This is a genomic window from Pseudoalteromonas sp. S3431 (genome assembly GCF_000690035.1).
Lineage (GTDB): Bacteria > Pseudomonadota > Gammaproteobacteria > Enterobacterales > Alteromonadaceae > Pseudoalteromonas > Pseudoalteromonas fuliginea.
In genome coordinates this window covers 1-57,671 of record NZ_JJNY01000040.1, presented here as the reverse complement: position 1 = coordinate 57,671, position 57,671 = coordinate 1, and the positions used below count along the sequence as shown (strand labels likewise).

At 38.2% G+C, this 57,671-nt stretch carries 44 protein-coding genes, 1 tRNA gene and 1 pseudogene; 35 read left to right on the top strand and 11 right to left on the bottom strand.

The features are described 5' to 3' along the window. Nucleotides 1-198 precede the first annotated feature (198 nt). Nucleotides 199-1,548, top strand: a complete 1,350-nt coding sequence (hflX, locus tag DO88_RS09870; RefSeq protein ID WP_002960718.1) for a GTPase HflX — start codon at nucleotides 199-201, stop codon at nucleotides 1,546-1,548. Nucleotides 1,549-1,700: 152 nt separating this feature from the next. Here hflX and DO88_RS09875 read toward each other — a convergent pair whose 3' ends face one another. Then, the gene (locus tag DO88_RS09875; RefSeq protein ID WP_033039272.1) at nucleotides 1,701-3,434 is read right to left on the bottom strand and encodes an AMP-binding protein; all 1,734 of its coding nucleotides are present in this window, start codon (nucleotides 3,432-3,434) and stop codon (nucleotides 1,701-1,703) included. Nucleotides 3,435-3,618: 184 nt separating this feature from the next. Further along, nucleotides 3,619-4,065 carry a DUF3010 family protein gene (locus DO88_RS09880; RefSeq protein ID WP_033039270.1) on the bottom strand — a complete coding sequence of 149 codons (447 nt, stop codon included), beginning with the start codon at nucleotides 4,063-4,065 and terminating at the stop codon, nucleotides 3,619-3,621. A gap of 359 nt (nucleotides 4,066-4,424) precedes the next feature. Here DO88_RS09880 and thrS point away from each other — a divergent pair, with 359 nt between their 5' ends. The 9 genes from thrS to DO88_RS09925 all read left to right on the top strand — a co-directional run bounded on the left by thrS (nucleotide 4,425) and on the right by DO88_RS09925 (nucleotide 14,649). Continuing rightward, the gene (thrS, locus tag DO88_RS09885) at nucleotides 4,425-6,335 is read left to right on the top strand and encodes a threonine--tRNA ligase (protein ID WP_033039267.1); all 1,911 of its coding nucleotides are present in this window, start codon (nucleotides 4,425-4,427) and stop codon (nucleotides 6,333-6,335) included. A 59-nt stretch (nucleotides 6,336-6,394) separates the two neighbouring features. Beyond that, nucleotides 6,395-6,955: a translation initiation factor IF-3 gene (gene infC, locus DO88_RS09890; RefSeq protein ID WP_007375325.1), complete on the top strand. Its 561-nt coding sequence runs from the start codon at nucleotides 6,395-6,397 to the stop codon at nucleotides 6,953-6,955. Nucleotides 6,956-7,166: 211 nt separating this feature from the next. Beyond that, entirely contained in the window at nucleotides 7,167-7,367 is a 201-nt protein-coding gene (rpmI, locus tag DO88_RS09895) for a 50S ribosomal protein L35 (RefSeq protein WP_002960713.1), read from the top strand. Nucleotides 7,368-7,382: 15 nt separating this feature from the next. Continuing rightward, nucleotides 7,383-7,742 carry a 50S ribosomal protein L20 gene (gene rplT / locus DO88_RS09900; RefSeq protein ID WP_002960711.1) on the top strand — a complete coding sequence of 120 codons (360 nt, stop codon included), beginning with the start codon at nucleotides 7,383-7,385 and terminating at the stop codon, nucleotides 7,740-7,742. Nucleotides 7,743-8,310: 568 nt separating this feature from the next. Further along, complete coding sequence (locus tag DO88_RS09905) at nucleotides 8,311-10,131, top strand: M14 family metallopeptidase (RefSeq protein ID WP_033039265.1); 1,821 nt, start codon at nucleotides 8,311-8,313, stop codon at nucleotides 10,129-10,131. Between the two features lie 207 nt (nucleotides 10,132-10,338). Beyond that, nucleotides 10,339-10,797, top strand: coding sequence for an Lrp/AsnC family transcriptional regulator (locus tag DO88_RS09910; RefSeq protein ID WP_007375323.1), 459 nt, complete (start codon nucleotides 10,339-10,341; stop codon nucleotides 10,795-10,797). A gap of 128 nt (nucleotides 10,798-10,925) precedes the next feature. Further along, a complete protein-coding gene (locus DO88_RS09915) occupies nucleotides 10,926-12,482 on the top strand; it encodes a SulP family inorganic anion transporter (protein WP_008133998.1) in 1,557 nt (518 codons plus the stop codon). A gap of 272 nt (nucleotides 12,483-12,754) precedes the next feature. Beyond that, nucleotides 12,755-13,828, top strand: coding sequence for a sensor histidine kinase (locus tag DO88_RS09920; protein ID WP_033039263.1), 1,074 nt, complete (start codon nucleotides 12,755-12,757; stop codon nucleotides 13,826-13,828). Next, nucleotides 13,825-14,649 carry a LytR/AlgR family response regulator transcription factor gene (locus tag DO88_RS09925; protein ID WP_007379105.1) on the top strand — a complete coding sequence of 275 codons (825 nt, stop codon included), beginning with the start codon at nucleotides 13,825-13,827 and terminating at the stop codon, nucleotides 14,647-14,649. Before DO88_RS09920 ends, DO88_RS09925 begins: the two co-directional genes overlap by 4 nt. Before the next feature lie 64 nt (nucleotides 14,650-14,713). Here DO88_RS09925 and pyk read toward each other — a convergent pair whose 3' ends face one another. Then, complete coding sequence (gene pyk, locus DO88_RS09930) at nucleotides 14,714-16,150, bottom strand: pyruvate kinase (RefSeq protein ID WP_007378051.1); 1,437 nt, start codon at nucleotides 16,148-16,150, stop codon at nucleotides 14,714-14,716. 373 nt (nucleotides 16,151-16,523) lie between these two features. Between pyk and gndA the strand changes: the two genes are divergently transcribed. After that, nucleotides 16,524-17,897, top strand: a complete 1,374-nt coding sequence (gndA, locus tag DO88_RS09935; protein WP_007378052.1) for an NADP-dependent phosphogluconate dehydrogenase — start codon at nucleotides 16,524-16,526, stop codon at nucleotides 17,895-17,897. Nucleotides 17,898-17,964: 67 nt separating this feature from the next. Here the strand turns inward: gndA and ansA are convergent, their stop codons facing one another. Together ansA and sppA are read right to left on the bottom strand one after the other, a co-directional pair. Further along, entirely contained in the window at nucleotides 17,965-18,975 is a 1,011-nt protein-coding gene (gene ansA, locus DO88_RS09940; protein ID WP_007378053.1) for an asparaginase, read from the bottom strand. Between the two features lie 82 nt (nucleotides 18,976-19,057). Then, nucleotides 19,058-20,923, bottom strand: coding sequence for a signal peptide peptidase SppA (gene sppA / locus DO88_RS09945; RefSeq protein WP_033039260.1), 1,866 nt, complete (start codon nucleotides 20,921-20,923; stop codon nucleotides 19,058-19,060). A 290-nt stretch (nucleotides 20,924-21,213) separates the two neighbouring features. On the opposite strand from sppA, the gene DO88_RS09950 reads away from it, so the two are divergent. From DO88_RS09950 to DO88_RS09980, 7 genes are all read left to right on the top strand, one after another. Next, complete coding sequence (locus DO88_RS09950; RefSeq protein WP_033039371.1) at nucleotides 21,214-23,175, top strand: oxidoreductase; 1,962 nt, start codon at nucleotides 21,214-21,216, stop codon at nucleotides 23,173-23,175. Nucleotides 23,176-23,278: 103 nt separating this feature from the next. Beyond that, the gene (locus DO88_RS09955; protein WP_033029392.1) at nucleotides 23,279-23,965 is read left to right on the top strand and encodes an HvfX family Cu-binding RiPP maturation protein; all 687 of its coding nucleotides are present in this window, start codon (nucleotides 23,279-23,281) and stop codon (nucleotides 23,963-23,965) included. Nucleotides 23,966-24,096: 131 nt separating this feature from the next. Further along, nucleotides 24,097-24,645: an NAD(P)H nitroreductase gene (locus DO88_RS09960; RefSeq protein WP_007378057.1), complete on the top strand. Its 549-nt coding sequence runs from the start codon at nucleotides 24,097-24,099 to the stop codon at nucleotides 24,643-24,645. A 203-nt stretch (nucleotides 24,646-24,848) separates the two neighbouring features. Further along, entirely contained in the window at nucleotides 24,849-25,226 is a 378-nt protein-coding gene (locus DO88_RS09965; protein ID WP_007378058.1) for a hypothetical protein, read from the top strand. A 96-nt stretch (nucleotides 25,227-25,322) separates the two neighbouring features. Then, nucleotides 25,323-25,413, top strand: a tRNA-Ser gene (locus DO88_RS09970). A gap of 50 nt (nucleotides 25,414-25,463) precedes the next feature. Continuing rightward, entirely contained in the window at nucleotides 25,464-25,847 is a 384-nt protein-coding gene (locus DO88_RS09975; RefSeq protein ID WP_033039257.1) for a hypothetical protein, read from the top strand. A 69-nt stretch (nucleotides 25,848-25,916) separates the two neighbouring features. Then, nucleotides 25,917-26,537, top strand: coding sequence for an FKBP-type peptidyl-prolyl cis-trans isomerase (locus DO88_RS09980; protein WP_033039254.1), 621 nt, complete (start codon nucleotides 25,917-25,919; stop codon nucleotides 26,535-26,537). 361 nt (nucleotides 26,538-26,898) lie between these two features. Here the strand turns inward: DO88_RS09980 and DO88_RS09985 are convergent, their stop codons facing one another. After that, complete coding sequence (locus DO88_RS09985; RefSeq protein WP_033039251.1) at nucleotides 26,899-29,280, bottom strand: TonB-dependent receptor; 2,382 nt, start codon at nucleotides 29,278-29,280, stop codon at nucleotides 26,899-26,901. Nucleotides 29,281-29,749: 469 nt separating this feature from the next. On the opposite strand from DO88_RS09985, the gene DO88_RS09990 reads away from it, so the two are divergent. The 6 genes from DO88_RS09990 (at nucleotide 29,750) to DO88_RS10010 (ending at nucleotide 37,790) form a co-directional block, all read left to right on the top strand. Continuing rightward, nucleotides 29,750-32,041 (top strand): beta-galactosidase, encoded by a 2,292-nt coding sequence (locus DO88_RS09990; RefSeq protein WP_033039368.1) that lies wholly within the window; start codon nucleotides 29,750-29,752, stop codon nucleotides 32,039-32,041. Beyond that, entirely contained in the window at nucleotides 32,028-33,026 is a 999-nt protein-coding gene (locus tag DO88_RS09995) for an SMP-30/gluconolactonase/LRE family protein (RefSeq protein WP_007378063.1), read from the top strand. Before DO88_RS09990 ends, DO88_RS09995 begins: the two co-directional genes overlap by 14 nt. 290 nt (nucleotides 33,027-33,316) lie before the next feature. Further along, nucleotides 33,317-34,426: a mandelate racemase/muconate lactonizing enzyme family protein gene (locus DO88_RS10000; RefSeq protein WP_007378064.1), complete on the top strand. Its 1,110-nt coding sequence runs from the start codon at nucleotides 33,317-33,319 to the stop codon at nucleotides 34,424-34,426. Nucleotides 34,427-34,954: 528 nt separating this feature from the next. Next, nucleotides 34,955-36,127, top strand: a complete 1,173-nt coding sequence (locus DO88_RS10005) for a cytochrome P450 (protein ID WP_033039248.1) — start codon at nucleotides 34,955-34,957, stop codon at nucleotides 36,125-36,127. Between the two features lie 60 nt (nucleotides 36,128-36,187). After that, complete coding sequence (locus DO88_RS0118310) at nucleotides 36,188-36,496, top strand: 2Fe-2S iron-sulfur cluster-binding protein (protein ID WP_033039245.1); 309 nt, start codon at nucleotides 36,188-36,190, stop codon at nucleotides 36,494-36,496. A gap of 16 nt (nucleotides 36,497-36,512) precedes the next feature. Next, nucleotides 36,513-37,790 carry an NAD(P)/FAD-dependent oxidoreductase gene (locus DO88_RS10010; protein ID WP_033039242.1) on the top strand — a complete coding sequence of 426 codons (1,278 nt, stop codon included), beginning with the start codon at nucleotides 36,513-36,515 and terminating at the stop codon, nucleotides 37,788-37,790. On the opposite strand, the gene DO88_RS10015 is transcribed toward DO88_RS10010, so the two are convergent. Then, entirely contained in the window at nucleotides 37,776-38,525 is a 750-nt protein-coding gene (locus DO88_RS10015; protein ID WP_007378069.1) for a helix-turn-helix domain-containing protein, read from the bottom strand. The genes DO88_RS10010 and DO88_RS10015 overlap by 15 nt on opposite strands. Nucleotides 38,526-38,666: 141 nt before the next feature. On the opposite strand from DO88_RS10015, the gene DO88_RS10020 reads away from it, so the two are divergent. From DO88_RS10020 to DO88_RS10030, 3 genes are read left to right on the top strand one after another with little or no spacing between them, the layout of a single operon-like run. Beyond that, the gene (locus DO88_RS10020) at nucleotides 38,667-39,776 is read left to right on the top strand and encodes a Zn-dependent alcohol dehydrogenase (RefSeq protein WP_033039237.1); all 1,110 of its coding nucleotides are present in this window, start codon (nucleotides 38,667-38,669) and stop codon (nucleotides 39,774-39,776) included. Between the two features lie 11 nt (nucleotides 39,777-39,787). Beyond that, nucleotides 39,788-40,606 (top strand): alpha/beta hydrolase, encoded by an 819-nt coding sequence (locus DO88_RS10025; RefSeq protein ID WP_033039234.1) that lies wholly within the window; start codon nucleotides 39,788-39,790, stop codon nucleotides 40,604-40,606. Nucleotides 40,607-40,617: 11 nt separating this feature from the next. Beyond that, the gene (locus DO88_RS10030; protein ID WP_033039231.1) at nucleotides 40,618-42,540 is read left to right on the top strand and encodes a hypothetical protein; all 1,923 of its coding nucleotides are present in this window, start codon (nucleotides 40,618-40,620) and stop codon (nucleotides 42,538-42,540) included. Nucleotides 42,541-42,997: 457 nt separating this feature from the next. Here DO88_RS10030 and DO88_RS10035 read toward each other — a convergent pair whose 3' ends face one another. Further along, nucleotides 42,998-43,384: a YkgJ family cysteine cluster protein gene (locus DO88_RS10035; protein ID WP_033029369.1), complete on the bottom strand. Its 387-nt coding sequence runs from the start codon at nucleotides 43,382-43,384 to the stop codon at nucleotides 42,998-43,000. 281 nt (nucleotides 43,385-43,665) lie between these two features. Here DO88_RS10035 and DO88_RS10040 point away from each other — a divergent pair, with 281 nt between their 5' ends. From DO88_RS10040 to DO88_RS10050, 3 genes are all read left to right on the top strand, one after another. Continuing rightward, on the top strand, nucleotides 43,666-43,845 hold the full coding sequence (locus DO88_RS10040; protein ID WP_007378075.1) for a hypothetical protein: 180 nt from the start codon (nucleotides 43,666-43,668) through the stop codon (nucleotides 43,843-43,845). A 199-nt stretch (nucleotides 43,846-44,044) separates the two neighbouring features. Continuing rightward, nucleotides 44,045-44,473, top strand: a complete 429-nt coding sequence (locus DO88_RS10045) for a hypothetical protein (RefSeq protein ID WP_007378076.1) — start codon at nucleotides 44,045-44,047, stop codon at nucleotides 44,471-44,473. Nucleotides 44,474-45,112: 639 nt separating this feature from the next. Further along, a complete protein-coding gene (locus tag DO88_RS10050) occupies nucleotides 45,113-47,158 on the top strand; it encodes a hypothetical protein (protein WP_033039227.1) in 2,046 nt (681 codons plus the stop codon). Nucleotides 47,159-47,393: 235 nt separating this feature from the next. Here the strand turns inward: DO88_RS10050 and DO88_RS10055 are convergent, their stop codons facing one another. Then, nucleotides 47,394-48,497 (bottom strand): hypothetical protein, encoded by a 1,104-nt coding sequence (locus tag DO88_RS10055; RefSeq protein ID WP_007378078.1) that lies wholly within the window; start codon nucleotides 48,495-48,497, stop codon nucleotides 47,394-47,396. Between the two features lie 77 nt (nucleotides 48,498-48,574). Next, nucleotides 48,575-49,348 (bottom strand): phytanoyl-CoA dioxygenase family protein, encoded by a 774-nt coding sequence (locus DO88_RS10060; protein WP_007378079.1) that lies wholly within the window; start codon nucleotides 49,346-49,348, stop codon nucleotides 48,575-48,577. Nucleotides 49,349-49,581: 233 nt separating this feature from the next. On the opposite strand from DO88_RS10060, the gene DO88_RS10065 reads away from it, so the two are divergent. The 5 genes from DO88_RS10065 to DO88_RS10085 all read left to right on the top strand — a co-directional run bounded on the left by DO88_RS10065 (nucleotide 49,582) and on the right by DO88_RS10085 (nucleotide 56,595). Then, nucleotides 49,582-50,349: an IclR family transcriptional regulator gene (locus DO88_RS10065; protein ID WP_033039224.1), complete on the top strand. Its 768-nt coding sequence runs from the start codon at nucleotides 49,582-49,584 to the stop codon at nucleotides 50,347-50,349. A gap of 432 nt (nucleotides 50,350-50,781) precedes the next feature. After that, entirely contained in the window at nucleotides 50,782-53,553 is a 2,772-nt protein-coding gene (locus DO88_RS10070; RefSeq protein WP_033039221.1) for a TonB-dependent receptor, read from the top strand. A 73-nt stretch (nucleotides 53,554-53,626) separates the two neighbouring features. Beyond that, nucleotides 53,627-55,180: a tryptophan halogenase family protein gene (locus DO88_RS10075; RefSeq protein WP_033039217.1), complete on the top strand. Its 1,554-nt coding sequence runs from the start codon at nucleotides 53,627-53,629 to the stop codon at nucleotides 55,178-55,180. Between the two features lie 23 nt (nucleotides 55,181-55,203). After that, nucleotides 55,204-55,926 carry a SapC family protein gene (locus tag DO88_RS10080; RefSeq protein WP_033039214.1) on the top strand — a complete coding sequence of 241 codons (723 nt, stop codon included), beginning with the start codon at nucleotides 55,204-55,206 and terminating at the stop codon, nucleotides 55,924-55,926. Nucleotides 55,927-55,995: 69 nt separating this feature from the next. Next, the gene (locus tag DO88_RS10085; protein ID WP_033039211.1) at nucleotides 55,996-56,595 is read left to right on the top strand and encodes a DUF1287 domain-containing protein; all 600 of its coding nucleotides are present in this window, start codon (nucleotides 55,996-55,998) and stop codon (nucleotides 56,593-56,595) included. Between the two features lie 158 nt (nucleotides 56,596-56,753). Here DO88_RS10085 and DO88_RS10090 read toward each other — a convergent pair. Beyond that, nucleotides 56,754-57,671, bottom strand: a pseudogene (locus tag DO88_RS10090) (tetratricopeptide repeat protein); the annotation flags it as partial.

Sequence of the window (57,671 nt, the reverse complement as noted above, 5' to 3'; positions counted from 1 at the left end):
TATTGGTTTACTTGCGTGTAAAAATTATAATGCCCCCGTATAAATAGTTCATAGGTTTACGCTAATTTTGGAAAAATGAAGATAATAATTGCATTCGTAAGCTATAACGCTGTAAAGCTCGGCCATAACAGCGTAGGATCAAGTTACTTTCGAATGAAAATTAGGTTTGCACTTTAGGTGCATTAACATATAAAAATTATGCAACTAACTGCAAAACCATCACTTCCTAATGCGTTACTTATTTCTATTAGCACACCACAATTTAAAGGCGACGAAGCAACAGAATCGCTTGCAGAGCTTGCTCGTTTGGTAACTACGTTAGGCTTTAAAGTAGTAGGTACACAATCGCAAAAGCAAAGTTCTACCCAAAAAGTTAATGTACTGGGCTCAGGTAAACTAGCTGAAATAGCACACCTTACCGGCAATAAAGGGATGGTTGAAAACGAGCAAGAAGATGATTTACTTGATGAAGACCCTTTAACCGAAATATCCTCAGAAATTCCATCAAACGATTTAGATTTTGCATGTGCCGATGTAGTGGTATTTGACTGCGATTTAACGCCTTCTCAACTGCGTAATGTTGAGAACCAATTAGGTGTAGAAGTATTTGATCGCACTGGTATTATCATCGAAATATTTAGCCGTCATGCGCGTACTAAAACAGCAAAATTACAAGTTGAAATTGCTCGCCTTAATTATGTAGCGCCACGGCTTCGTGAAACATCAACAGGTGATAAAGAGCGCCAAATGGGTAAAGGTGCGGGTGAAACCACACTTGAGCTTAATCGCCGTAAGGTGCGCGATCAGTTAGCAGAATTAAAGCGCGAACTTGTTAGTGTTCAAGATGTAATGATGGACAGACGTACGCAGCGCTCTGAGCTATTCTCAGTGGCTTTAATTGGTTATACCAATGCGGGCAAGTCATCAATGATGCGCGCAATTACAGGTAGTGATGTAGAAGGCGAAAATAAACTCTTTGCAACGCTAGATACCACTGTTCGCGCGCTGTATCCGATTACCCAGCCTCGTATATTGGTGTCAGATACGGTTGGTTTTATTAAAAAATTACCTCATGATTTGGTGGCTTCATTTCATTCAACGCTCGCTGAGGCACATGATGCGTCGTTATTGTTGTATGTTGTAGATGCTTCAGATCCTTCTTTTCGCTCACAACTTGAAGTAGTACATAAAGTACTGGCAGAAGTTGGGGTGGAAGGCAGCAAAAAATTATTAGTACTGAATAAGTCAGACCAATTAAGTACTGAGCAGCAGCAGTCGCTAATGGATGAATTTCCTGATGCGATGATGACCTCTACGCGTAATCCAGATGATATTAGTAAATTGCACAAATACATTATTGGCATTGCTCAAGAGGACATGATTGAAGAAGAGATTGTTATACCGTACACAGCCAAAGGTATCGTGGGCGAAATTCGCTCGAGTATGAGTGTTGTTAAAGAAGAATATGAATACAGCCACATTAAATTAACAGTGCGCTCGAGTGCGATTGATTTAGAACGTTTAAAAAAGAGAATGCTGAATTTATAATAAATTCAGTACAATTCAGTACATAAAAAGCACAGCCAATTGGCTGTGCTTTTTAGTATTAGTCCTAACATACGTAAATTTAACGCTGCTAGCTCTAAATATAGCTCTGAGATAAATTCCCTATCCAGAGCCTCAGTTACTTAAAGACGAAACTAGGAAAAAGCGTTGTCGCTTAGCTCTTCTTGCATTTGCTCGCGCATTTTAAATTTTTGCAGTTTACCTGTTACTGTCATTGGGTAGTTTTCTACAAAACGGATATGTCGTGGCATTTTAAAGTAGGATAGTTTGTCTTTTAAAAACTCACGAATTGCTTGCTCATCAAGTACAGCATCTTCTTTTGGTTGGATCCAAGCGCATACTTCCTCGCCATACCTTTCATCTGTTATACCAAATATGGCAGCATCTTGAATGCCTGGGTAGGTGTAAAGTACTTCTTCTATTTCTCGAGGGTAAATGTTTTCGCCGCCGCGAATAATCATATCTTTTATACGCCCAACAATCGTGACAAACCCTTCTGTATCCATGACACCTAAATCGCCAGAGTGCAGCCAACCTTCGTCATCTATTGTGGCTTTTGTTTTAGCTTCGTCATTCCAATAGCAGCGCATTATGCCTGCACCTTTACTACACACTTCGCCAGGTTGACCAATTTTTTGAATGTTACCCAGCTCGTCAATTATTTTAACCTCGGTATGGGCAAGGGCGCGGCCAACTGTCGTTACTTGCCGCTCAATTGAAGAGTCTGTTTCGGTAATGTTGTTTATGGGGCTGCACTCCGTTTGCCCGTAAGCAATCAGTACTTGATGCATGTTCATTTGTGTTTGTACTTTTCGCATTACTTGCTCTGGGCATGTAGAGCCTGCCATTACACCCGTGCGTAAAGTACTTAAGTCATAATCGTTAAAATTACTTAGCTCAAGCTCACTAATAAACATAGTAGGTACACCGTGCAGCGCTGTACATCCTTCTTGTTGAACTACATCTAGTGTGGTCTTTGCATCGAACGAATCACTTGGGTAAATGGCTGCTGCACCTTTACTAACACACAATAAGCTACCCAATACCATTGCAAAGCAATGATATAACGGGATAGGGATACATAACTTGTCATCGCTCGTAAAGTGCATAGATTCGGCGACGAATAGCGCATTATTTAAAATATTTTTATGCGTGAGCGTTGCGCCTTTTGGGTTGCCTGTTGTGCCTGATGTAAATTGTATATTGATGTCTTGCTCAGCATTTAAGTTTTCACCTATTGCTTTTAATTCGAGCGCATGTGCTGCTGTTGGCAAGTTAATAACGTCATTAAAACAATACATACCTGAAGATGCTTCATTGCCAATGCGAATTATGTTTTTAAGAGAGGGCAGTGCTTTTAAATTAAGCTTTTCTTTGTCGCTACTTGCAAGCTCTGGCGCTAAACTATTAAGCATTTCTAAATAGTCACTGCCTTTGAAGTTTGATGCCGTAATGAGGGTTGAACACTCAACACTATTTAACGCATATTGTAGTTCGCTAGGGCGGTATGCTGGATTAATACACACCATTATTGCGCCAATTTTAGCCGTTGCAAATTGGGTTAAGCACCACTCAATATTATTAGGAGACCAAATACCCACTCGCTCACCAGGTTTTATGCCAAGCGCCAGTAACCCCATAGCAAGTTGATTAACTTCTTGTTGAAATTCTTTATACGTTAATCTAATACCTTGATGGTGAACTACAACAGCTAATGCTTCTGGGTTTTTGTCGACAATAAAGTCAAAGTACTCGCCGATAGTTGAATTTGTTAAAGGTGTGCTTTGTATACCTTTAAAATAGCTTTGTGATAACGGTAAACTATTTATTTGTTCTACTTCTTTTACTGCAATAGTCTGTGTGTGCATTGCTCTCTCCATGAAAATGTGCGTGAGTTATTAAACTACAAAGTCAAAATAAACACATATTGTCGACAAAGAGAAGTGCGGTTAGACTAATGTATTAGTGTTTTTATAAAAACCAAACCTGTTTTTTGGGCACAAAAAAACGCGTCTTACACTGTAAGTACGCGTTTTTAAACGAGCAATGAGTCTACATTTCGTCGCTGCGGTATGTTCTTTTCATTATGTAAACGTAGGCATTTACAAAAGCATTTTCTTGATACTTTTTAAGGCCAGTATCTTCAAAATCTATTGGAATAGGATTGCGCTTTACCTGCTCTTTAATTTCAGTTGTGGTAAATAAACGCACATCTAAATTTTCAATTAATTGAATGGCAGTTTCCATTTTAAATCCTTTTGCGCTGCCGGCAAATTTACCCTTTGGCTGGCGCTCACGAATTGCAACAGAATCAATTTGGTAATCTTGCATTAGTTTTGCAAAATCAAATTGAAATTTACGCATTACTTCGGTGTCGTTACCGTTACCTAAGGTAAAGCGTGTTTGGCGCACATCGCGAATGTCAAATACGTCATTATCTTTACTCAAAATACAAAGTAGTACATCGCTACCGGTAATTTCTACACCACATGTTCTCATTACTATTCTCTACTATAACTTAATTACGCAGTATTATACCCAACACTCATTAAAATGCGAGTGCTAGCATGACCCACTAGGTTAACTCTAATATTTTTAGCTAATTTTGTCGCTTTTCTAACAAAAGTTGATTTATATCGTAAATCAGCTCGAATTTTCGGCGCGTATGACTTGTAATTAAGCGTGTGGCACGCGACAATATCTTTTTGTAGTTGAGCAGACTCAGCATCTACATTAGCCCAATATGGCGAAAAATAGTCAATGCTTATTCGTAAAAGTGTTGTCGAGTCATTCTCATTTAATTAATTAAAAATACACGTGATACATTGTAGGTGTCACCACTGTAGCAAGGATTTATAATGCCAGTTATTACTCTTCCAGACGGAAGTCAACGTAGTTTTGAAAACCCTGTAAGTACGCTTGATGTTGCAAACGACATTGGTCCTGGTTTAGCTAAAGCGACCATTGCAGGTCGTGTTAATGGCGACCGTGTTGATGCATGTGATTTAATAAGTGAAGATTCTCGACTTGAAATCATCACCGCTAAAGACGATGACGGACTGGAAATAATTCGTCACTCGTGTGCTCATTTAATTGGTCATGCAGTTAAGCAACTTTTCCCAGATGCAAAAATGGCAATCGGTCCTACTATCGATAACGGCTTTTACTACGATATCGATATGGAACATTCATTATCACAAGATGATCTTGAAGCAATTGAAAAGCGTATGCTGCAACTTGCAAAAACCAACTACGACGTAGTGAAAAAAACAGTAAGCTGGCAAGAAGCACGCGATACATTTGAAGCGCGTGGCGAAACATACAAAATAGAAATTTTGGACGAAAACATCGCTAAAGATGACCGTCCAGGGTTATATCACCACGAAGAATATGTAGACATGTGTCGTGGACCTCACGTTCCTAACATGAAATTTTGCCAAAACTTCAAAATAATGAAAGTGGCGGGTGCATATTGGCGTGGTGATTCAGAAAATAAAATGCTACAACGCATTTACGGCACAGCGTGGGGCGATAAAAAGCAACTTAAAGCGTATTTAAAACGCCTTGAAGAAGCTGAAAAACGCGATCACCGTCGTATTGGTAAAGCGCTTGATTTATGGCATTGGCAAGAAGAAGCGCCAGGCATGGTATTTTGGCACAACGATGGTTGGAGCATTTACCGCGAGCTTGAAGAATTTGTACGTGAAAAATTACGCGAATATGAGTACGAAGAAGTAAAAGGTCCAATGATGATGGACCGTTCACTTTGGGAAAAATCAGGTCACTGGGAAAAATATTCAGAAGCAATGTTTACCACTGAGTCTGAAAAACGTGAATACGCAATTAAACCAATGAACTGTCCTGGTCACGTGCAAATCTTTAACCAAGGTTTAAAATCGTACCGTGATTTACCACTTCGTATGGCTGAATTTGGTTGTTGTCATCGTAATGAACCATCAGGTGCACTACACGGTTTAATGCGTGTACGTGGCTTTACACAAGATGATGCTCACATTTTCTGTACTGAAGAGCAGATAATGGACGAAGTATCAGCGTGTATTAAGATGGTTTATGATACATATGAAACATTCGGATTTGAGAAGATTGTCGTTAAGCTATCTACTCGCCCAGAACAACGCATTGGTGAAGACCATATGTGGGATAAAGCAGAGCTTGCTTTAGCTGATGCACTTAAGCTAAACGATATTGAATTTGATTATCTTCCGGGCGAAGGCGCGTTTTACGGTCCGAAGATTGAATTTACTTTGTACGATTGTTTAGACAGAGCGTGGCAGTGTGGTACAGTGCAATTAGACTTTGCTTTACCGGGTCGTTTAGGTGCTACTTATGTAGCAGAAAATAACGAACGTCGTACCCCTGTAATGATACATCGTGCTATTTTAGGTTCTATTGAACGCTTTATTGGCATTTTAACTGAAGAGTACGCTGGATTATTCCCGACGTGGCTTGCACCAAAGCAAGTGGTAATTATGAATATTACCGATAAACAGGCTCCTTATGTTAAAGAAGTTGTACAAAAATTAAATAAACTTGGAATTAGAGCCGCTGCTGACTTGAGAAATGAGAAGATTGGCTTTAAAATCCGTGAGCATACACTGAAGCGTATTCCATACTTGCTTGTTGTTGGCGATAAAGAAGTTGAACAACAAGAAGTAGCAGTGCGTACTCGCACAGGTGAAGACCTTGGCAAATTTAATGTTGATGATTTTGTAGCTAAAATTAGCGAAGAAATTAAAAATCGACAGTAAAAACCGAGCGTGTAGGGCATTAACAAACAGCCAATTACACGCTTATATTATTGATATTCTTGGAGGAACGTACTATTAGAGGCGGCAAGAAAGGGCAACAAACAGCTCAAAAAAATCGTATTAACGAAGAAATTACAGCGCAAGAAGTTCGTTTAATTGACATTGAAGGCGAACAAGCTGGAATTCAGTCATTACAAGACGCGCAAACTATGGCCGATGCAGCGGGTGTTGATCTTGTTGAGATCAGTCCAAACGCTGAGCCGCCTGTTTGTAGAATCATGGATTACGGTAAGTTCATCTTTGAAAAAAGCAAAGAACTAAAAGAGCAGAAGAAGAAGCAAAAGCAAATCCAGATAAAAGAAATCAAATTCCGTCCAGGTACGGATGAAGGTGATTATCAGGTTAAGCTTCGCAACTTACGTAAGTTCTTAGAAGCTGGCGATAAAGCTAAGATTACTATCCGCTTCCGTGGTCGTGAAATGGCTCACCAAGAAATTGGTATAGAATTATTAAACCGTATCAAAACCGATTTAGAAGAGCTTGCTGTAGTTGAGTCTTTCCCAAATCGTGTTGAAGGCCGCCAAATGGTTATGATGATGGCGCCTGTTGCTAAAAAATAATTTTTAAGCGATAATACGCACCGAAATTAGCTCAGGTCTGCAAGCAATATGCGAATATTCACCTGAGTTAACCGGTTTTAAAGTAAGATTGCGGCATTTATGTTGGGTCTTCACCGGAACATGGCAGTAAGTCAGGCCTAAAAGTGGAGCTATAGCAATATATCTCACGCCTGCTTACTAATTTAAAAGCAATACAATTGGAGTTATTGCAATGGCTTATAAGCTAAAAAGTCACAGTGGCGCTGCTAAGCGTTTCAAAAAGACTGCTTCTGGCGGTTTCAAGCGTAAACAAGCGCATCTTCGTCATATTCTGACTAAGAAAACTTCTAAGCGTAAGTTACACCTACGTCCTAAGATGATGGTTCATAAAAATGACCATGGTCTAGTTTCACGTATGTTACCGTTCGCTTAATAGGGGTTTTTAGAAATGGCAAGAGTTAAACGCGGCGTTGTCGCACGTGCACGTCACAAAAAAGTTTTAAAACAAGCAAAAGGTTACTACGGAGCACGTTCACGTGTTTACCGCGTAGCTTTCCAGGCTGTTACTAAAGCGGGTCAATACGCTTACCGTGACCGTCGTGCGAAGAAACGTACTTTCCGTCAATTATGGATTGCACGTATCAATGCTGCTTCACGTCAAAATGGTCTGTCTTACAGCCGTTTTATCAATGGTCTTAAAAAGACTTCTGTAGAAATCGATCGTAAGATCCTTGCAGATATCGCTGTTTACGACCAAGTTGCATTCGCAGCGCTTGTAGAAAAAGCAAAAGAAGGCCTAGCCGCTTAAGCTTTTTTGTATAAGTATTAAAGAGGAGCCTATGGCTCCTTTTTTTGTGCCTGCTATTTAGTAGTTTTATTTCAATTTCAATTACAAATACCTATCCGTAATAATATTTGCTCAAGTTGGGAGATTAAACCAACCTGCATAAATCTTTGAGTAATTTAACTAATTATACCAATCCGCAATAATACCTAATCAGTTTAAGGGATTAAATTTTACGTTAACTGCGTTAAAATATTTCTTATATAGAACAACTGTATAACGAAATTTTTGCCTAGCTCTAGCGTAATTTTCTTAATGTTATATAGACCCATATATGAGCAGATTGTTATTAAACCTAGCGTTAACGGCGCTAAAAATTCTGATTCAGTTCAACAATGAAGAAGAGTTTGAACCAGTTGTTTTTTTAAAACTTTATACCGATTGTTCGTTAGCGTAATAAAGCCTTAAATTTCAAACATAAGTGAGTCATATGCTATTGGCTGCTTTTTTTTGTTGAATCACCGCAGTTTCCTAATTATAAAAAATTTAGTTGATATAATTTATATAATTAAGGCGTTTGTTAGAGAATTTTATGTTTGCAAGTTTACTCGTTTTATCTGCAAGTGTGGCGTATGACGCACATTTACCTCCACTCATTGAGTGGCAGGGAAAAAGTGTAGAGCTTTTACAAAAACAGGGCCCATTAACAACCGATTTTGAGTTGTCTAACGGTGAGATATCGCCTAATTATGCAGATACTATGGCATTTGTTGATAGGCTCGTTGCAGCAAACCCTACTCAGTTTCAATCTCAAACTATTGGCTACAGTAACAGCAAACGTGCAATTAAGATGTTGATAGCGAGCGAGCAAGGTTTTTTTGAATCAGGACAAATGGCTAATAGCACTAAGCCGACTATTTTTATTCAAGCGGGAATACATTCTGGAGAGATAGACGGTAAAGATGCCATGTTTATGCTGCTCAGAGACATAGCCACGGGTAAGCGTCGTGACATTTTAAAAAAGGTAAACATATTATTTATTCCTATTTTAAATGTAGATGGACACGAACGTAGCAGTGCATTCAATCGTATCAATCAGCGAGGCCCTACAAAAATGGGCTTTAGAACAAATGCTAATAACCTTAATTTAAATCGTGATTTTACTAAATTAGATACCCCAGAAGTTAGAAGCGTTTTAAAGGTTATTAACGACTACAACCCAAATTTATACATTGATGTACACGTAACCGATGGCGCAGATTACCAGTACGATGTGACTTATGGTTACAATCCAGTATTTTCGAGCGAATCGCCTGCGGTATCTGATGCTTTAAATCAATTTTTTAAACCCCTAATAGATGAGACGCTAGCTAAACAAGGACATACGCCAGGGCCACTTGTTTTTGTTATGGATAAGCGAGATTTTAAAAAAGGGTTAGCGGGGTGGGTTGCTACGCCGCGTTTTTCAAATGGTTGGGGTGATTTAAAGTCATTACCGACTATTTTAGTAGAAAATCATTCATTAAAGCCATACAAACAACGTGTTTTAGGAACTTATGTATTTTTAGATGGTGCTATTAATGCACTATCTAAACATGGTCATGAGTTAGCTAATGCAGTTAAAAAAGAACAAGAATTTGTTCCTAAACAGTTAATAGTCAAGCGTGGCTATGCCAAGCAGGCTGATACGATTGCACAATTTAAAGGTATTGAATATTCATCAAGCATGAATGCGCTCTCGGGCCAAAATGAAGTTAAGTATTTAGGTAAAGCACATACATATACTGACTTACCTATTTATTGGCAAAAAGATGTACAGCATACAGTTGAAGTACCCAAAGCGTTCTTTATTCCGCCTGTATACATTGATATTATAGAAAAGTTGAAACTACACGGTGTCTCTATTAATAAGCTGGAAGGTGAAAATACACAGCCTTTAAAAGTAGCAAAGGTGGCAGACTATACGTTTGACAAAGCGCCATTTGAAGGTCGTTTTAGAGTATCAGCGAGTTTTGATTATATCCCTGCAATTAATGTTGATTTAGATGGTTGGTACCAAGTAACAACTCAACAAAAAGCAGGTGAGCTTGCAGTGCATTTATTACATCCTGAAGCGCCAGACTCATTTTTTGCTTGGGGGGAATTTAATACAATTTTTCAGCGAACAGAATACATGGAAAATTATGCGCTCATCCCATATGCTCGTCAAATGCTAAAAGATAATCCGAAACTTGCACTCGCGTTTGATAAAAAAATCAATGACGATAAGACGTTTGCTCAAGATGCGGACGCGCGTTTGAATTGGCTATATGAGCAAAGTCCGTTTTACGACCAAGCTTATTTAAAATATCCGATACTCATGTCGTTTGAAGAGAAGGTTGCTATACCGGATCAAAAGAATAAAGAAATATAATACGCCCTAGGGCGTGCAATACACAAATACTTGTAGGGCATAATAGGTGTGTTATGAAAATACTAGCTCATTTATAATTGGCTAGTATGGTTGACTTTTTACTTTGATGATTGAAATAACATATAAGTATAAAAGATAAAAATAAGCAGACTGTTTTTTAAAATAGCTGTATAATTTAACCAGTTTATTTGATAAATAAGAAATAAAATGTCTCTAAATCACGTAGATCGCCAAATTTTGGCACTTTTACAACAAGATGCCAGTTTATCAACAGCTGAAATTGCTGATAAAGTCGGCTTGTCACAATCACCTTGCTGGCGACGCATCGCTAAACTTGAGCAAGATGGATACATAAAAAGCAAAGTAGCTCTTTTAGATGAGAAAAAACTAGGCTTTGATATGCTTGTATATGCACATGTGCGGTTATCAAATCATGGTAAGAAAAACCTTGCTGAGTTTGAAAAGCTGATTATGAGCTACGACCAAGTGACTGAGTGTTACACTATGGCTGGAACAATGGACTTCATGCTACGTATTATTTCACAAGGCATTGAAGGCTATGAGCACTTTGTCCGTGATAATTTATTAAGCTTAGAATACGTACAAGAAGTACATTCTAATGTAACAATGACATGTGTAAAACGTAGTACTTCTCTTCCTTTATAAAAGCACTTTCTTTTTAAAGCTAAACTGCTTTAGTTTAGCTTAACCACACAATGACAATTGTTAACTGAGCGCTGATTTGATAGAATTTAGCGCTTTTTTTATACCCATTATACCATTTGAGGAACTCAATGTTTAACTTACTCAGTAGGGCGCCAAGCTCTGCTAAAAACGATATACTGTCTGGATTGACTGTGGCGTTAGCCTTAGTTCCAGAAGCTGTTGCGTTTGCCTTTGTAGCAAATGTAGAACCTTTAGTTGGTCTATATGCCGCGTTTATCGTTGGTTTAATTACGGCAATATTTGGTGGCCGTCCTGGTATGATTTCAGGTGCAACCGGTGCCTTAGCTGTTGTTATGGTAAGTTTAGTACTTGATCATGGTGTAGAGTACCTATTTGCTACCGTACTCCTAATGGGGATATTGCAAATACTAGCGGGGATATTTAAGCTCGGAAAGTTTATCCGTATGGTGCCTCATCCGGTAATGCTGGGTTTTGTAAATGGTTTAGCAATTGTTATATTTTTAGCCCAGCTAGGGCAATTTAAAGTGCCTGACGGTATGGGCGGGCAAGAGTGGATGACAGGCAGTCCATTGTTTATCATGCTGGGATTAGTGGCATTAACAATGGCAATAATTCACTTTTTACCAAAACTGACTACAGCGGTTCCTTCGTCATTAGTTGCCATAGTAACAGTGACAGGATTAGTGATTGGTTTTGATTTAGAAGCGCATACCGTGCTTGATTTCTTAAAAGGAATGACGGGCGACGAAGCGGCAACAATAGCCGGCGGTTTACCAGAATTTCATATTCCTATGGTGCCTTTTAACTTTGAAACACTGCAAATTATTTTTCCGTATGCACTTATTTTAGCTGCTATTGGTTTAATTGAATCGTTATTAACGCTTAGTTTAATTGACGAAATAACAGAAACACGCGGCCACAGCAACAAAGAATGTATAGGTCAAGGCGCTGCAAATATTACCTGTGGTATGTTTGGTGCAATGGGGGGCTGTGCAATGATTGGCCAGTCTATGATAAATATAAATTCAGGTGGGCGCTCTCGTTTATCAGGGATAAGTGCTGCGCTTATGTTACTTGGTTTTATTATTTTTGCCTCAAGCCTAATTGAAATGATCCCATTAGCTGCACTTGTTGGTGTAATGTTTATGGTTGTACTGGGTACATTTGAATGGGCAAGCTTTAAAATGATGAAGCGTGTACCATTATCGGATGCGTTTGTAATTGTGCTTGTATCAGGTGTCACGGTTATTACCGATTTAGCAATTGCGGTGTGTGTAGGTGTTATCGTCTCAGCACTTGTATTTGCTTGGCAACATGCTAAACAAATATATACAACTAACTACATTGATGAAGAAGGCGCTAAAGTCTACGAGCTACATGGTCCGTTATTCTTTGGTTCGGTTAAAAACTTTTCTGAGTTGTTTGACGTAAAAAATGATCCTAAAAATGTGATTGTTGAATTTAAACATAGCCGAGTATCGGATCACAGTGCAATAGAAGCAATTGATACGCTTGCTGAAAAATATACAAAAGCCGGTAAACAACTTCACTTGCGTCACTTAAGTAAAGACTGTACTCAGTTATTACATAAAGCTCGCGATTTGGTTGAAGTGAATGTGATTGAAGATCCAACTTATAAAGTTGCTTCAGACAAGCTTGCATAGTTACTTATTCAATAAATAGCATTAAAAAAGCGAAAGGTTACGGCCTTTCGCTTTTTTATTATCAGCGGTGCTGAACTTTGCGTTAAGGCTCTTAAAAACTAAGACAGTTGGCAGTGCTAAACATTCTTATAAATCGATATAATGTGTAAATATAATTATTATTAAAAGTTAATTTTACGCTGTTTTTTATTATCAAAATAAGAAAATATCAGGCCAAGCGAAAAGTTGATTTTATATAATTAGGCTTTAACACTGTGGAGTAAAAGTAAATTTTGAACTGGCAATCGTTAGTTGATAACCGACAACGCTTTTTTTGGCTTTTGCAAATTGCAGGCTGGATTGGTTATGCACTGGTAAATTACATCGGCTCTAAAGTATTTGAAATGCGTGATATTTACGTGTTTGTTATTTTACTCAATGCTTATGCCGGCTGTTTAATGACAGTGCCACTTCGTTATATCTATCGCACAATATGGAACGCCTCCCCTTGGGTGCTTATATTGGTGGTATTTGGTGCCTCTTACATAACCGGTACTTTGTGGGCGGTGATTCAAAAGTTCAATCTATGGGAAATTTACCGACACGGATATAGACCTGAAGAGTGGTTTTATTACTTACAACAGGGTTTAGATTCAGTTTATATTATACTGTGTTGGAGTGGTTTATACTTTGGCGTTAAGTATTATCAATTGCTACAAGGTGAACGGCAAAAGGCGTTAAAAGCGACAACCATGGCACATGAAGCGCAATTGAAAATGCTAAGATATCAACTAAATCCTCATTTTTTGTTTAACACACTTAACGCAATTTCTACATTGATTTTGGTGAAAGAAAATAAAGATGCTAATTTAATGGTCTCTAAACTTAGTGACTTTTTGCGTTATACATTGAATACTGATCCGATTAAAAAAGTTCCGTTAGAGCAAGAGCTTCATGCGCTTATGTTATACCTTGAAATTGAACGTGTGCGATTTGACGAACGATTAAAAGTAAACGTTGAAGTAAGCGAAGAAGCTAAGCAAGCATTATTACCGAGCTTAATTTTGCAACCTATTATAGAAAATTCAATTAAGTACGCTATTGCACACTTAACAGAAGGTGGTGTGATTGATATTAAAGCGCAAGTGTTTGCTAATGAGTTACTGTTAGAGGTTGGCGATAATGGTCCTGGAACAGAAATAAAAGATGGTCAACTCGTCAATGCCCAAGGGGTTGGTGTCGCAAACACAAAAGATAGATTAAAAACGCTCTACGAAAATAATTATTCGTTTGTATTATCACATAATACGCCAAGTGGATTAAAAGTTAATCTGCGAGTACCGTTTGAGAAGGCTGTGAAGAAATGATAAAAATAAAAACACTTATTGTTGATGACGAACCATTAGCACGTAAAGGTTTAGATGTAAGGCTTGCAGAATTTACAGACATTGAAGTAATTAAATTATGTAGCTCTGGTGCTGATGCAATTGAAACATGTAAAAACGAAAAAATAGATTTGGTATTTTTAGATATTCAAATGCCAGGCATGAATGGGTTTGAAGTCGCACGAGCACTTAGCGAAAGTACGAAAGTATTACCTGCGATTGTGTTTGTAACTGCATTTGACCAATTTGCAGTGAAAGCGTTTGAGATTCATGCATTAGATTACATTTTAAAACCCGTTGACGATAACAGACTAAAACAGGCGGTAGAGAAAGTGCATACCTATTTAAAAACGCAGCAAGACAACGCCCATAAGAAAAAACTAGCGAGTTTTGTAGCCGGTATTACAGGTAATAATTGCGAAGAAATACTTAAGAAGTTAGCCACTGGCGATACATTGACAGACAGACGCTACCCAGAGTCGTTAGCCGTAAAAGAGCAGGGGGAAATTATTCGCGTTCCGGCAGCAACAATCCAATGGGTAGATGCAGCTGGCGATTATATGTGCCTACATTGCCAAGATGGACAAACACATATTTTACGTAAAACAATGAAAGAGCTAGAGCAAGAGCTAGATCCTCATTTGTTTGTCCGCGTTCACCGAAGTGCCATTGTTAACACAAAACAAATTAGTAAATTGGTTACACAAGTTAGTGGTGAGTACTTGTTGGTGCTTGAAAATGGACAAGAACTAAAAGTAAGCAGAAGCTACCGAGATAAAGTAAAAGCGGCATTAGCAAGTTAAAGCCAACGTTTTTATTACAGGCACAAAAAATGCGAGCTAAGCTCGCATTTTTTATATTTAGTAATTATACAACAGTTACGATTTTCATTGTGTTAGTTGCGCCCACGGTTTCCATTGAGTCACCGTGAGTAATGATCACTGTATCGCCAGATTCTAAAGAGCCTTGAGCAACTAAAGTATCAAGTGCTGCTTTTACCATACCGTCTTTTTCAGTTTTTGTAGAATCAAAAAATACTGGGTAAACACCACGATAAAGTGCCGTTTGACCTAACGTACTTGCATGACGTGAAAGCGAGTAGATTGGTAAACCAGAGCTAATACGCGACATCAGTTTAGCCGTACTGCCAGATTCAGTTAGTGTGATGATTGCTTTAACAGAATCTAAATGGTTTGCTGCATACATAGCAGAAAGGGCAATTGATTCAGCATTATTAGAAAAGCGACTATCTAAACGATGTTTAGAAACGTGTGTTTCTTTTTGAGATTCAGCACCTAAACAAACACGTGCCATTGTAGCAACTGTTTCTTCAGGGTAATCACCAGCCGCTGTTTCAGCAGAAAGCATTACAGCATCTGTTCCATCAAGAACAGCATTTGCAACATCCATAACTTCTGCACGAGTGGGCATCGGGTTATCGATCATCGATTCCATCATTTGCGTTGCTGTTACTACAGTACGGTTTAATGAACGAGCACGACGAATAATTAGTTTTTGCTTGCCCATTAGTGCAGCATCACCAATTTCAACACCCAAATCACCACGAGCAACCATTACAGCGTCAGACGCTAAGATAATGTCATCAACCGCTTCTTGTGTTTCAACGGCTTCAGCACGTTCAATTTTTGCAAGTAGTTGTGCTTTTGAACCAGCAGCTTCAGCAAGTGAGCGTACGTAGCGCATATCATCGCCACTACGAGGGAATGAAACTGCAATATAATCTACGTCAATTTCAGCTGCCGTGATTAAATCTTCTTTGTCTTTTTCAGTAAATGCTGGAGCAGTTAAGCCACCACCTAAACGGTTAATACCTTTATTGTTAGATAAAACACCGCCAACAGTTACAGTACAATGTACTAAGTGCCCAGCTACTTCATCAACACTTAGTTGGATAAGGCCGTCATTTAGTAGGAGTAAGTCGTTAGGGCTAACATCGTTAGGTAATTCTTTATAATCAATACCTACAGAGTTAACATCGCCTTCGCCTTTTTCCATTTTTGCATCAAGAGTGAACTTTGCACCCACAGCAAGCGTTACTTTACCTTCTTTAAAAGTAGAAACGCGGATTTTAGGGCCTTGAAGGTCAGCAAGGATGGCAATATGCTTGCCTAATTTTTTTGCAATATCGCGTACAGCTTGCGCACGGTCTTTATGATCTTGTGCAATACCATGTGAGAAGTTTAAACGTACAACGTTGGCGCCGGCGCGAATAATTTTTTCTAAATTGTTATCTCTATCGGTAGCAGGCCCAAGGGTAGCGACTATTTTTGTGCGTCTTAGCATCAAATTCTCCTGTGTGCTTAAGATGTAAGCGGGTTAACGGTTGTTTTGTTATTTAAAATACAAATACAAAAAGGTAAAAATATTTTTAGTTATGGACAATGTTTGTATTATTGCCACTATTTTATACAAAACTATTGTGTCATCATTATGACACCGGTGTCAGAATGCGTCAATGTTCTTAAATTTTAAATAGCATTGCTTTTTGTCACCCTGAGAGCACTGATGTTTGATATAATCGCGTAGCTTATTTATCTATATTAAAAAAGCATGTTGTATTAGTTATGTGATTAGTCTTTTATGACTGTATCAGTATAATGCACACGGTATTATTTACATTCACTAACCAAATAGTTGTTACCGAGGAGGACACTAAATGCAAGTTGCATTAGTCGGGTTAGGCGTTATGGGGAAAAATCTTGCTTTAAACTTGATTGAAAAAGGGATTACGCTAGTCGCTTATGACAAAAATCCGCATGCGGGTGAAGAGTTATTAAGTTGTGCTAAATCGCAAGGTATGGCCGATAGACTGCATATTGTTTCTGATTTAAGAGACATGGTAAAGCGTTTAGAAGTACCTCGTTCAATCTTACTGCTTGTTCCTGCTGGTGAGCTAGTTGATACAGTTTGTAATGAACTGGTGGATGCGGGCGTTGATTGCAATGACATGATTGTTGATTGTGGTAACAGTAATTATAAAGACGGTATAACGCGTAAACTTAAGTACCAAAATAAATTTGAATTTGCCACTATGGGTATTTCTGGTGGTGCAGAAGGCGCTCGTCATGGCCCTGCAATGATGGCAAGTGGTTCTGAGGGTGGTTGGGAACGTATTGAACCTTGGTTTGAAAAAGTAGCTGCAAGCTATAATGGCGACTCATGCTTTGCGCGTGTAGGCCAGTCTGCGAGTGGTCATTTTGTAAAAATGGTTCACAACGGTATTGAATATGCACTGATGCAATTAATCGCTGAAGTGTACCAATTGCTTCGTTTAGGCACAGGCCGTTCACCCAAAGAAGTGGCTGCTATTTTTGATGATTGGTCAAAAGGTCAATTAAATAGTTACCTGCTTTCGATTTCTAGCCATATCTTATCCCTTGAAAATCAAAAAAATGTTCCGCTTGCGGACTTAATTGATAATAAAGTTGGCGCCAAAGGGACCGGTCTCTGGACTGCGCAAAATGCACTCGAACTTGGTATTGCTGTCCCTTCACTTGTTGCTGCTGTGCAAGCTCGCCATTTAACCAATGCATGCGATACAACTGCCGCACAAGAGATGACATATGCAACTAAATCAACCAACAACGTTGATATTGATTTAGAAGAGCTAAAAGATGCATTTACGCTTGCAAGCTTATTGGCTTATCGCCAAGGTTTAGCGCTTATAAAGGGTGCATCGCGTACACATCAATGGAAAGTTGATTTATCTAAAACATTACAAACTTGGCGCGCAGGTTGTATTATTCGCGCCGATTATTTAGATAGCGTAGCGCAAGGCGTTGAATTTATTGATTCTCTTGATAAAGAAGCTGCGGCACTTCGTAAGGTAACAGGCCAAGCAATTATGTCTGGCTTAGCGTTTCCAGTGCTTAGCTCATCGCAAACTTATTTAGCGACGTTAACTACACCAAGTAATGGGCATTTAGTACAAGCCCAGCGTGATTACTTTGGTGAACACGGTATTAAAACCCACAGTGGTGAAATGTGCCATTTAACAGATTTAGTAGAGATAGACGCTAAAGTTAGATAATAAGCAATTGTTTAAAAGTTTAAAGGCACGCTTATTAGCGTGCCTTTTTGTTTTTAGTTGTGCGTTATTATCTGCTTAATTCACCACGTAAATTGTCTTGCATTAAATGGCGAATAGTCTCAATTTCAAGCTTTTGACTAAATAAGTAATGCAACTTAGTTAAACAGGCTTCTAACGTCATATCATATCCACTAATAACACCAATATTTAATAATGCGTTACCTGTTGCATACCCCCCCATGTTTACATGACCTTTTAAACATTGGGTTAAATTAACGATGACCATTCCGCGCTTACTTGCTTCACTTAGCACCGATAAAAATTCTGGATCTTGAGGTGCATTACCCACTCCAAAACTAAGTAAGACCAAGGCTTTAATATTGTCGTTTACTAAGCTTTTAACTACGTCTCGGCTAATACCTGGGTATAAATATAGCACCCCGATAGGTTGAGGCGTTATAGGCGTTACTTGCAGCTCGTTTTCAACGTAAGGGCTAAGCTGACCTTTAATAAGTTGAATACTAATACCAGATAGCGCTAAAGGTTCAAGGTTAGGCGATGCAAATGCATTAAAACCGTCAGCATGGGCTTTTGTTGCTCTATTTCCTCTAAATAGCTGGTTATTGAAAAACAAGCTTACTTCAGCAATCGGATAGTTTGCGGCTAAATACATTGCGTTAAGCAAGTTGACTTGTCCGTCTGAGCGCAATTGTGAAAGCGGAATTTGCGAGCCGGTTACAATCACAGGCTTAGTCAGATTTTCAAACATGAACGAAAGTGCAGAGGCGGTGTACGCCATTGTGTCAGTGCCGTGCAGAACAACAAAACCATCGTATTGTTGATACTTACTTTTAATATCATCAGCAATAAGTTGCCAATGAGCAGGCGACATATCAGACGAATCAATAAGAGGACAGTATTCGTGAATATCAAATAAAGGCATTTCATCACGATTAAATTCAGCGTTGTTGACCACTGTCTCAGTTAAAAAGCCTTCGGCCGGAATGTAACCACGGCTCGATTTTTTCATCCCTATAGTACCGCCAGTGTAAGCGATATAAATGCGTTTGCGTTTCATAAAAAAAGCCCAGTAAAAAAACTGGGCTTAGTATAACGTTAAGCAGCTTCAAATACAGCTGATTAGACGAAGCGATGCACTTTTATTGTGCAACGTCACACACTAGACAGCGTGCATATACACCTTGTGGATCGTTGTAATCTTTAAGGTTTTCAACTTCAGTACTTAATTGGTTAATAACGCTTTGCAAGTTAGCTTGCGTAGCGAGCACTGATGTTTTTTGTGATTGTAGGCCTAACATTGATTTAATCGACGCATTTCCAAAGATATCTTGCATCATTTTTTCTTGCGGGCTTAAATCATGCGTCATTGTTTTAACTTCGTAGTGATTTAGTTTTGCAAGAGCAGCTGCAGCATCAATTGCATCTTGTTTATTACCAAGCTTATCTACCAAGCCTAACTCTAGAGCTTGCGAAGCAATCCATACGCGCCCTTGTGCTATTTTATCAACTTGCTCTGGGGTCATATTACGTGCTTCGGCCACAACATTTAAAAAGCGACCGTATGCTTCTTCAACACTCATTTGAATTATTTGACCCATTTTTTCGTTTAGTGGGCGAGTGATAGAAAAACCTGCCATTTCAGTTGTTGCAACACCATCTGAATAAACACCAATTTTAGACAAGGTTTTTTCAAATGTCATAAACGTACCAAACACACCAATAGAACCTGTTATTGTACTCGGCGCTGCCCAAATTTCGTTTGCTGCAGAGGCAATCCAATAACCGCCCGATGCTGCTACAGAACTCATTGAAGCAATAACCGGTTTACCCGCTGCCTTTAGTGCGAGCACTTCAGCACGAATAACTTCAGAGGCGAACATGCTACCACCACCAGAGTCGATACGAAGTACAACTGCTTTAACTTTATCATCAAGGCGTGCTTTACGAAGAAGGGCTGCAGTAGAGTCGCCACCAATTTCGCCAGCTTTACGTTCACCGTCAACAATTGTGCCCTTTGCAACAACAACGGCTACTTTTTCAGTTAGTGGATTATCAAATGCAATAGGTGGTTTAACTAAGCTTAAGTATTCACGAAATGATACTTGCTTAAATGTTTTACCATCTTCTTGTGTGCCAACTAAGTCGATAAGTTGTTGGCGGATCTGTTGACTTGTTTTTAACGAATCAACCCATTGATGATCTAGTGCATATTTACCAGCGTCACCATTTGCGGCTTGCATTTTTGCTAAATACACATCCATTGTTTCGTCAAAGTTTGATTCATCAAAAGGGCGTACTGCAGCAACATCTTGTTTGTATTCGCTCCAAAGAGCGCCTAACCAAACACGGTTAGCTTCTTTCGCTGCATCAGACATGTCATTACGGATAAAAGGTTCTACTGCCGACTTGAAAGTACCAACACGGAAAATATGCTGCGTTACTTCAAGTTTTTCAAGTGCATCTTTGAAGTAAAGTGGGTACATGCCATACCCCTCAATTGCAACGCTACCGTAAGGGTGCATAGCAATTTCATCAGCATGCGATGCTATATAGTATTGCGCTTGCGTGTAGTAATAGCCTGATGCTATAACTTTTTTACCTGTTTCTTTAAAGCGGTCAATGGCACTTGAAATTTGCTTAAGCTTATTCAAATGTGCTTTAGGCATTTCTTGTAAATCAAGAAGTAACACAGTAATGCGTTCATCTTTAGCCGCTTCATTAATTACTTCAACGATATCATCTAGTAAAATTTCACTTGGTACTTCTGAACCTGATGTCACATCGCTGATAGCTGCTTCAATTGGATCAATGTATGTTTTTTCTTCTACGATAGGACCATTAAGATTTAATCTTAGGACAGAACCATCTTCAATAATTATCTTATCGTCATCGCTTGATATACCCGCAATAAAAACAATTACAAGTAATAAAAACAAAATGTTAAGTACTAATCGACGAGAAAAGTTAATCCCAGCCCAAATACCTTTAAATATTTTTGCTATCAAAATAGCTCCTTAATTTGGTACAGCTAATACGTTTATTCCATCTTATCCTAGAATAAAAAAAAATTTAACTGCTAAATCGTAACGAAGTGTTTATGAATGTGTTTAAGTGCCCATAAATACAGTATTTTTGAAGTATTTAATAATTTTTTTGCATCAAATTAATGCGCATTAAAAATTAGTTAATTATGTTAAGAGGTTCACAATTAAATGCAGTCAAATATTGCTTATTACTTGCCATTGAAGCAGAATTAGCTAATGTGTACAGGTTAGACCAGTTAACGGGGCAGAGGATGTTAGAACAACAACTACAATTAAAACACACACAATTACGTAACCGCTTAGTGATGGGCTCAATGCATACGGGCTTAGAAGAAGGCTGGCATAACCGAAAACGCCTACGTGCTTTTTATGAAGCACGTGCCAAGGGCGGTACCGCAATGTTAATTACGGGCGGGTACAGCCCTAATTTACGCGGTAAATTGACACCTATTTCTTCCTCATTTAATAGTTATTATGACGTATTTAAGCATCGCGCATATACAGATGCTGTGCATAAACATGGCGGGAAAATTTGCCTGCAACTATTACATGCTGGACGCTATGCATATCATCCATTCAATCAAGCGCCAAGTGCCATACAAGCACCTATTAATCCTTATAAACCTAAAGCTATGTCATTAGGGTCTATTAAAAAAACAATTAAAGACTTTGCGCACTCTGCCTATATGGCTGAAAAAGCAGGGTACGATGGCGTAGAAGTGATGGGTTCTGAGGGTTATTTAATTAATGAATTTATGGCGCCTCATACTAATAAACGCGAAGATGAGTTTGGTGGTAACCTAGAAAACAGAATGCGACTTGCGCTTGAAATAGTTAAAGCAGTGAGAGCAAAAGTATCTGAAAAGTTTTTAATCATTTTTAGATTATCAGTAATAGATTTAATCCCAAATGGCTCAACACCCGATGAAGTGACAATTCAAGCTATTGAACTTGAAAAAGCGGGCGTTGATATTTTTAATACAGGCATTGGCTGGCACGAAGCGCGTGTACCGACTATTGCGAGTATGGTGCCACCTGGTGCATTTAAAGAAGCTTCAAAACGCTTAAAAGATGTAGTTAGTGTCCCAGTAATTGCTGTTAACCGAATTAATACACCTGAAATTGCTAATGATATTTTAACTGCCGGGGAAGCAGACTTAATTTCAATGGCTCGTCCGTTATTGGCTGACCCTGAATTTTTTAATAAGTATGTAAATAAGCAATCTAAGCAAATCAATATCTGTATTGGGTGTAATCAAGGTTGTTTAGATCACGTGTTTAAGAATAAACGTGCTACCTGTTTAGTTAATCCACAAGCTGCATTTGAGCTAGATTACCCATTAGAGCAAGCGACTAAAGCTAAAAATGTATTGGTAGTGGGGGCCGGTCCTGCTGGTTTATCGGCAAGTTGCTATTTAGCGCAAAAAGGCCATCACGTCACGTTAATTGATCAAAAAGAGCAGATGGGTGGCCAATTTAATTTAGCTATGCAAATACCCGGTAAAGAAGACTTTAACCACACTTTAAATTATTACACTAATGAGTTAGCACGTTTAAATGTGAGTGTTGAATTGGGTAAAGCTTATAATGACAGTATGCTTGAAAGCTATGATGATATTGTTTTCGCTACAGGTGTAAGACCACGTGAAGCAACGATTAAGTGTAATGATGGTAAACGTGTTTTTGCCTACGACGAAGTTATTCGTGGCGAAGTAGAGCTGGGTAAATCAATTGCAATTTTAGGCGCAGGTGGCATAGGTTTTGATATGGTCGCATTTTTAAGTGAGCACAAATCACAAACTATTAGCGATTTTAAAACGCAATGGGGCATTGAATGTGAGCCACAACCACATAAAGATGAACGCCAATTATACATGTTAAAGCGAAGTGCAGGGCGCTTTGGTAGTGAGTTAGGCAAAACAACAGGCTGGATACATCGCCAAGTCGCAAAACAACATGGTGTTAAGCAAATTGCTGATTGCCAATATAACAGTTTTGATAAAAATGGTTTATCCATAACTGTTGCAGGTGAGACACAAACCTTACCAGTTGATACTGTTATTGCCTGTATCGGGCAGGTATCAAATAATGAAGTGCTCAAAAATCAACTTGATAATGCTAAAGTACATGTCATAGGCGGTGCTAAACTCGCTTCAGCAATTGACGCTAAGCGCGCGATATTTGAAGCATTGCAAATTGCCCGCAGTATTTAACGAACATAATGCTATATTTGTGCAGTGAAATACTTTTTGTTTTAGTGCGGTCTTGGTTGTTTATAGTCTATAACTAAATAAACAATGAACGAACAGGACACACATGAAAAATAAAATAATTGGTATTTACGATACAATTTTGGGTAAATTATCATTTTTAGATGGTTTACCCGCTTTACTATTTCGTTTGATTTTAGCGCCAGTAATGATTATTGCAGGTTACAATAAACTTGCGATAAGCGGTGAAACCGAAAGTTTTTTTGATAACTTTTTAGCCTCTCCCGACGTTGTTCAATGGTTTGGCAATAGTGAATGGGGATTAGGATTACCTTTTCCCGATTTACTTGCTTTTTTAGCGGGGTGGAGTGAGTTCTTAGGCGGCTGGTTTTTACTGCTTGGTTTGCTCACTCGCTTAGTTAGCATTCCGCTGATGTTCACGATGGTTGTAGCGGCAACATCAGTGCATTGGCATAATGGTTGGTTTGCAATAGCACCTACAAACCCTGATACCAGTGCAGCACAAGTACTTGATTGGCTATCTGTTCCAGGTGCCAAAGAAAGCCTCGATAACTCTTTAGAAGTACAAAACCGAATCGGGATAATTCGTGGATTAGTCGAAGAACATGGTTCTTCCGATTACTTATACGAAAAAGGTAAACCATCGATTTTAAACAATGGCATTGAGTTTTCAGCAATCTACTTTGCTATGCTATTTAGCTTATTTTTTATGGGCGGCGGACGTTTTGTCAGTATTGATTATTGGCTAAAGCGAGTTGCTCTAAAAGAATAACGACTTAACATGTATTACTAACGGCTACTTAAATTATTATTTATGTAGCCGTTTTGCGTTTTAGACTTTCAATATTTATTTTTTCAGCATTAAAATGCTACCCTAACGTTTTTAATTTTAAGGAAATAGCTGTGAACGCAATCGAGCTTCTACTTACCCGTCAATCTGATCCAAAATTAACTGATCCCGCGCCAAATGAGGAGCAACTTGCAATTATTCAGCAAGCAGCATTACGTGTTCCTGATCATGGTTGTATAGCCCCTTGGCAGTTTATTATTGCCCAGGGTGATGCGCGCCATAAATTAGGCGAAATTTATCATCAAAGTGCAGTGACAGAGCTACAAGAAGAAAAAGTAATTAATCGTGCTAAAGAGCTTCCATTTCGTGCACCTATGATTATTATTGCGATTGCAAAATACCAAGAACACCCAAAAGTCCCTCGAATAGAGCAAATACAAAGTGCAGGATGCAGTGTATTGGCAATGCAACAAGCCGCATTTGCACAAGGTTTAGGTGGCGTTTGGCGTACGGGGTATTTTGCACAAAGTCAGGCTGTTAAAAAGGCACTTAATTTGCAAGAACACGATGAAATAGTGGGCTATTTATATATAGGTACGCCGACTGTAGATTGCAAAAAATCGGCTCGCCATAAACCTGAAAATTATTTTAGTTATTTGTAAAATAGTATGAACTTTTCCTAATTCTAATAGTCTTAAATCATTAATGTTGTATATTGCTTAGAGAAAAAATTAATGGTTCGGCTGTGAGAAGTGCTTGGAAGCATAAAGTATAATAATTCTTCTTCAGTTTGTTTTTTAATCGGTTGTTTTTTGATAATGTATGGAAAGTCTTAATAAAAATAACGATAAAGAAGACGAAAACGATGGGTAATTTATTTTTACGTGAAAAAGAAAACTGGTTAGCATGGTCAATCTGGGGTGTTTTGGGAGCTCTTGTCACACTCTATGTTGCTATGAGTACTAATATAGCGCATTTTGCGGCAGGTTCGGCTATTGGTGTATTAGTAATATTAACTTGGTGGATGCAACAATCTAAACGATTTGATTTTGGTCGGGCATTTAAAATATGTTGCTATGTATTAATGTTAAGTCTACTACCCACCCTTATCCTTGTTGTGATACCCAGTGGTGATTTAAATCAATTTGATATGATTTTTCAAAGCATAACGCTATTTGCACTGAGTTTGTTAGCATGTTTGATTTGTTCGTTTATTGCACGAAGACCAAAGCAGTATTACTAACAAGTAGATTATTAATAAATATATTTAATTTTTTACTCACTAGAGTGTATTAGTTCTTTACAAGCAATGCATTTCACTCTATTATCCGCGCCGTACGGAGAGATGGCAGAGTGGTCGAATGCACCGGTCTTGAAAACCGGCATGGGTTTATAGCCCATCTAGGGTTCAAATCCCTATCTCTCCACCATTATTTAAAAAACCGCCTTATTGGCGGTTTTTTGCTATGTGGAACTAAAAATGACAAAACAAATTCAATCAATCCCACAATTACTAATTAAACATACTTTACTATGGACGGTATTTGGTTACTGCTATCAAAGTGCTATTAGCTTATTAGTAAAAATGGCTATAGACGCTCAACCAGAATACCCATTAATTACCGCTTTAATTTATGGTGTTGGTTTTAATGTTTTAGCTGCCCATCTTATTACTAAATACGATAAGCATTGGCCAGTTATTGGCTCTGTTTTTATCGGTTGTATAGGGCTGCTTGTCGTGCCATTTTTACTGCTTGGCGAATCAGAATTACTAACAATGCCTCTACTTGTTGGAATTTTATTCAGTTTGCCGCTTTGCAGTTATATTGTTGGCCTAATTAAGCTAAAACTCAGCAAAAACTAGCCCCAAACGCGGTTTATTTTGTGATAGCATAGTCGCGTCTTTTAACTAACAAAACGTGAAAAACACATTATGTCAGATAATTTTACTACAGATGCTGAAAAAGCAAGTTACGGTATTGGCTTACAAATGGGTGAGCAACTTAAGTCTAATCCTTTTGAAGGCTTAAACCTAAATTCAGTATTTGAAGGCATGAAAGATGCGTACGCTGGTAGCGCATTTCAAGTTGAGATCCCTGAGATCCAAGCTGCATTTGAAAAAATCAACGAAGAGATTCAAGCTCGTCGTGAAGAAGAGTCTAAAGTACTTTCTGCAGAAGGTATTTCATTCTTAGAAGAAAACGCAAAACGTCCTGAAATCACAGTAACTGAGTCTGGTCTTCAATACGAAGTACTAGCAACTGGCGAAGGCGAAAAGCCAACAGCTGAGTCTACAGTACGTGTTGATTACCACGGTACACTTATTAACGGTACTGTGTTTGATAGCTCATACGAGCGCGGTGAACCAGCTGAATTTCCAGTTGGTGGCGTGATCAAAGGCTGGACTGAAGCATTACAAATGATGCCTGTAGGTACTAAATGGCGTATCTACGTTCCTCATGAGCTTGCTTATGGTGAACGTGGCGCAGGTGCTGCAATCGCACCTTTCTCAATGCTTGTATTTGACGTTGAACTACACGAAATCATTTCTTAATTTAAATAAATTTTAAAATTAAGAGTTTAAAAAGCCGTATTCGATCTGAATACGGCTTTTTTGTATCTGTAATCTAAGCTTTTATACCAATTCGATTAATTAAGTGGTCTATTTTGCGCTAAGAAAATTGTGTCCATAACAAGGCAAAAATTTCTTTAATTAATTGTTATCACTAATTGCTCCTGCATTGCTCTACCTCCTACATCCATGCAGTCGTATATCAGAATTTTTAACACAGTTAGAGTAAGATTTAATCCCTTAAATTGATTAACTATTATTACGGATATGTATTCTAACAATAAAAAAACCGCATTAATAAAATGCGGTTTATAAATATATAAGCTAAAACGATTTTTGATTATTAAAAATAACCACGAACACCAAAGCGAAAGTTTCTGCCTGGAAGTGGGGCGGTATCTTTAATAAAAGAGGTATGCACAAAGCCTAACTCGTCAGTAATATTATCTACATTTAGATAAAGTTGTGCATCTATTGCGCCGAATCCTAATTGGTAGTTAGCCTGTGCATCGAATAATGTATAACCATCTGTTTTAGTTTCAAAGGCCGTTATATCACTTTGATCAAAGTAATGCGTGCCAGTAAGTGTCAACTGTAAATCACCTAAAGTGTATTGCAGTTCAGAACCTAACTTATTAGCTGGAATACGCGGTAAATTACCTTCATCGTCTTTTAATTTAGCGCGAGTCGAGTCGCCAAATACTTTTACCATAGCGCTTGGTGTTATTTGGTAATGTGCATCAAACTCAATTCCATAAAGCTCAGCGTCTTTACTTGTGAACTGATAAACGGCAACGGCATCGTCATGGGCACCAATAGCTGATTCTAAACCATCCTCTTCGTCAAATACTAATCCTGTATTTTCTTGAAAGTAAAAGTTTTTAATATCGTTATAGAAAAAGTTAACGGTATAACCAAAATCGCCACTAAAACGTCTAAAACTTAAATCTAAGTTTGTTGAGGTTTCTTGTTTAATATTTTCTGGTTCGAAATGTGCTTCATTACCTTCAATGTTATACCCAAGACCTAGCTCATACGTACCAGTGGCAATGTGTAAGCCATTGGATAATAATTCAGCAGAGAGTGGTGCACGTTCTGAATGAGAAATACTCGTCGCAATACTATGGCCTGGTTTATATTGCCAAATAGCGCCAGCAGATACACTTACATTAGTAAAACTTTTGCTGTAACCGATTGTTTCTTCATCGTTATGGTCATCTTCAACTTCGTCGTGATCATGGCCGTGTTCAACTTCTGAAATTTGGCTTTTTATTTTATAATCTTCAACACGTGCGCCCAGCTCTACTGTCACATCACCAAATTCACGTTCTTCTAATAAATACACAGCGTTAGTTGTTGTTACGCTCGCTGGTGTAAATGCTTCTTCACCAATAGCATCGTAATCAGAATCACTGTAATGATAACCAACCATACCGTGCCAATCAGCAAATTTATGCTCTACATTTAAACGTGCTTCTGTCGTTTTATTTGTAAAGGTTGTACCAATTGCACCGTCTTCAATTTCGCTATGCGAATAATCAGTGTAGCCAACACGTAATTTGATTGTTTCAATCCAGTTATTATGCAGTGCGTAACTTACAAGTCCTTGCCAGCGGTCTTGCTCTAAATGAGCATAAACTGGGTCTTCAGCCGTTTCATCTTCATGCTCAGCATGCTCTTCTTCAGTTTCGTCTTCGTGATCATGTTCGTGATGATGTTCATGCCCCGGAATACCGTAATCAGTTTCTATATTGCCATATGAAAAACCAACCGTTAAGTGCTCCCCAACATAGCTAGTACCAAAGTTAACTGTTTCACTATCGATAAAGGTATTTTCTACTGAGTTTTCAATTTCTACATCGCCATCTTCATCAGAGATAGTAAAAGTAGGTGTTTGATAATCATCACCTGTACGTTTTGTACCATCAAAATGAAAATTAAAATTGTTATAACCGCTTTCTAATTTTGCAGCATATGTATTAGCGTTTGATACAGTGTCGTGACTGTATTCTGCCGCGCCCGTTAGTTCATCAATGTTACTAGTAGGAATGCGGTTATCTACTACATTTACTACACCACCAATCGCACCCGAGCCATAAAGTAGGGTACTTGGGCCGCGTAATACTTCTATCTGCTCTGCGGCTAAACTATCGCTTGATGTTGCGTGGTCTGGACCAATACGCGACGCATCACTGCTATCTAAACCATTTTGCATGATTTTAACGCGAGGGCCACCTAAGCCACGAATAATAGGGCTTGAAGAAACAGGGCCAAAGTAGCTGGCGTTAACACCTGGCAAACCCTTTAGCGTTTCACCAAGTGTAGGTTTAGATTTATTTCTAAGCTCATCACCAGATAAAACACTCACTGGAGAAATCATTTCTAGACTATTTTTATGAAGCGCTGAGGCATACACAACAACAGTTTCTACCGAGGTTGGTTTAAGAGAAACGGTTACATTGTTAGATAAACCTGTAACATCTATTCGAGAATCAATGTAATTATTTTTACTTATATGCAGTTGGCTTGCTGTATCAACTTCGATAGAGAATTCGCCAAGCTCATTACTTTTTACGCCTTGTGTCTTACCATGTATATGAATAGTCGCATTTTGAATTGGTTGATTTTTATTATCTGTTACTTTGCCATTAATTGTGGCAGCCAGTACTGAATGAGAACATAAAACAGAAAAAATAGCGGAGGAGATTAATGTTAGCTTTGTCATGGATATATTGGTTCGCGGTTATTATGTTGTGATATAATATAACACCGAGAAATAAACGAATCAACAATGTTATACCATAACTTTTATTTTTGCGTTAAATAGGCTAAAAACACCGATAAACAGTTTTATGAACAATCAAGTATCTATAAATGTAGTCAGTACATTTAATTAATTCGCCTAAAATTATTTATATTTAAATCATATAAACTAATTCATTTCAACAATAAAAAAATAAATAAGATATTGTTTATTAAGCACTTAAAAAGTGATTTTCGAACTTTTTATAATCAGAGTGTATCTTTAGATTTACCATTATTGTTAACAGTTAATTGTTTTTGTTTCAGTGTTGTGTAATTATCCTACCTAGTTTTAAATGCTTTTAGCTTTGCTACTTTAAAGCTCGCTATTAAACCAACACAATAATAGGCACAACATGAATCACATACCTAAAGACGTAAGATTGACACTAATGCTTTGCTGTTTAATAGGACTTGCAGGGTGTAATAATGGAAAAATATCAGAAAAAAAACCGAACAATACAGTCGTTGATTTTAAGAAACAGCTTGTTATTTTTGATTTCGAAAAAAACAATTACAGCGATAATATAAATACCATTAATGCTTCTACTAAACTTGTTGAGCAAAGTGGCAATCATAAATTACAAGTAAATCTATACTCTAAATCACACACCGAAAGCGATTTTGAGTTCGTTAATCCACAAGGTTGGGATTGGCAAGCTATTGGTAACTTTGCCCTTGCGATTGATATTCAAAATCCTAATAGCGCATCCACCCATATTTATGTGAAAACTACCGATAAGTCAGGCAAGTCACAAACACGCAGTGTCGTTGTACCCGGGCACTCAGAAAACACTTATTACATCGAGCTTAAAGGCGCTAACCTTAATATAAACTCAGGCATTCGCTCAAATCCACCCAGTTGGCATAGCGGTTATACACCTATTATTTATAGGGGTGGGCAAAAAAATATAGATGTAAGCAGCATTGTAAAGGTGTCGCTTGGTGTAAAGGGCTTACTTGAAGATAAACGTTTTTTAATTGATAACTTACGCTTGATAAAACCAACTAATTTTGATGTAAATTACCTCAAAGGGTTGGTGGATGAATTTGGACAGAATGCAAAGTTAAACTTTATTAACAAGGTTACGTCAACTGAGCAGCTATTAGTTATCTCACAAAAGGAACAAGCTCAGCTGCAAGCACAACCACTGCAAGGGCGCTCTAAGTTTAGCGGCTGGAAAAATGGCCCGCAATTAAAGGCTACAGGGTATTTTAGAACCGAAAAATACAAAGGTAAATGGAGTTTAGTCGACCCAGAAGGTTATCTGTATTTTTCGACCGGTATCGATAACGTCCGCATGGCAAACACCTCAACGATTACAGGCTACGATTTTGATCAAAGTTATATTAAACAACGCGAAGCTGGCGACTTAACACCCGAAGACTCACTTGGATTAAACCCAGCGCCTGTAGCTGCTTGGCCAACACGTTATCAAAGCTCAAAGCTCAGAGCTGAGATGTTTAACTGGCTACCAAAACAGGACGATCCCCTTGCCGATAATTATGGCTACAGACGCGAAGTACACAGTGGAGCAGTTAAAAAAGGCGAAACGTTTAGCTTTTATCGCGCGAACTTAGAGCGAAAGTATCAGACACATAACAACAATGAATTAATGAAACAATGGCAAAAAACAACCGTTAATCGTATGTTGTCGTGGGGTTTTACATCGTTTGGTAACTGGATAGAAGAGCAGTATTACCATACTAAAAAATTACCTTATTTTGCTAATGCATGGATCATTGGTAACTTTAAAACAGTAAGCAGCGGTAACGATTATTGGAGTCCACTACCAGATCCATTCGATCCTTTATTTGTTGAGCGCGCCGATGTAACACTTGCAAAAGTAGCTCAGCAAGTCAAAAACAGTCCATGGTGTGTTGGAGTGTTTATTGATAACGAAAAAAGCTGGGGCATGATGAATTCAGATACCACACGTTACGGCATTGCCATTAATACACTTAAAAATAATGCCAAAAATAGTCCAACTAAAGCTGAATTTGTACTTTTAATGAAAAATAAATACAGCAAAATAAGTAAATTAAATAAAGCATGGAATACAACACTCTCATCGTGGGATGAGTTTGCAGAGGGAGTGACTTTAACCCAGTTTAACGATCACGTTAATATCGATTTATCAGCGATGTTGTTCCATTATGCTAATCAGTATTTTGCAGTGGTGGATGAAGCAATTACCAAACACTTACCAAATCAGTTAAATATGGGAGCGCGTTTTGCCGATTGGGGAATGACTCCTGAAATTAGAGCCGCCAGTGCAGCTCACGTTGATGTAATGAGTTACAATTATTATCGAGAAGGCTTAAACCAAGAGTTTTGGGAGTTTTTGTCGGATATAGATATGCCAAGTATTATTGGCGAGTTTCATAATGGAGCTCTTGATTCGGGTCTGCTAAACCCTGGACTAATACATACTCAATCGCAGCAAGAGCGCGGATCAAAATACCAAAATTATATGAATAGCGTAATTGATAACCCTTATTTTGTCGGCGCGCATTGGTTTCAATATATAGACTCACCTTTAACAGGGCGTGCATACGATGGCGAAAACTACAATGTGGGTTTCGTAAATGTGGCTGATATTCCTTACGAACCACTCGTTAATGCAGCTAAAAATGTGAATAAATCTTTATATGAGCGCAGGTACCGCAATGATAAAAATTAAACACATTATTAACGTTCTAACTGCTTTGTATTTAAGTGCTTTTGGTTTAACGGGGATAGCATTAGCCGAACCAACCGAAAAACCATTGTATGAGCAGGGGCCGTATCAAATATTTAATGAACAAGCGCTTGAGGTACTCAACTTAAAGATGCCATTGCAAATACTTGCCTCTGGGTATGAATGGCTAGAGGGACCCGTGTGGGTAAATCAAGGGGGGTATTTGTTATATTCTGATATACCTAATCATCAAGTATATAAATACACGCCAGGTAAAGGTGTTAGCCTATATCTAGCGCAAAGCGGCTACTCAAATGGCTTATTGGTTAATGCACAAAACGAGCTTGTTCTTTTGCAATCTCGCTCTCGTGTTGTATCTAAAATGAAAGCGCCTTTAAGCGCCCCAAAATCTGATTACTTACCTATAGTAAGTCACTTTAATGGTCAAAAGTTTAATAGTCCAAATGATGGTGCATTTAATAACAAAGGCACACTTTATTTTAGTGATCCACCTTATGGACTTCCTAAGCAGCTAAATGACGAAAATAAAGAGTTAAGTTTTCAAGGTGTGTATTCGGTTAAAGATACAGGAGAAATAACGTTATTAGACGACGAATTAATTTATCCTAATGGTGTTGCGTTGTCGAATGATAACAAAATTTTGTATGTAGCTGCATCGAATGAAAATAAACCCGCTTGGTACCAGTATTATTTAAATAGCAATGGAGGTGTTACTAGCAAATCACTGTTTTATCAGCTGCCACCAATTGCAAAGCACGGCAAAGGATTACCTGATGGTTTAAAAGTACATAAAAGCGGGATTATCTTTGCTACAGGACCCAATGGTTTATGGCTATTTAATAAAAAGGCTGAACTATTAGCTAAAATTACCACGCCAAATATGAGTGCTAATTTGGCATTTAATACTCAACAGAACCGTGTTTATATAACCGCGCATACACAGTTATTAGCGCTTGATTTAAAGTGAAAATAAATCATAAACCTTTGAATTATAGTGTTAATTGTTAGTGTTTGTTGGGTTGTTTATATGGGGCAACAAGGTGATACTTTTATATCTGTTAAACAGATCCGGCTCAAGTAAATATACCTTCAGTAAACTGCAAATTTATTTTTGACATTTTGCAGTTTAAAACAATTACCTTTAAAAAGTCTCACAAGTTAATTTCATTTTATTAATGACATGACCTTTACAATAATTCAATCGTGTTGTAAATTGTTAACAATGAACAGTGTTATGTGAACTAATTCGGTGGTTTAATGAAAGTATCATCACAAACAATAAAAAGTGTAAAAGTAGAGTATTACCAAATTCCGCTAGCTGAAGTATTAAGTGATGCTAAACATGGCGATCACACTCACTTTGAAATTATTGCATTACATATAATGACCCATGACGGCTTTGAAGGTATGGGTTACACCTATACTGGTGGAAAAGGTGGACGTGCAATTTATTCACTCCTTAATGACGAAATTAAACCGGGGTTAATTAACCAAGATTCAACGTCAATTATGGCAATCTGGGATAAGTTACAGTGGGATCTACATTATGTAGGCCGTGGTGGTTTACTTAGTTTTGCGATTTCAGCAGTTGATATAGCGCTGTGGGATATTAAATGTAAACGTTTAAATGCACCCTTATGGCAAGTTGCTGGGGGCAGTAGTGATAACACAAAATGTTATGCAGGTGGAATAGATTTAAACTTTAGTGAGCAAAAACTACTTGATAATATTGGTGGTTATTTAAATCGTGGTTTTAACGCCGTAAAAATTAAAGTGGGTAAACCAGATTTTAAAGAAGACATAGAACGTGTAGCTGCAGTACGCAATTTAATTGGTAATGACAAAATCCTCATGGTCGATGCTAATTACTCGATGAGTGTGGAGCAAGCAATTCGCTTTGCAAAATCGATTGAAAAATATGATATTACATGGTTTGAAGAGCCCACCATACCAGATGACTACAAAGGTTTTGCTCGCATAGCACAAGCAACCTCAATACCGCTTGCCATGGGCGAAAATTTACACACACTGCATGAGTTTGGCTATGCAATTGACCAAGCTAAATTGGGGTTTTTACAACCAGATGCATCAAATATTGGTGGTATAACAGGGTGGTTACATGTAGCCAGTATGGCATATACCCATAACTTACCTATTTGCAGTCATGGTATGCATGAACTGCATGTATCATTACTGGCATCTCAGCCACATGCTGGTTTTTTAGAGGTTCATTCTTTTCCTATTGATGAATACACAACGCGTCCTTTAAAACTTGAAAACGGCAAAGCGTGCGCGCCAGATATAATAGGTACAGGTGTCGAGTTTGACCCACAACTCGTTAAACCACATTTAGTTAAGCACTCCTAGTAAAAAATAAACGAGTCGTTGTGCGGCCACAAGAGCAGTGAAGTGATTATTTAACAAGGAGTGATGAATAATCCATCATTAATTAAATCTTATGTGCATTGCCCTTGTGGGCGCCTTTATAAAAATAGTTACATTACTTACAGTGCAAGCTGTTGATATTAAATCCACTATAATAGGAGTATTTAACGTTAAAAAATTGTTTTCTAAAGAGGCAATATTTTATATTTAATTATTCAGAGATTTATCTGAATTGGCATTTACCACAACCCAAATTGCAAAGTAAGTGGTAAAGCGTTAGATTGCTATAAAGTAATGCACTCTTTGCTGAATAAGCAATACAAATTAAATTAGTTAGTAACTCTCACATCCCCACTAAAAGCCAACATAAACTGTTGGCTTTTTTATGCTTTTAAATTGCATTAAAAAGCATGAAACTACCATTTTTAAGCAAAATTCGTGTATTTCCATCATAAAGTTGCCCTTAATATGTTGTATCTAAATTCATTTATTACAGTGTTAGGTTTTATTATGACGTCAAAAATAATAGGTGTGAGCGATTTCCCTGATGCATTTTTAACAAAACGCACAGCAAGTGGCATGGGACAAATGGACGATCAAAACGATCCCGTCAATATGATATTAGGTCTAAAAGATGTACGTAAAGCGGCGCATAATTGTGCTGTTTTTCAATCAGGAGCTAAACCAGGGCGTATTGTAATTCCATCAGAAGTCGCAATACGTGAAACACGTCAAATCCCATTTGAAGTAGACCCACCTGAGCACGGCGGTTTTCGTGAACTATTAAATCCATGGTTTAAGCGTCCATTAGATGAGGGTTACCAAGCGCGCTTACAAGCTATTATTGATGAAACAATAGACAATGCCTTCAAAGCCGAGTCGTTAGATGTGGTGTCACAATTTGCACTTCCGCTGCAATCTAAAGCGTTAACGCTGTTACTTAATACCTCAATAGATAAAGCACAAACATGGATAGATTGGGGTACGCACGTATTTAGAAGTGAAGATAGTGACCTTGATAGCGATAAAGCCAATATTCTATACGATTACATTGATGAGCAAATAGAAAACGCCATTGCAATCCCGGGTGATGATTTATATTCAGTGCTTTTAAATTCAGAGGCGAACGGTAAAAAGCTGAGTAAAGAAGAAGTAAAAGGTGTGATGATCCTCACCTTTGCAGGGGGGCGCGATACCGTTATAAACGCGATCACAAACTCTATTGCCTACTTTAGCGAAAACATCAGTGATTTAAAGCGTATTGATGATGAGCCTGAAATATTAAACAGGGCCGTAGAAGAACTCATTCGCTATTTTTCGCCGCTTACGCAAATGGGCCGCGTCGCAACGCAAGACACAAGCGTATGTGAGCACGCTATAAAAGCCGACACACGAGTTTCGTTATGTTGGGCGTCGGCTAATCGCGATGAAAAGGTATTCAAAGATCCCAACAATGTCGACTTCGACCGAAAGGTTAACCCGCATATTAGTTTTGGTTTTAGCCATCACAATTGTTTGGGCGCAACGCATGCTCGCCAAATTCTGCGTCAACTAGTGTTATCACTTGCTAATAAAGTTGCTCAAATAGAGACAATAAAAGCAGATGAAAATATTGAAAAACTAGGTGAGTTTTCAAGAAAGGTAGGCTTTAACAGTCTGCACGTTAGCTTTAAATCAAAATAAAAACACCGTACAAAATAGTTAAATAAATACAGTAACAAGTAAAAGTAGAGGATTAATACGATGGCGAAAGTAATATTTATAACCAAAACAAACGATGCAGTTGAAGTTGAGGGCGACAGTGGCTCGCTAATGGAACTAGCATCAGCAAATGGTGTTGCTGGTATTGATGGTGATTGTGGCGGTGTATGTTCGTGTGCAACGTGTCATATTTACTTAACACCGGATGACTTTAAAAAAGTAGGTACACCCGATGAGATAGAAAGCGACATGCTAGAGCTGGACGATAACGTAACGCAATACAGCCGTTTATGTTGCCAAATTGAGGTGTCTGACAATATTGATGGCATGACCTTCAGAGTAGCCAATTAAAAGCGGGTACAGCATTATGCAAAACACACATACAGAATCAAATCTACTTGAGCAAAGCGTGGTGGTTATTGGCGCAAGCCATGGCGGGGTTAACTTTGCTTTTACCCTTCGCCAGCAAGGTTGGCTGGGTAAAATTACGTTACTCGACAGCGATCCAGAGCTGCCATATCATCGGCCACCTTTGTCTAAAAAAACGTTGCAATCGGATGATGTAAAATCGACTCCATTAAAAGTAGAAAAAGCTTATACCGATAGCAATATAGATTTATGCTTGGGCCAGCGTGTTACTGCAATTAATAAACAAAGTAAAACAATTACGCTGAAATGTGGAAAGCAAATAGCCTTTCATAAATTAGTGATAGCGACGGGATGTTCGCCCTTTATTCCGCCTATTAAAGGGCTTATTGATACCGTTGACGATAAAGGGAATGCACAATATTTTGCGATGCGAACACACGCAGATGCAGTGGCAATAAAAACAGCACTCAATAAAAGTAATGATAAACAGGTAGTCATTATTGGTGGCGGCTACATTGGCCTTGAGTCGGCGTCATCGTTTATAGCGTTAGGTGCAAAAGTAACGGTAATTGAAAAGCAACAAAGCATACTCTCGCGTGTTACATCAGCTGTTATGTCTGACTTTTTAACTCAATTGCACATAAGCAAAGGGGTAGATTTGCAAACAGCAAAAGATATTGTACAAATAAAGCACACAGCTAATAAACATTATGTTGTATGCAGTGATGGCACTCAATATCCCGCCGATTTTATTTTAGTGGGCGTTGGGGTAAGGCTTAATACCGAGCTTGCAGTGGCTGCAGAGTTAGCGCTCGAACAAGGTATTAAAGTAAATGAAGTGTGCCAAACTTCACACCCTGATATTTTTTCTATCGGCGACTGTACCTCACATTTTAATAAAATTTATCAGAGATGGATAAGACTTGAATCGGTTCAAAATGCAGTAGAACAAGCCAAAACAGCTGCACAGTTTTTAGCAAAAAATAGTGAACCTGTTCCTGCATTACCCTGGTTTTGGTCAGATCAATACGAGTACAAACTACAGATAGTGGGTTTATCACAAGGATATAACGAAATTGTCGTACGCGAAGAGTCACCGGATCAATTTTCACTTTGGTATTTTATTAACGACACATTGTTGTGTGTAGAAGCGGTTAATCATGCTAAAGCCTACGTACTTGGTACACAGGCTATAAAGCAAAATATAAAGGTTAATAAGCGGATATTAAGTGATTTAGCAACACCGCTTGCAAAGCAATACCTACTTGAGACGTAGCTGCTGGCGATACTGGTGAGGGGTAACTTTAAAATGGTGCTTAAACTGCTTAATAAAATACGACGGGCTGGAGAAACTCAAGTCGTAAGAAATATCAGTTACCGAGGCATCACTTTGCCCAAGTAGTCGTGCGGCATTATATAGCTTGTGCTGAATAAGGTAGTCGGAGTACGGCACTCTAAAATGCTTTTTAAATACTCGTGAAAAATACGAAGGTGATAAATAACAAAGTGCTGCGGCTTGCTCTAGCGAAAGATTGAGGCCATTTTTTGTTTTTAGCTCATTAACAACGGGTGTTAACTTTTTAAAGCTAGCTGAACCACTCAACGGTTTTTGCTGGTTAGATAAACTACTTTTACCGTATTCGCACACCATGGTTATTAAACTATTAAACAGTTGTTTGCAGGTTTTACTTTTTGGGTTTTCGTTAAACTCGCTCAACATCCATGCGAGTAGTTTATGGATTCTTTTTTGTAGTTCAACGCTAAATGTTAGATGTAAACCGGTTTTCAATAGATCTAAAAACTCTTGTAGGGCTGGGTCGTTAAGGCGCTCAGGCATAAACTGCACAATATACCAAGATTTAGGACGTGGGTTTAAAGCAAAATCATGCGTTTCCATTGCAGGCGTAAAAACGGCCTCAAAATCAGACAGAGTTGATTCACCCTGATGGTAAAAATACGTGCCATCAATTTGTTCAAAAAATATAAATTCGTGCACCTGATGAAAGTGCATAAAACATGAATAGCTATCGTGCTGAAGATAACTTACCTGATGAATTTCGAAATCGTAACCGTCTTTTATACAAAACGGTTCACAGTAAATTGTCGGTTGCTTCATAACATAATACTTATATTTAGAGACTTAGGAGTCTACATGTACAAGGCAAAAGCTGCAATTGCAGATGGAAAAGGCGGTTTTTTCTTCGATACCGTTAATGTCGGAAAACCAAGTACTGGCGAAGTAAAAATTAAAATAAAAGCCTCAGGTATTTGTCATACCGATTGGGATTCAATTAAAACGTGGAATAAAAAATTTATCATTGGTCATGAAGGCGCAGGAACCGTTGTTGAGTTGGGCGAAGGTGTAACGGAATTTACTATTGGCGATAAAGTAATACTAAATTGGGCAATTCCGTGTGGTGAGTGTTTCCAGTGCCAAGAGGGTAATTTACACATTTGTGAAGTAAATAGCCCCGTAACTGGCAATGGTTTATGCGGACACGCAGGTAAACAAGCGTGTGAGCATAATGGCAATAGCTTAGAGCGCTCATTTCATTTAGGTACGATGAGCGAATACACCGTCGTAAAAGCTGCTGCAGTTATAAAAATACACAGTGACATTCCTTTTCCAAGTGCAAGTATTGTTGGTTGCGGTGTAATGACCGGTTACGGATCAGTGGTTAATGCCGCTAAAGTAAAAGCAGGTTCGTCAGTGGCCGTATTAGGCTGTGGAGGCGTAGGACTAAATGCAATACAAGGGGCTGCAATTTCAGGCGCCGCTAAAATAATAGCAATTGATTTGTCACCGGAGCGATTAACACAAGCTAAAACATTTGGTGCTACACATACTGTACTTGCTAAAAAGTATGACCCTGATTTAGTTCATATGATAAACGAAGTTAAAGCGCTAACAAATAGTCGCGGAGCCGATTATGCCTTTGAGTGTACAGCAGTGCCGGCACTTGGCTCCGCGCCATTAGCATTAATACGCAGCGCGGGCGTTGCGGTGCAAGTGAGTGGCATTGAGCAAAAAATAGATTTTGATTGCGAATTATTTGAGTGGGATAAAATTTATATAAATCCGCTCTACGGGCAATGTAATCCTAAGCGCGACTTTGCTCAAATACTAGACCTTTATGACGCAAAAAAGCTCAAGCTCGATGAGCTAGTCACAAAAACTTACTCGTTAGATGAGTTACAAACAGGCTTTGACGACATGCTAGCAGGGCGTATCGCTAAAGGTGTCGTCGTGTTTGATGATTAAAGGAGCATAAAATGGCAATTCATCGTTTAGAGGTATCAAATAACAGTTACACCGCTGATAACTTTGTAACGCTAACCGCGTATAGCAGTCACTTAAAAGGGCGAGGTGATATAAGCATTTACCAAGAAGCAACCAGTAATAAAAATGTACCTATAATTGTATTACTGCATGGTGTGTATGGTAGCCACTGGGTGTGGAGCCAGCTAGGGGGCGTACATAAAGTGTATCAGCAGCTTCGTAGCAGTGGCCTTAACGAGTTTGTATTAGTGATGCCATCAGATGGCGCACACGCTGAGGGCAGCGGGTATTTGCCACTTAAAAATGCAGATTATGAAGCATGGATAGTTGATGATGTGATTAGCGCTGTTATTCAAACTCAACCAATGTGCTCGAGCTCATCAAATATTTATATTACGGGCCTTTCAATGGGAGGGTATGGAGCATTATGTTTAGGTGCAAAGCATCCAACTATTTTTAGCGGTATATCAGCGCATTCATCAATTACTGAGCTTGACGACTTTAATCACTTTGTTGATGAACATACTCTAAAGCCACTAAAAAAAACCACTGATAAGTACAAAGGCGACGTGTTTAAAACATTGATCGCGAATAAAAAGACATTACCGCCACTGCGATTTGATTGCGGAAAAGACGATGTACTTTTTAGTGCTAATACTGCGCTTGCAAAAAAGCTAGTTGATGAAAATGTTCCTCATACGTTCGATATTTTTGCAGGCACCCATTGCTGGGAGTATTGGCACGAACATGTAGCTAAAACTATGATCTTTTTTGCTCAATTAGAAAGCAAAACTCACACACAATTAAAATAAGGAGATAACACATGAAAGTCATTAGCTCACTTTTAATTGCATTTGCATGTACTGCATCATGCAATTTAGTCGCGCAGCCAGAAGTATCCGTAAATTTAAACGTAAAGCGAAGTATTGACGGCCTATCAACCTTTGATAGAAGCAAATACATTGTTATGCATTCGATGCTAACAACAACCGATTGGAAGGGGGAAGAAGATAAGCTTGACTACTTACTTAACGACCTTGATGTGTACTTTGGTCGCGATAATGGTTCTATGCCGTATTACGCGACTCAAGTTGAGCAAAACTCAAATAACCTAGGGTACGCAAGCCCTGAGAGTATCGCTGCTTATGGCAAAACTGCTCGCGAAGATTATTATGGTAAAACGTTGTCGAAGCTTCATAAATACGATAATAAAGCCCACGTAATGATAGGCGGGCAAATTAATCAGTTTTGGATTGGTAATCATAAAGGCAAAGGCGAATGGAGCTTTGCTAATACCGATGCTGTGGGTCAATATATGGGAAATTTTGTAAATGAATTTTATCGAAATGACAACCAAGGACCGAACAAAGGCCCAGCACGGCCACAATACCTTGAAATACTTAATGAGCCACTTTACGAACTTGTTGATGTACATCACGGTAAGCCTATCGATACATTTATTTTTCATAACGAAGTAGCCCAAGGCATACGAAAAGTTAATACAAGTATTAAGATTGGTGGGTACACCACTGCCTTTCCATGGTTTGACGATAACAACTTTAATCGTTGGGATGAGCGAATGAAGCTATTTTTAGATACCAGCGGTGAATACATGGATTATTTTTCGATTCATCTTTACGACTTTGGCTATTTAAACCGCGATAAAGGCGTTGCTAACTTTAAAGGAGCCCGTATAGAAGCCACTATGGACATGATGGAGCAATACGAAAAGCTTAAGCTAGGTAAGGTAAAACCTTTCATGATTTCGGAATACGGCGGGCGTGACCATAAAACAGAAGCAACGCCATGGACTGCAATAAATGACTGGCAAACTATGAAATCGTTTAGCCCTATGATGATGCAATTTATGGCTAAACCTAATCTCATACTTAAAGCCATTCCATTTAGTTTAGCAAAAGCAGAGTGGAGTGGTAATGAGGGACGCGATTATGCTTGGCGCTTACTACGCCACAATGACGAAAAAACAGGTGAAACAGACGATGAATATGTATTCACCGACATTATTAAATTTTATCAATTGTGGTCAGATGTAAATGGCACACGTGTTAATACTGACTCAAATGAAGCCGACTTATTAGTAGATAGTTACGTAAACAAGAACAAGGCATATGTAATTATCAGTAATTTAGAAACAAGTGCTAATAGCGCCTTGCTAAATTTAACAGAGCTACCAAGCAATCCGATTAATAACATTAAAATTAAGCACTTGCACTTTGCTAATGGTGAGTCAACACTTACAACAACATCACAAAATATTGGTGTAAAAAATGAGTTACCAAAAAGCATTAACATAGGCGCAGAAGCCACAGTAATTATTGAATATACGTTCAGCAACAATATAAAAATTACTGCTGAGTCTGACGAGCATAAATACTATGCAACAACCTACAAACAGCCAATTAAAGCCAATACAGCGCTTAAATTTAACATTAACGATGTAAAAACAAGTGAATATGGTAAAGGTATATTGCGTTTAAGTTTTGGTAGAGAGCATGATTTAGCTCAACAACCTATCGTTAAAGTAAATGGCACTTTAGTTACTGTACCAACCGATTATGCCGGTGATGAGCAAGTATTTCGCCCACAAGTATTTAGCATGCTAGAAATCGAAGTTCCAAACGAGCTGTTAAAAACCAATAATACGATATTAGTTACATACCCAGATGATGGCGGATTTGTTAGTAGCGTGACGCTTCAAGCGTTTGAGTACAGTGATGATATTTAATTTAAAAAACTAACTATTTGTTATGTTATAAAAAGCAAGGTCACTAATTATTAGTGGCCTTAGTTGTCACAGAAGTCTTATTAAATTTTAAAAATAGATGGCATAATTCGTATGCATTAGTGATTGATCTTAATGTGTATTATATTTACTTGTGCTATTGGCCGAAAAGAAAACAGATGCCTTAATGGTCGGCGGAAGCTTATGTTATGTCTATCCCGCACGGGGTACCAATATCAATTTTATTAAAAAAATTTAATGTTTTTAATTTACCTATGGTTCTTTTAGCGAGTGTAACCACATTTATTGTAATTATTTCAATAGGTTGGGTTGAGCCTATAGGGCCCTTTTTTTTAATTTTCTTTGGCTCTATTGTAGTTGCTATAGGTTGTTGGTATACAGATTTACTCTTTTTTAAAAATAAAAACTAACCAATAACCTGTTGCAGTTTAAAAGAGAATTATCGACTATCAATCATAAGTATATCGAGTTTATGTTGAGCTCTGGTTTGATTCTTTATGTCGATAGGTTCAATCATCTCGCATTCGTCTCTGATCATTTCAGGAATGAGGCTAGGGTAGTGGCGACAGTCCTCTGGGCGGTCGAGATAAATACTGCAGGTGTACATGTTTTTAGCCAAGGGATCTTTTTTAGGCGCAATTTCTAAAAAAGGGCAAGCATCTAGTCTCAATCCTGTTTTTGGGTCAAACCAAATTTCGTCGTTTTTCACGTATTCATAGATTTCGGGGTTAAAAAGCTCCCATAAATCAATTTCTTCTTTTGATGCGCTTAAATCGCCACCACCGTATTTAATACAGCACTTACCGCATTGATTACATTGTTTCATAATTTGCTAATTGAATTGGTTGTCAACGAGTTTAAGTTAGCTGTTAGTGTAGCACTGAATTTATTATTCGCTGTTTGCTTAATTAAAAAACCATCCCTTTAATTTGTGTGTACACAGTAGTTACGGCATTAATCTAGATGAAAAATCCCTTGTTACATTTTATATAGTGCAGACATTATTAAATGGTTTACTCTAAAGGTAGTTAAAAATGTTATGAAATCAGTTTGAGTAACTTGTGGTTGTTACAATTACTGTACAAAAATATTTGATCAGGAATTATCATGAAAGAAGCTGTTTCAAAGTTAAAAACAGAATTTAATGCAAAGTTATTGTATTGGAACAATCTTAAAAGTAACAAAGCTAAAGCGCTAATTCTCTTATTGTTTATAGCTGTTATTGCGCTTAAGGTATTTACAACCATCTTTACCTTCGATTGGCTTGCGAGTTTATTTCGCATTTAAGGTTACAAGCAATAATTTCGGTAAAATTTTAATCACAAAGTGTTTAACGCCTACCCGATGTTTATTATTAATGTATTATTACGCTATAGACCAAATTAAATAAATCAGTTGTTAAAACATGTTTTGTAATGGCTGAATGCTATATTTTGGCTAAATTGAGTGAGTAATTGAGTTTAGCTGCATTAAAAGGTAACACGTAATGATGAACACAAAAGTATACAAAGCGGTACACGACTTAGCAGAAGAGCTAATGACGGCTGCTAATAAAAATGATCGTGAAAAGTTTGAGTCTTTATTTGCTCAATTAAAAGCTATTTGTATGGAAAACGAAAATACGTCTAAAGATCACCCAGTGCAATGGGAAACCCTAGCTGATTTTACCGAAGAGCTAGAAGAAGCGATCACCACTTATGAAAAAGCGTTAGAGAAGTCAATTGCAATTAATAACAAAGATCATATGTCATCGGTTGCTTTTTCAATGGCTACGTTACAGTTAGAAATAGGTCAAAAAGACGAAGCGATTAAAAACTTACAAAACGCTAAAGTCAGTGCTAATAAAATTGAAGATAAAGAGCTTAAAGCTGAAATACATGACTTACTAGAGTCACTTATTGAAGAGGAAGGTTAAGTATTTAAAAGTATAATTAGCCCCCATTAAATGTGATTTTTGTGGACTTAACTTGATATTAATAACGCGCTGGTGGTTTATACCCTCAGCGCTTTTTTATGTTTACTATAAATGACAAAAAGAAATGCTTTATTTTTGAGCCAGTTTACTCATAAAGTTTATATTTATTAATCAGCCTGTTACTTATTAAATTCTATTCAGCAAATCTATAGATTACTTTTTATGAGTGAGTCCCACTAAAATAAGTTAACCAATGTGGTCATGAGTCATCTTCCTTTTGAATGAATAACAACAAATTGTTAACACTGAAAAACGTCTGAAATAATTAGAATGTAATTAAAAGTCACACATAAAATATTTTTTATCAAATGCTTGGGTTCTGGTTTGGCTAAAAACCAAGCATGCTGCAGCAAATTCAATCTCAAAAAGTTAACACTCTCTAAATACCTAGTTGTAAATAGGGTGTTCAGCTTGTTCATTTACGGCGTTAACTTAGTCCCGTTAATTACCACTAAAGTGTGAAATTTGACCAAAACTTTAACTAATCGTTGCATTTTGTTAATTGTTAACATTATATTGATTGTGAGTTCCATGCCTTTACACAAAGGATTAATTTTTACACCAAGATAGGTAACAGTTATGAAAAAAAGATCATTGTATTGTGCGGTTTCGAGTGCGCTATTACTTTCAAGTACCTTTAATGTGCACGCTGTTAAAGTGCAGTTTAATATTGATACAAAACATGCTGTAGGACAGTTTGATAGCTTCGATCGTCGTAAATTTATTACGTTACATTCATCAAATACCGAAAGTGACTGGTTTGGAAATAACGCTCAAAGCTTAAATGCGCCTAATGCTGATCCTGATTTAATGACCCATTTTTTAGAAGATTACGATGTGTACTTTGGTCGTGATACAGGGGGCATGAAATATCAACTAACACAATTACCAGAAGATTCAGCAAAACCAGGTTATGCAAGCGCGGCAACCGCAACAACAAATGGCGGCGGAGTAAAATGGAATTATACCAATATTACAACAGCTCAAGCTAAAACAATGCGAAAGCATGAAGGGCGTAACAGCGATTTAATTGTCGCTGCACAGCAACATCCTTATTATCCTGATGGCACTAAAATTGGTAATCAAAATTGGTCTTTCTCGCAAAGAGATACTGCGGCTGAACCACTAGGTACAGCCATGGGCGACTACATGGCGCAGTTTTTACAAAAATACTTTAAATCAGGCCCATCAGATAGCCTTGGTCAAAAGCGCCCAACGTATGTTGAGGTAATGAACGAGCCACTGTTTGAACTGCACGACTTTCCGCATACCGGTTATGATAAAGAAAGCCTCTATGACATTTTTAGATTGCATAACTCAGTTGCTGATGTGATTAATGCTAACCCTGCACTGAGTGATGTGAAAGTAGGGGGCTTTACGGTGGCGTTTCCTGATTATGAAAAAGGGTCACAATTTTTCGATAACTGGAAGCAACGCGACAAGGCATTTTTAGATATTGCAGGAAATAAAATGGACTTTATTTCGATGCACTTATATGACTTTCCAAATTTCCCAGGTGGCCCTGGTGGTCAGCATCAAATACAGTACCGAAAAGGCAGCAATATGGAAGCGACCCTTGATATGGTTGAGCAATATATGGCTTATAAATGGGGAAGTATTAAGCCGTTAGTTATTTCCGAATATGGCTCTCAATTACAAGGCTCATTTGGTACTAAATGGACACCGCAACGTGACTGGTTATGTCTAAAGGCAATGAGCTCTATGCTGATGAGCTTTATGGAAAGGCCAAACCGTATTGATAAAGCCATTCCGTTTATTCCATTAAAAGCAGAATGGGGCCGTATAAGCGACACTATTCCCTATTACTGGCGTTTACTGCGTCAAGCTAAAGAAGGTCAAGGTGAAACCGGCGAGCAATGGGTTTACACCGAAATGGTTAAGTTTTACCAGTTATGGTCTGATATAAAAGGGACGCGAATAGATAGCTGGGCAAGCGATATGGATATTCAAGCTGACGCGTATGTTGATGGCAAAGATGTTTATTTGGTATTAAACAGCCTTGAATTTTCGCCGACCAATATTGATTTAAGTGTTTTAGGCAAGGGTTCTAACAACGTAACGGGTGTAAATATTAAGCATTTATATCCTAATGCCCAAGGCAAACCAGTATTGGATAACAGCAACAGAACAACACTCCCAAGCTCTGTTGTATTAGGCTCTGAGTCAACCATGATAATTAAAGTGAGTCACCAAAAAAATGTTGTTATTAACAATATTAATCAAGAGACTAAGCATTACGCAAGTGCAGTAGTTAAAAATATTGCAGCCAACGCGACCCAGTTCTTTACTATTAACAATGTAGATAAAGGGGCTAATGGCGAGGCTACATTGCGCTTAGGTGTTGGCCGCCCTCATGGTAAGTCGTTAACGCCAGTTGTAACTGTTAATGGGAATAGAGTCGCTATTCCTACTGATTTTAGAGGATATGATCAAAAAAATGGTGGCCTTGGACGTGAGCGTTTCTTTGGTGTTATTGAAATTCCAGTGCCATATAATAACATTAAAAAAACTAACAATATTGAAGTTACATTCCCTGACAGTGGTGGTGCAGTTAGTTCACTAACATTACAAAACTTTAAAATGAGTAAACGTATTACTCGCTAAAAACGTGTAATAAAGGTTTAGTAATAAACAAACTGCGGGTTTATCTATATGATAGCTTCGCAGTTTTTTTATTTGTATCGCTACTACTGCCTAACACAATACAAATAAACTAATACTAAATATGCTGGGAATGGCTTTAGGTGTATTTTTGCTGTTAAGCCTGTGAGTTTTATGCTTTACAATGAGTACAAGGTACTCATTATTAAAAATAAACACTATTTTCAGAGCGTTAAACTTAGCATGACTGTTTTATTAATTTAATTGGGTATGTTTTAGAGGAGTTCCACTGACCTACATATAAGTTGTCGTCTTGATCTACGCAAATACAATGCACGTGATTAAAAATGTCCCCGTTACTTTGCATCGGCTGTAGTTCTCCATTTATATACTGCGGTTGCGGTGCCCCTAAATTAGCTATTAGCGTGTTACTTTTATCAAATATACTAATAAAACCAGAATCGTCAGCATTTTTATTGTCAATATGCGACCAGCAAACTGGTGCATAAAATAGTTCACCTTTGAACACGGGACCGCCAATATATGCCCCATTAGCGCTAATTCTATCAAGGTACTTACCATCAAACGAAAATACTTTTAAACATTGCTCAAAACGAGAGCTTACTATTAATGTAGGATTTAAGGGATCACGTAAGTCTACTTCAACCCCATGGGTGTTGTGTAAATTGTAATTTTTGTCTTCATTATGGTGACCGCCCCAATGGTTTATATAGCGACCTTGTTTATCATAATGCAGTAAAAAGTCGCTGCCATAACCATCGGTGACATATAAATCCCCATTGGGGGCAATGGCAATGTCAGTAGGGCGAAAAGGTTGCTCGGGTTTATAAGCACCGCACGTTTGTGGATGGCCGATACTGTATATTAGTTTGCCATCTAAGGTCATTTTGGCAATAAAGCCAGCCTGTGGAATGACATTGTTAGTAGGGCTATCCCATTGCTCTGTGCTGTGACCATCCCAGTGGCGATTAACAATCCAGCCACTATCTACAACGTATAGAAATTCTTGCTCGCCTTCTTTTACAATTTTTATAGCGTGTCCACCAGGAAAAGAGCTTCCAAAAGCGTCAAGTAATTCACCGTTTTGGCTATACACTAAAATATTATTAGTCGTGTTATCGGTGATCATAAATATTCTCCCTTGTGAGTCCATCACCATCGCATGACAATTTTCTATAGGGTATTTATTGGGGTTTAACTTTCCCCAGTGGGCGTCTATTTTGTATTTAAATTTACCTTGGCCAATTATTTTCCCGTGTGGGTCTTCGTCATTTTTAGGAGTAGCGTGAGGTATAAGGTGTTTTTGCTCTGAGGTTAACATACAGAATTTTCCATATAAAAAAACCAGCTTATGCATTGGGCTATAATGCATAAGCTGGTTTAGGCTAGAAGGTTACTTTAAGTGCGTTCTTTTGCTTTAAAATTTAAAATAGCATCATCGTTAACGCGATTTAATGGATAATAAACAGCTTCGTTTTCTTTAAATGGCTGGTTGCTAATCGCATTGTAAGCACTGATCATTGACCAACGAGGTTCGGCAGCGCGGTTTTGATTTGATTTATGCAGTAAATTACAGTGGAAAAACAGTACATCACCTGGTTCAAGTTCTACATTTATAAGTTCATGGTACTTCATTGCTTCTTCTACAAACTCTAAACAGGCGCCTTTTTGGTCACCGGTTTTACTGTGATCCAATCGTCCCAAATGATGTGAGCCTTTAAGTACTTGCAAGCAACCATTTTCTTGTGTCGCTTTATTTATGGCGACCATACAGCTAATTGATTTTGGATAAAGCATGTAATTATCACGATGCCAGTAGCCAAAATCTTGGTGCCATTCCCAGGCGCCACCTACAAATGGTTCTTTCATCATAATTTTAGTGCTGGTGTGGTACACCTCTTCGCCAATAAGTGTTTCGCATACTTCAATTAAGCGACGACCGCGAGAAAACATACTGTATAAATCGTCGCCTGTTTTTTGCCATAAACAGACTTTACTTACAGCGCCATCGGCGTCTTTTTTGTCCCATGCTCGTTCATAGAGTGTATCGTCATTAAAAGCAGTTTGTTGTAGTAGCTCAATTTCATCAGCGCTGTAGTAATTTTTGACAATAATATAACCATCGCGGTGAAAATCAGCTATTTGTTGTGGTGTTAAATAAGTGTGTGACATAAATGTAGTTCCATTTTTCTATTTATTTGTTTATTGTTGACAATATTTGATCGGTTATGCATTTAGGTCAAGTTTAATTTATATAAAAATACTGCATTTATATATGAATTGATTTTTATTTGCTATGTGCTTGATTATAAATAAGTAAATTGTTTTTTGTAGTCAAAAAAATTTTTAAATTTATATATAAAGATACAAGTTATTTTAGGTTGAAATTCAAACAAAGGACATCTATGAACGATAAGTCAAAAGCAAAATATGCAGTGCCCGCTTTAGATAAAGGTTTGGATATATTAGAGTTTTTAGCTCTAAATAACGCACCTTGTACGCAAAGTGAAATAGCATCTGGTATTTCTAGAACACCTAATGAGGTATACAGAGTGCTCGTGGGCCTTGAAAAGCGTGGCTATTTAGTTCGCTCACTGGAGTCGGGCAGATATTGTCTGTCGTTAAAGCTTTATAATTTATCACGAAGTATCTCCCCTATGGATAATGTACTGCAATCGGCATTACCGCATATGGAAGATTTGGCTGTAAATAGTGGGCAGTCTTGCCATTTAAGTATGTTGTATCAAAGCCAAGCAATGGTTGTTGTGCAAGCGCGTAGCAAAAGTCCAATGCATTTAAGTATTGCAGAAGGGGCTTTATTTACGCTGAGTAGTTCCAGTGCAGGTAAAGTACTTTTATCAAACAGTAATGAAGAAGTGCGCCAGATGCTTATCGAACACGATGAAACGTATAGTGCTTATGAAAATGAATGTCATCAGTTATTGAACGAGCTCGATTTAATTAAAGAGCAAGGATACCTTGTACAAAATAACCCACTGATCGCTGGTGTACACGACTTTAGCGTATTAATAGGTAAGCCTAATGCAAAATTAATAGCCGCACTTACCATTTCGTCTTTTGATTCAGCACTTAATACTTCTTCAAATAAGCAATGTGTTATTGATGAACTTAAAAGTACAGCGCAAAAAATTACATCATTATTGGCGCGCTAAACTTAGTTTTAGCGCTTAAGTATTAACTCGCGCCTAGGAGGAACCAAGGATAGCGGTTGTTTGGCATTTATGCTGCGTTGCGACACAACACAGGCTCTGCATTGCCTAAAAGTCAAACATACTGCTGCAAATTCAGCCTCGAAAGATAAATTTAAATATCCTTATGGCTCAATATGTCGATAAACCTCTTAACCAGCGCCGCGAAAAATTAACTCTTATACCGCCTTTTTAGCTCACTAAATATTTATTCCCACTCATTCTTGAGCGAAAACTAAACGTTATTTGTAAAATAAATGGTCAATTTGTTTGACTTGGTTAGTTAAATTCCATTACTGTAAAGTTAATTGTTAACAATGTTATTTTAACAATGATAATGCCCATAGATAACCTGCTAATGGTTAAAAGTTATAAACACAATATTTAGGTGCAATAATGACTAACACACAATTCAAATTAAATGCGATTTGCGCGGCAATGCTGATAACTTCTCCAGTAAGTTACGCCGCACAGGAAAACGAGACAACTGTACAAAGTGATGTTGAAGTTATCCAAGTAACAGGTATCAGAAGCGCATTAAGTAAATCTGCTTCAATAAAGCAAGATTCATCAGGCGTCGTAGATGCTATATCAGCAGAGGACATTGGTAAGTTACCTGATACTAACTTAGCTGAATCGCTGCAACGTATTAGTGGTGTATCAATCGACCGTGCAAACAATGAGGGCAACCAAGTTAGTGTTCGGGGTTTTGGTCCTGGCTTTAATTTAGTAACCTTAAATGGTCGTCAAATGCCAAACTCTTCGGTTTTACAAGAAGCGGGAGTTTCTCGCAGCTTTAACTTTAGAGAAATCGCGGCTGAAAGTGTGTCGGGTGTATCAGTTTATAAAACGGGTAAAGCGAATGTAGCCTCAGGCGGTATTGGCGCAACCATTAATATAAATACAGCAAAACCATTTGATTTTGACGGTTTTAAAGCATTTGCAAATGCAAAGGCAATTAAAGACACCAGCTCAGAGAAATCAAACGTAACACCAGAAATTTCGGGAATGGTTAGCCAAACATTCGCTGATGATACGTTTGGTGTTTTACTTGCGCTGTCGCATTCAGAGCGAGAAAGTGGCCGAGAGCGCGTAGGCACATCGCAAGGTTGGGTACGTAACCGAGCAAATGCTGCCGGTGTTGATAGCAGTGCAATTGATACAACAGTTAATCCAACGAGTACTTATTGGGTACCTTGGACGCCAGAAATGGAGCGCTTTGAAACTAAGCGAGAACGCCAAAATGCGCAGTTGGTTTTACAGTATGCTCCTAGTGACAACTTAACGGCTACACTTGATTACACTTTATCGCGCTTTGAAGAAATTAGTAACACAAATAAAATGGCATTTTGGTTCGATAACCCAACAGGCACCGCCGATGAAAATGGCACTTTAGTCGATATTAAAAATGCAAATGATGAGTTGAATTTTTGGGCGTGGGAGCTTTACGAAGAAAAAGAAAACGATTCATTAGGCTTAAATTTAGCATGGCAAGCAAGCGATTCATTGAAACTTACGTTTGACGCTCATAACTCTACATCACACTCAAACCCAGATGGTGATACAGCTGAAACAATTGCAAATTTAAAGAATGTCCCAGGTTTGGTTAAATCCATCAGTGCTAACTTCTCTGGTGACATTCCGAGTATTGGGGTTGATGATTCAACATTGGCGGGTGGGGCTTACAACCCAGCTAATATTGTGTCAGATTTATATCAGCGCCGTGGTTATGAAATGAAAAATACCATTAAGCAGTATCATGCAAGTGGGCAATGGGAGAATTTGAAGAGTGGGGCACTCAGCGCTATAAATTTTGGTGTAATGTATACCGATTACCAAATTGATACTTATCTTTCTGAGCAGTTCTCATTTGTCGATATTCCTCTAGACAACCTAGGGCTAACCTTTGATGAACAAGGTGACTTTGCTGATGAGTTTTCAAGTTCGGATCAGCTATTTCCGTTTATTCCACGTTACAGTGCCAACGATTTTGTAGATATTGTCAGAGATGAAGGATTATTTATTGAGCCAAATATTTCTACAAATGGGGTTGAGGAGCAAACGCTCGCGATATATGTATCATTTGATCTTAAAACCGAATTTAACGATATTCCAATTGATATGAATGTCGGTGTGCGCTACGAAGACACCGATGTAACAGGTTATTCAGTCAAGCCTGGGGTTGTTGCTTTTAACTATCGTCATGCTGAAGAGCTTCGCCCTGTATTTGCTGCAACAGCAACACCGCAGGAGCTTGAAGGCGGTTATACACGTATATTACCAAACTTTGATATAAGCGCCGACTTAGATGACGGCTTTAAAACTCGTTTTTCATATAGTCGTACATTAGCTCGTGCAGGTATTGGTGGTATGTTCCCATCAACTACCATTAACGCCCGTCCTGAAGGACCGTTTAATGCATCGCAAGGTAACCCTAACTTATTGCCAATTACGTCAGATAACTTTGATTTTTCAGTTGAGTGGTATGGAGACGACGGAAGCTATGCATCGGTTGGTTACTTTAAAAAGTTTGTTGAAAACTTCATTGGTGCAGGCGTAGTGCAAGGTACGCTAAATGATGTAAATGGCGAGCCGTTACGCGATCCAAGTGTTAACCCCCGCCCTGGTTGTCCTGATAGTTCAGATACACCTAACCCAGCATGTTTAAGCCAAGCGTCAGACCCGATTGTTACATTTGATATTGCAACGCCAGATAATCTTCAAAATCGTGAAGTAGATGGTTGGGAATTAAATGCGCAGTACATGGTGCCTGATACAGGCTTTGGCGTGGTTGCTAATTATACGATAGTGAATAGCGATGAATCGTTTAAACCGTATGATTTTGACCAAACAATTGCACTAGCAGGACTAAGCGATTCAGGTAATTTGGTCGGCTTTTACGAAAACGATGATTACCAAGTACGTTTAGCCTATAACTGGCGCGATGATTTCTTACTGTCTTTGGGAACTGAGCCCACATTTACAGAGGCGTATGGTCAGCTAGATTTTAGTTTTAATTACACCATTAACGACACTTTGGGTGTTAGCTTTGATGCACTTAATTTAACGAATGAAACAACACGCCGCCATGGTCGTTTTGCAGAGCAATTAGTATCTGCTGAGCAATATGGTCCGCGCTTTAGCATTGGCTTAAGTGCTAAATGGTAAGTTAGTTTTTGACAAATAATACAAAACGACAGCTCAGCGCTGTCGTTTTTGCCTTTTAACTAACGAGGTTGCTATGAACGATGATATTAAATCAATAGTAATAGTTGGCGGTGGAACTGCAGGATGGCTAAGTGCAGGAATAATTGCGGCGTATTTGCAAAAACATCACAGCAAAAAAATAAATATAACGCTGTTAGAGTCCTCAGATATTCCTACAGTTGGCGTTGGCGAAGGAACTTGGCCGACTATGCGTAGAACCCTTAAAGACATGGGTATTCGTGAAACTGAATTTATTCAACAATGTAATGTGTCGTTTAAACAAGGCGCTAAGTTTACTAAATGGATTACAGGTGAAGAAGACGACTATTACTATCACCCGCTTGAACTACCAACAGGGATGTATGAACATAACTTAGCTACTAGTTGGCTAACTAAAAACGAGCCAAAACCTCCTTTTGCTGAGTATGTTAGTGCACAGCAATTAATATGCGAAAGCGGATTAGCTCCCAAACAAATCACCACACCCGAATTTAGTGCAATAGCAAATTATGCTTATCACTTGGATGCAGGCTTATTCACTACATTCTTAAAAAACCACTGCATTGATAATCTTAATGTTAAACACATTGTAGGCACTGTCGTCGGTGTAAACAATTGCACAAATGGCGATATTAAAAGCGTTAGCCTAAATAATAAAATAGAGATAGCAGGGGATCTATTTATCGATTGCAGTGGTTTTAAATCGTTATTACTAGGTGAGAACTTAGGGGTGGGGTTTAAATCTTGTAAAGAAGTATTATTTGCTGATAGTGCGCTTGCCATACACATGCCATACAAAGATGACGAACCAATATGCTCGCATACTTTATCTACAGCACAAACATCGGGCTGGATTTGGGATATAGGATTACAAACACGCCGTGGAATAGGGCATGTGTACTCTAGTAAACACATTAGTGATGAAGATGCTAAGCAGCAATTATTTGATTACTTAAATATTAATAAAGATCAGCAAAGCGAATACAAAGTTAAAAAGCTTAGTTTCGAACCAGGACATCGTGAAAAATTTTGGCATAAAAACTGTGTCGCAGTAGGCCTCTCAGCTGGTTTTTTGGAGCCACTGGAAGCCTCTGCTTTATTACTGGTAGAAATATCAGCCAATTTTGTTGCGCAGCAATTTCCGGCCAATAGGCATGTAATGAATATAACCGCGCAGCGTTTTAACCGCACATTTAATTACCGATGGGAGCGAATAATCGACTTTTTAAAGTTACATTATATGTTGAGTAAACGAACCGACAGCCCATTTTGGCAAGCGCACTGTCATCAAAATACTATTCCACAAAGCTTAAAAGATAACTTATCACTTTGGGAATTTCATACACCAAGCGATAACCACTTTGATCATTCACAAGAAGTGTTTCCAGCAGCAAGCTATCAATATGTGATGTATGGCATGGGGTTTACAGGCTCAAGCGAACTGTATGGCAACTCAGAAAGTTATTTTAAAAAGGCCATTGCGCTTGTTAACAACAACCAGCAATACACCCAAAAATTACTTAATAAATTACCTACCAATAAAGCATTATTAGCGCAAATTAATCAATTTGGTATGCAGCAAATATAGTTAAAACATAAGAGCGACACACTATGACAAACTCAGTATTACTCGATAAAAATACACATAAGCATACTCGCATTAAAACTGAACGCGGTGCACAATACGGCGAAGCAGTAAACTACATTCCGGTTGTTGCCGATGAGCTTGCTCAACTTGCATTAGACTACCCAGTCTATTTTATGAAGAACAATCAAACTGGCCAGTTTGAACTATATGCTTTAACTGGCTTTGATGAGGGGCAAAACTTATTTTTACAAAATGATATATGGCATGCCACATACGTACCTTTACACTTACAGCGACAACCATTTAAGTTAGGAATAGGAAATAAACTTACTAACAAGACCGAGCAAACAGATCTCGCTGTTACAATTAACGAACAACACCCAAGAGTAAATAATAGTGAGGGAACACGGTTATTTAACGAAACAGGGGAGCCAACCACATATCTAAATAATGTGAGTGAGCAATTGATAAAGCTTATGCATGGCGGCGAACGTACAACCGCTCTTATCAATACTTTACTAAAACACGATTTAATTGAAGCAGTGCAGCTAAACATCACTAAATCAAGTGGCAAAACACAAGGCTACAATGGCCTGTATTCTATTGCCGCAGATACACTACAGCAACTACCGACAGAAACACTAAACATTTTGCACTCAATGGGGTATATACAAGCTTGCCATCTAATCTTATGTTCAAGCGGGCATGTTAAAAAATTAGTAAAATGGTTACATTGCGGTGATTGAACAGTAGTGTTGTTTATGTATCTCTATTAGCGTAATTTGATCATTAAACTATTTTTAAAAGGAATTTGTATGATTAAGCTAACTCTATTTTTAGCTACGACGTTAAATGTAAATACAGCCTCGTTTGAAGAAGATATGGTAACTGCATTACTTGAAAGAACAACACACAAAGTTTTTTACGATGGTACTTATCGCTCAATAACTTACCCTGGTGGGGATGTACCAAAGAATACTGGTGTGTGCACAGATGTTATAATTAGATCATATCGTCAATTGGGTGTTGATTTGCAAAAGCGTGTTCATGAGGACATGCTAAAAAACTTTGAGCTATATCCCTCTAAGCGTATTTGGGGTTTAACCAAACCTGATAAAAATATAGATCACCGACGAGTCCCTAACCTGCAAGTATATTTTAAACGGCATGGACAAGAGCTTACTAAATCTAATAACGCGAGTGACTACAAGGCAGGCGATATCGTCACGTGGATGCTGCCGGGTAATTTACCGCACATTGGTATGGTTATTAAAGAGCAAGATACACGTTCTGGTAGTCCGTTGATTGTACATAACATTGGGCGAGGGCCTGAAAAAAGCGATATCCTTTTTGCCTATAAAATTACAGGACATTATAGATTTGTGCCTGAAAAGTACACAAATTCATTTAATTAAGTAATCTATTTTTAGACAAGAAAATGGTATCGTTAATAGGGTGTAAATTTTGTATCTTGGTTGTTAAGTGCTAAGTGTGGATTTTGCTTATGTAATTCTGTATTTGAGTAATAGATAATTACTATATTACATAAGTTTTTCTTTTACAGAGGTAAAACCTACTTTAACTGCTTAAAAAATTGATAACCTTCTGCATTTTTCAGCTTTTTAGTAAAGCTCATTCCTAAGCTTTTTAGCTTTACTGCATTATTATATGTGCTGATTTTGGATTTTAACTCACTTACGGCCTGCGCTGTTGCGCCAATGCTATCAAGTGCTAAAAAATACAAATAGGCGTATTGCACGTTGCTATTTTCAAGTGCCATTGCGTGTTTAAACGAGTCAACAGCAGCGGGTTTGTTACCGCTTCTAATAAGCGCCATACCGTTTGCATAATGTAGCGGCGCAGAGGTAGGCACTGCTTTTAAACCTGTATTCAACGTGCTTTGCATTTTTTCGGTTTGATCAAGTCGATAATAAATGTCGGCTAGATTTACATAACTTGCATCAAAGTAAGGGTCTACGCTAATGCCATTTTGTAACGATTCAATGGCGCCGTTTATGTCTTGCTTGTTAAGCGCGAGCATACTTTGATTGATGTTACCTTCACCGCGCCATGTATTTACGTTATTAGCGTGTGCAAGCTCTATAATTGATTGATTAAGCCCGCTTATTTGCGTTGCTGTTTGGCTTAGGTTTTGCGCTGCGGCAACACGCACCGACTTTAATTTGTCGGTTAATAGTTGTTTGTAGCTTTTTAAGCGCTCTGCTTCGGGCAGTAAAAAGCCTACTTTAGCAATCGCCAAGCGAATAAGCGGAAGCGGTGAATTAACCCAACTTTTTACTGTGGCATCGTTAAGCTCAGCTCCTGAATTGCCTAAATAAGCAATTGCACTGGCGCGATCTATTTCGTTTAACGAAAAGTCATTAATCAAGCGCATATGTGCATTTTGCGATATGGCTTTGAGTGAGCGTAACTCAAGCATACTGTGCTCACTTGCACTTAATGCCGGTGCTTTACCATGCCATTTTTCAAG

What these genes read in the sequence shown, in the direction of transcription:
- hflX (WP_002960718.1), top strand. Translation starts at nt 199, where the DNA reads ATGCAACTAACTGCAAAACCATCACTTCCTAATGCGTTACTTATTTCT.
- DO88_RS09875 (WP_033039272.1), bottom strand. Translation starts at nt 3,434, where the DNA reads ATGCACACACAGACTATTGCAGTAAAAGAAGTAGAACAAATAAATAGT.
- DO88_RS09880 (WP_033039270.1), bottom strand. Translation starts at nt 4,065, where the DNA reads ATGAGAACATGTGGTGTAGAAATTACCGGTAGCGATGTACTACTTTGT.
- thrS (WP_033039267.1), top strand. Translation starts at nt 4,425, where the DNA reads ATGCCAGTTATTACTCTTCCAGACGGAAGTCAACGTAGTTTTGAAAAC.
- rpmI (WP_002960713.1), top strand. Translation starts at nt 7,167, where the DNA reads ATGGCTTATAAGCTAAAAAGTCACAGTGGCGCTGCTAAGCGTTTCAAA.
- rplT (WP_002960711.1), top strand. Translation starts at nt 7,383, where the DNA reads ATGGCAAGAGTTAAACGCGGCGTTGTCGCACGTGCACGTCACAAAAAA.
- DO88_RS09905 (WP_033039265.1), top strand. Translation starts at nt 8,311, where the DNA reads ATGTTTGCAAGTTTACTCGTTTTATCTGCAAGTGTGGCGTATGACGCA.
- DO88_RS09910 (WP_007375323.1), top strand. Translation starts at nt 10,339, where the DNA reads ATGTCTCTAAATCACGTAGATCGCCAAATTTTGGCACTTTTACAACAA.
- DO88_RS09915 (WP_008133998.1), top strand. Translation starts at nt 10,926, where the DNA reads ATGTTTAACTTACTCAGTAGGGCGCCAAGCTCTGCTAAAAACGATATA.
- DO88_RS09925 (WP_007379105.1), top strand. Translation starts at nt 13,825, where the DNA reads ATGATAAAAATAAAAACACTTATTGTTGATGACGAACCATTAGCACGT.
- pyk (WP_007378051.1), bottom strand. Translation starts at nt 16,150, where the DNA reads ATGCTAAGACGCACAAAAATAGTCGCTACCCTTGGGCCTGCTACCGAT.
- gndA (WP_007378052.1), top strand. Translation starts at nt 16,524, where the DNA reads ATGCAAGTTGCATTAGTCGGGTTAGGCGTTATGGGGAAAAATCTTGCT.
- ansA (WP_007378053.1), bottom strand. Translation starts at nt 18,975, where the DNA reads ATGAAACGCAAACGCATTTATATCGCTTACACTGGCGGTACTATAGGG.
- DO88_RS09950 (WP_033039371.1), top strand. Translation starts at nt 21,214, where the DNA reads ATGTTAGAACAACAACTACAATTAAAACACACACAATTACGTAACCGC.
- DO88_RS09955 (WP_033029392.1), top strand. Translation starts at nt 23,279, where the DNA reads ATGAAAAATAAAATAATTGGTATTTACGATACAATTTTGGGTAAATTA.
- DO88_RS09965 (WP_007378058.1), top strand. Translation starts at nt 24,849, where the DNA reads ATGGGTAATTTATTTTTACGTGAAAAAGAAAACTGGTTAGCATGGTCA.
- DO88_RS09975 (WP_033039257.1), top strand. Translation starts at nt 25,464, where the DNA reads ATGACAAAACAAATTCAATCAATCCCACAATTACTAATTAAACATACT.
- DO88_RS09980 (WP_033039254.1), top strand. Translation starts at nt 25,917, where the DNA reads ATGTCAGATAATTTTACTACAGATGCTGAAAAAGCAAGTTACGGTATT.
- DO88_RS09985 (WP_033039251.1), bottom strand. Translation starts at nt 29,280, where the DNA reads ATGACAAAGCTAACATTAATCTCCTCCGCTATTTTTTCTGTTTTATGT.
- DO88_RS09990 (WP_033039368.1), top strand. Translation starts at nt 29,750, where the DNA reads ATGCTTTGCTGTTTAATAGGACTTGCAGGGTGTAATAATGGAAAAATA.
- DO88_RS09995 (WP_007378063.1), top strand. Translation starts at nt 32,028, where the DNA reads ATGATAAAAATTAAACACATTATTAACGTTCTAACTGCTTTGTATTTA.
- DO88_RS10000 (WP_007378064.1), top strand. Translation starts at nt 33,317, where the DNA reads ATGAAAGTATCATCACAAACAATAAAAAGTGTAAAAGTAGAGTATTAC.
- DO88_RS10005 (WP_033039248.1), top strand. Translation starts at nt 34,955, where the DNA reads ATGACGTCAAAAATAATAGGTGTGAGCGATTTCCCTGATGCATTTTTA.
- DO88_RS0118310 (WP_033039245.1), top strand. Translation starts at nt 36,188, where the DNA reads ATGGCGAAAGTAATATTTATAACCAAAACAAACGATGCAGTTGAAGTT.
- DO88_RS10010 (WP_033039242.1), top strand. Translation starts at nt 36,513, where the DNA reads ATGCAAAACACACATACAGAATCAAATCTACTTGAGCAAAGCGTGGTG.
- DO88_RS10015 (WP_007378069.1), bottom strand. Translation starts at nt 38,525, where the DNA reads ATGCACTTTCATCAGGTGCACGAATTTATATTTTTTGAACAAATTGAT.
- DO88_RS10020 (WP_033039237.1), top strand. Translation starts at nt 38,667, where the DNA reads ATGTACAAGGCAAAAGCTGCAATTGCAGATGGAAAAGGCGGTTTTTTC.
- DO88_RS10025 (WP_033039234.1), top strand. Translation starts at nt 39,788, where the DNA reads ATGGCAATTCATCGTTTAGAGGTATCAAATAACAGTTACACCGCTGAT.
- DO88_RS10030 (WP_033039231.1), top strand. Translation starts at nt 40,618, where the DNA reads ATGAAAGTCATTAGCTCACTTTTAATTGCATTTGCATGTACTGCATCA.
- DO88_RS10035 (WP_033029369.1), bottom strand. Translation starts at nt 43,384, where the DNA reads ATGAAACAATGTAATCAATGCGGTAAGTGCTGTATTAAATACGGTGGT.
- DO88_RS10040 (WP_007378075.1), top strand. Translation starts at nt 43,666, where the DNA reads ATGAAAGAAGCTGTTTCAAAGTTAAAAACAGAATTTAATGCAAAGTTA.
- DO88_RS10045 (WP_007378076.1), top strand. Translation starts at nt 44,045, where the DNA reads ATGATGAACACAAAAGTATACAAAGCGGTACACGACTTAGCAGAAGAG.
- DO88_RS10050 (WP_033039227.1), top strand. Translation starts at nt 45,113, where the DNA reads ATGAAAAAAAGATCATTGTATTGTGCGGTTTCGAGTGCGCTATTACTT.
- DO88_RS10055 (WP_007378078.1), bottom strand. Translation starts at nt 48,497, where the DNA reads ATGTTAACCTCAGAGCAAAAACACCTTATACCTCACGCTACTCCTAAA.
- DO88_RS10060 (WP_007378079.1), bottom strand. Translation starts at nt 49,348, where the DNA reads ATGTCACACACTTATTTAACACCACAACAAATAGCTGATTTTCACCGC.
- DO88_RS10065 (WP_033039224.1), top strand. Translation starts at nt 49,582, where the DNA reads ATGAACGATAAGTCAAAAGCAAAATATGCAGTGCCCGCTTTAGATAAA.
- DO88_RS10070 (WP_033039221.1), top strand. Translation starts at nt 50,782, where the DNA reads ATGACTAACACACAATTCAAATTAAATGCGATTTGCGCGGCAATGCTG.
- DO88_RS10075 (WP_033039217.1), top strand. Translation starts at nt 53,627, where the DNA reads ATGAACGATGATATTAAATCAATAGTAATAGTTGGCGGTGGAACTGCA.
- DO88_RS10080 (WP_033039214.1), top strand. Translation starts at nt 55,204, where the DNA reads ATGACAAACTCAGTATTACTCGATAAAAATACACATAAGCATACTCGC.
- DO88_RS10085 (WP_033039211.1), top strand. Translation starts at nt 55,996, where the DNA reads ATGATTAAGCTAACTCTATTTTTAGCTACGACGTTAAATGTAAATACA.